Source organism: Catellatospora sp. KI3 (genome assembly GCF_029948125.1).
In the GTDB taxonomy this organism is placed as follows: Bacteria; Actinomycetota; Actinomycetes; order Mycobacteriales; family Micromonosporaceae; genus Catellatospora.
The window spans coordinates 1-56,526 of sequence record NZ_JASAMB010000007.1 but is presented as its reverse complement, the minus strand read 5'-3'; the positions used below and the strand labels follow the sequence as shown (position 1 = coordinate 56,526).

Annotated in this window: 49 protein-coding genes (1 of these 49 only partly in view); 22 read left to right on the top strand and 27 right to left on the bottom strand. The window is 72.4% G+C overall.

Going from position 1 to position 56,526, the window contains the following annotated elements; translation table 11 throughout:
* Together QEZ54_RS13695 and QEZ54_RS13690 are read left to right on the top strand one after the other, a co-directional pair.
* A protein-coding gene (locus QEZ54_RS13695) for a GNAT family N-acetyltransferase (protein WP_281304955.1) crosses the window boundary here: on the top strand, positions 1-275 show its 3' portion. Its footprint begins 643 nt before the window's first position; 275 of the gene's 918 nt are visible here — the last part of the coding sequence; its start codon lies beyond the left edge, outside the window; the stop codon is at positions 273-275.
* A 98-nt stretch (positions 276-373) separates the two neighbouring features.
* Positions 374-2,611 (top strand): PQQ-dependent sugar dehydrogenase, encoded by a 2,238-nt coding sequence (locus QEZ54_RS13690; RefSeq protein WP_281304954.1) that lies wholly within the window; start codon positions 374-376, stop codon positions 2,609-2,611.
* Here the strand turns inward: QEZ54_RS13690 and QEZ54_RS13685 are convergent.
* The 7 genes from QEZ54_RS13685 to QEZ54_RS13655 form a co-directional block, all read right to left on the bottom strand.
* Positions 2,608-4,371, bottom strand: a complete 1,764-nt coding sequence (locus tag QEZ54_RS13685; RefSeq protein ID WP_281304953.1) for an ABC transporter ATP-binding protein — start codon at positions 4,369-4,371, stop codon at positions 2,608-2,610. The genes QEZ54_RS13690 and QEZ54_RS13685 overlap by 4 nt on opposite strands.
* 134 nt (positions 4,372-4,505) lie before the next feature.
* Positions 4,506-4,982, bottom strand: coding sequence for a peroxiredoxin (locus QEZ54_RS13680; RefSeq protein WP_281304952.1), 477 nt, complete (start codon positions 4,980-4,982; stop codon positions 4,506-4,508).
* A 103-nt stretch (positions 4,983-5,085) separates the two neighbouring features.
* Positions 5,086-6,027 carry an AEC family transporter gene (locus tag QEZ54_RS13675; protein WP_281304951.1) on the bottom strand — a complete coding sequence of 314 codons (942 nt, stop codon included), beginning with the start codon at positions 6,025-6,027 and terminating at the stop codon, positions 5,086-5,088.
* 120 nt (positions 6,028-6,147) lie between these two features.
* Positions 6,148-7,698 (bottom strand): AMP-binding protein, encoded by a 1,551-nt coding sequence (locus QEZ54_RS13670; protein ID WP_281304950.1) that lies wholly within the window; start codon positions 7,696-7,698, stop codon positions 6,148-6,150.
* A 99-nt stretch (positions 7,699-7,797) separates the two neighbouring features.
* Complete coding sequence (locus QEZ54_RS13665) at positions 7,798-9,363, bottom strand: hypothetical protein (protein WP_281304949.1); 1,566 nt, start codon at positions 9,361-9,363, stop codon at positions 7,798-7,800.
* Between the two features lie 106 nt (positions 9,364-9,469).
* Entirely contained in the window at positions 9,470-10,378 is a 909-nt protein-coding gene (locus tag QEZ54_RS13660) for a PAC2 family protein (RefSeq protein WP_281304948.1), read from the bottom strand.
* A gap of 124 nt (positions 10,379-10,502) precedes the next feature.
* Entirely contained in the window at positions 10,503-11,525 is a 1,023-nt protein-coding gene (locus tag QEZ54_RS13655; RefSeq protein ID WP_281304947.1) for a hypothetical protein, read from the bottom strand.
* A 100-nt stretch (positions 11,526-11,625) separates the two neighbouring features.
* Here QEZ54_RS13655 and QEZ54_RS13650 point away from each other — a divergent pair, with 100 nt between their 5' ends.
* The 3 genes from QEZ54_RS13650 to QEZ54_RS13640 all read left to right on the top strand — a co-directional run bounded on the left by QEZ54_RS13650 (position 11,626) and on the right by QEZ54_RS13640 (position 14,428).
* On the top strand, positions 11,626-12,219 hold the full coding sequence (locus QEZ54_RS13650) for a TetR/AcrR family transcriptional regulator (protein ID WP_281304946.1): 594 nt from the start codon (positions 11,626-11,628) through the stop codon (positions 12,217-12,219).
* Between the two features lie 281 nt (positions 12,220-12,500).
* Positions 12,501-13,772, top strand: coding sequence for an MFS transporter (locus QEZ54_RS13645; RefSeq protein WP_281304945.1), 1,272 nt, complete (start codon positions 12,501-12,503; stop codon positions 13,770-13,772).
* Positions 13,773-13,825: 53 nt separating this feature from the next.
* Positions 13,826-14,428 (top strand): TetR/AcrR family transcriptional regulator, encoded by a 603-nt coding sequence (locus QEZ54_RS13640; protein ID WP_281304944.1) that lies wholly within the window; start codon positions 13,826-13,828, stop codon positions 14,426-14,428.
* Positions 14,429-14,689: 261 nt separating this feature from the next.
* Here QEZ54_RS13640 and QEZ54_RS13635 read toward each other — a convergent pair whose 3' ends face one another.
* Positions 14,690-15,748 (bottom strand): hypothetical protein, encoded by a 1,059-nt coding sequence (locus QEZ54_RS13635; protein WP_281304943.1) that lies wholly within the window; start codon positions 15,746-15,748, stop codon positions 14,690-14,692.
* 74 nt (positions 15,749-15,822) lie between these two features.
* Between QEZ54_RS13635 and QEZ54_RS13630 the strand changes: the two genes are divergently transcribed.
* The 5 genes from QEZ54_RS13630 to QEZ54_RS13610 all read left to right on the top strand — a co-directional run bounded on the left by QEZ54_RS13630 (position 15,823) and on the right by QEZ54_RS13610 (position 21,681).
* Positions 15,823-16,926: a P1 family peptidase gene (locus QEZ54_RS13630; protein ID WP_281304942.1), complete on the top strand. Its 1,104-nt coding sequence runs from the start codon at positions 15,823-15,825 to the stop codon at positions 16,924-16,926.
* A gap of 368 nt (positions 16,927-17,294) precedes the next feature.
* On the top strand, positions 17,295-18,923 hold the full coding sequence (locus tag QEZ54_RS13625) for a glycoside hydrolase family 13 protein (protein WP_281304941.1): 1,629 nt from the start codon (positions 17,295-17,297) through the stop codon (positions 18,921-18,923).
* A gap of 94 nt (positions 18,924-19,017) precedes the next feature.
* On the top strand, positions 19,018-20,043 hold the full coding sequence (locus QEZ54_RS13620) for an aspartate-semialdehyde dehydrogenase (RefSeq protein WP_281304940.1): 1,026 nt from the start codon (positions 19,018-19,020) through the stop codon (positions 20,041-20,043).
* A gap of 76 nt (positions 20,044-20,119) precedes the next feature.
* The gene (locus tag QEZ54_RS13615) at positions 20,120-21,241 is read left to right on the top strand and encodes a hypothetical protein (protein WP_281304939.1); all 1,122 of its coding nucleotides are present in this window, start codon (positions 20,120-20,122) and stop codon (positions 21,239-21,241) included.
* A complete protein-coding gene (locus tag QEZ54_RS13610; RefSeq protein WP_281304938.1) occupies positions 21,238-21,681 on the top strand; it encodes a hypothetical protein in 444 nt (147 codons plus the stop codon). Before QEZ54_RS13615 ends, QEZ54_RS13610 begins: the two co-directional genes overlap by 4 nt.
* A 149-nt stretch (positions 21,682-21,830) precedes the next feature.
* Here QEZ54_RS13610 and QEZ54_RS13605 read toward each other — a convergent pair whose 3' ends face one another.
* From QEZ54_RS13605 to QEZ54_RS13585, 5 genes are read right to left on the bottom strand one after another with little or no spacing between them, the layout of a single operon-like run.
* Positions 21,831-22,853: an ABC transporter ATP-binding protein gene (locus tag QEZ54_RS13605; protein ID WP_281304937.1), complete on the bottom strand. Its 1,023-nt coding sequence runs from the start codon at positions 22,851-22,853 to the stop codon at positions 21,831-21,833.
* The gene (locus QEZ54_RS13600) at positions 22,850-23,836 is read right to left on the bottom strand and encodes an ABC transporter ATP-binding protein (protein WP_281304936.1); all 987 of its coding nucleotides are present in this window, start codon (positions 23,834-23,836) and stop codon (positions 22,850-22,852) included. The genes QEZ54_RS13605 and QEZ54_RS13600 overlap by 4 nt, the downstream gene beginning before the upstream one ends.
* Positions 23,836-24,699 carry an ABC transporter permease gene (locus QEZ54_RS13595; protein WP_281304935.1) on the bottom strand — a complete coding sequence of 288 codons (864 nt, stop codon included), beginning with the start codon at positions 24,697-24,699 and terminating at the stop codon, positions 23,836-23,838. Before QEZ54_RS13595 ends, QEZ54_RS13600 begins: the two co-directional genes overlap by 1 nt.
* Positions 24,696-25,709: an ABC transporter permease gene (locus QEZ54_RS13590; protein ID WP_281304934.1), complete on the bottom strand. Its 1,014-nt coding sequence runs from the start codon at positions 25,707-25,709 to the stop codon at positions 24,696-24,698. Before QEZ54_RS13590 ends, QEZ54_RS13595 begins: the two co-directional genes overlap by 4 nt.
* Positions 25,706-27,568: an ABC transporter substrate-binding protein gene (locus tag QEZ54_RS13585; protein WP_281304933.1), complete on the bottom strand. Its 1,863-nt coding sequence runs from the start codon at positions 27,566-27,568 to the stop codon at positions 25,706-25,708. The genes QEZ54_RS13590 and QEZ54_RS13585 overlap by 4 nt, the downstream gene beginning before the upstream one ends.
* Before the next feature lie 83 nt (positions 27,569-27,651).
* Here QEZ54_RS13585 and QEZ54_RS13580 point away from each other — a divergent pair, with 83 nt between their 5' ends.
* A complete protein-coding gene (locus tag QEZ54_RS13580; protein WP_281304932.1) occupies positions 27,652-29,715 on the top strand; it encodes a prolyl oligopeptidase family serine peptidase in 2,064 nt (687 codons plus the stop codon).
* Positions 29,716-30,100: 385 nt separating this feature from the next.
* Positions 30,101-31,426, top strand: coding sequence for a VCBS repeat domain-containing M23 family metallopeptidase (locus QEZ54_RS13575; protein WP_281304931.1), 1,326 nt, complete (start codon positions 30,101-30,103; stop codon positions 31,424-31,426).
* 49 nt (positions 31,427-31,475) lie between these two features.
* On the opposite strand, the gene QEZ54_RS13570 is transcribed toward QEZ54_RS13575, so the two are convergent.
* The gene (locus tag QEZ54_RS13570; RefSeq protein ID WP_281304930.1) at positions 31,476-32,513 is read right to left on the bottom strand and encodes a LacI family DNA-binding transcriptional regulator; all 1,038 of its coding nucleotides are present in this window, start codon (positions 32,511-32,513) and stop codon (positions 31,476-31,478) included.
* A gap of 247 nt (positions 32,514-32,760) precedes the next feature.
* Here QEZ54_RS13570 and QEZ54_RS13565 point away from each other — a divergent pair, with 247 nt between their 5' ends.
* Complete coding sequence (locus tag QEZ54_RS13565) at positions 32,761-34,260, top strand: beta-N-acetylhexosaminidase (protein ID WP_281304929.1); 1,500 nt, start codon at positions 32,761-32,763, stop codon at positions 34,258-34,260.
* Between the two features lie 65 nt (positions 34,261-34,325).
* Positions 34,326-35,372, top strand: coding sequence for a zinc-dependent alcohol dehydrogenase family protein (locus QEZ54_RS13560; RefSeq protein ID WP_281304928.1), 1,047 nt, complete (start codon positions 34,326-34,328; stop codon positions 35,370-35,372).
* 46 nt (positions 35,373-35,418) lie between these two features.
* On the opposite strand, the gene QEZ54_RS13555 is transcribed toward QEZ54_RS13560, so the two are convergent.
* Complete coding sequence (locus QEZ54_RS13555) at positions 35,419-35,748, bottom strand: hypothetical protein (RefSeq protein WP_281304927.1); 330 nt, start codon at positions 35,746-35,748, stop codon at positions 35,419-35,421.
* A gap of 128 nt (positions 35,749-35,876) precedes the next feature.
* Positions 35,877-36,209 carry a hypothetical protein gene (locus tag QEZ54_RS13550; protein ID WP_281304926.1) on the bottom strand — a complete coding sequence of 111 codons (333 nt, stop codon included), beginning with the start codon at positions 36,207-36,209 and terminating at the stop codon, positions 35,877-35,879.
* 237 nt (positions 36,210-36,446) lie between these two features.
* Between QEZ54_RS13550 and QEZ54_RS13545 the strand changes: the two genes are divergently transcribed.
* Positions 36,447-37,568 (top strand): cytochrome P450, encoded by a 1,122-nt coding sequence (locus QEZ54_RS13545; protein ID WP_281305171.1) that lies wholly within the window; start codon positions 36,447-36,449, stop codon positions 37,566-37,568.
* A 275-nt stretch (positions 37,569-37,843) separates the two neighbouring features.
* Here QEZ54_RS13545 and bioD read toward each other — a convergent pair whose 3' ends face one another.
* Together bioD and QEZ54_RS13535 are read right to left on the bottom strand one after the other, a co-directional pair.
* On the bottom strand, positions 37,844-38,581 hold the full coding sequence (bioD, locus tag QEZ54_RS13540; protein ID WP_281304925.1) for a dethiobiotin synthase: 738 nt from the start codon (positions 38,579-38,581) through the stop codon (positions 37,844-37,846).
* Complete coding sequence (locus tag QEZ54_RS13535; RefSeq protein ID WP_281304924.1) at positions 38,578-39,714, bottom strand: 8-amino-7-oxononanoate synthase; 1,137 nt, start codon at positions 39,712-39,714, stop codon at positions 38,578-38,580. The genes bioD and QEZ54_RS13535 overlap by 4 nt, the downstream gene beginning before the upstream one ends.
* A 70-nt stretch (positions 39,715-39,784) precedes the next feature.
* Between QEZ54_RS13535 and bioB the strand changes: the two genes are divergently transcribed.
* Both bioB and QEZ54_RS13525 read left to right on the top strand, forming a co-directional pair.
* Positions 39,785-40,792 (top strand): biotin synthase BioB, encoded by a 1,008-nt coding sequence (bioB, locus tag QEZ54_RS13530; protein ID WP_281304923.1) that lies wholly within the window; start codon positions 39,785-39,787, stop codon positions 40,790-40,792.
* A gap of 17 nt (positions 40,793-40,809) precedes the next feature.
* Complete coding sequence (locus tag QEZ54_RS13525) at positions 40,810-41,016, top strand: hypothetical protein (protein WP_281304922.1); 207 nt, start codon at positions 40,810-40,812, stop codon at positions 41,014-41,016.
* 70 nt (positions 41,017-41,086) lie between these two features.
* Here QEZ54_RS13525 and QEZ54_RS13520 read toward each other — a convergent pair whose 3' ends face one another.
* Positions 41,087-42,016: a polysaccharide deacetylase family protein gene (locus QEZ54_RS13520; protein WP_281304921.1), complete on the bottom strand. Its 930-nt coding sequence runs from the start codon at positions 42,014-42,016 to the stop codon at positions 41,087-41,089.
* A gap of 335 nt (positions 42,017-42,351) precedes the next feature.
* Between QEZ54_RS13520 and QEZ54_RS13515 the strand changes: the two genes are divergently transcribed.
* From QEZ54_RS13515 to QEZ54_RS13505, 3 genes are read left to right on the top strand one after another with little or no spacing between them, the layout of a single operon-like run.
* Positions 42,352-42,702, top strand: coding sequence for a hypothetical protein (locus QEZ54_RS13515; protein WP_281304920.1), 351 nt, complete (start codon positions 42,352-42,354; stop codon positions 42,700-42,702).
* 43 nt (positions 42,703-42,745) lie between these two features.
* On the top strand, positions 42,746-43,678 hold the full coding sequence (locus QEZ54_RS13510; RefSeq protein ID WP_281304919.1) for a hypothetical protein: 933 nt from the start codon (positions 42,746-42,748) through the stop codon (positions 43,676-43,678).
* Positions 43,679-43,691: 13 nt separating this feature from the next.
* Positions 43,692-44,219, top strand: coding sequence for a hypothetical protein (locus QEZ54_RS13505; protein ID WP_281304918.1), 528 nt, complete (start codon positions 43,692-43,694; stop codon positions 44,217-44,219).
* A gap of 98 nt (positions 44,220-44,317) precedes the next feature.
* Here the strand turns inward: QEZ54_RS13505 and QEZ54_RS13500 are convergent, their stop codons facing one another.
* The 8 genes from QEZ54_RS13500 to QEZ54_RS13465 all read right to left on the bottom strand — a co-directional run bounded on the left by QEZ54_RS13500 (position 44,318) and on the right by QEZ54_RS13465 (position 54,001).
* Positions 44,318-45,931 carry a nitric oxide synthase oxygenase gene (locus QEZ54_RS13500; protein WP_281304917.1) on the bottom strand — a complete coding sequence of 538 codons (1,614 nt, stop codon included), beginning with the start codon at positions 45,929-45,931 and terminating at the stop codon, positions 44,318-44,320.
* 73 nt (positions 45,932-46,004) lie between these two features.
* The gene (locus QEZ54_RS13495) at positions 46,005-47,051 is read right to left on the bottom strand and encodes a GNAT family N-acetyltransferase (protein ID WP_281304916.1); all 1,047 of its coding nucleotides are present in this window, start codon (positions 47,049-47,051) and stop codon (positions 46,005-46,007) included.
* A gap of 152 nt (positions 47,052-47,203) precedes the next feature.
* The gene (locus QEZ54_RS13490) at positions 47,204-48,010 is read right to left on the bottom strand and encodes an amino acid-binding protein (protein WP_281304915.1); all 807 of its coding nucleotides are present in this window, start codon (positions 48,008-48,010) and stop codon (positions 47,204-47,206) included.
* 286 nt (positions 48,011-48,296) lie between these two features.
* Positions 48,297-49,319, bottom strand: coding sequence for a LacI family DNA-binding transcriptional regulator (locus QEZ54_RS13485; RefSeq protein WP_281304914.1), 1,023 nt, complete (start codon positions 49,317-49,319; stop codon positions 48,297-48,299).
* 65 nt (positions 49,320-49,384) lie between these two features.
* On the bottom strand, positions 49,385-50,803 hold the full coding sequence (locus QEZ54_RS13480; protein WP_281304913.1) for a GH1 family beta-glucosidase: 1,419 nt from the start codon (positions 50,801-50,803) through the stop codon (positions 49,385-49,387).
* Positions 50,800-51,642 (bottom strand): carbohydrate ABC transporter permease, encoded by an 843-nt coding sequence (locus tag QEZ54_RS13475; protein ID WP_281304912.1) that lies wholly within the window; start codon positions 51,640-51,642, stop codon positions 50,800-50,802. The genes QEZ54_RS13480 and QEZ54_RS13475 overlap by 4 nt, the downstream gene beginning before the upstream one ends.
* A 9-nt stretch (positions 51,643-51,651) precedes the next feature.
* Positions 51,652-52,611 carry a sugar ABC transporter permease gene (locus QEZ54_RS13470; protein WP_281304911.1) on the bottom strand — a complete coding sequence of 320 codons (960 nt, stop codon included), beginning with the start codon at positions 52,609-52,611 and terminating at the stop codon, positions 51,652-51,654.
* Between the two features lie 97 nt (positions 52,612-52,708).
* The gene (locus QEZ54_RS13465) at positions 52,709-54,001 is read right to left on the bottom strand and encodes an extracellular solute-binding protein (RefSeq protein WP_281304910.1); all 1,293 of its coding nucleotides are present in this window, start codon (positions 53,999-54,001) and stop codon (positions 52,709-52,711) included.
* Positions 54,002-54,292: 291 nt separating this feature from the next.
* On the opposite strand from QEZ54_RS13465, the gene QEZ54_RS13460 reads away from it, so the two are divergent.
* Both QEZ54_RS13460 and QEZ54_RS13455 read left to right on the top strand, forming a co-directional pair.
* On the top strand, positions 54,293-55,381 hold the full coding sequence (locus QEZ54_RS13460; protein WP_281304909.1) for a potassium channel family protein: 1,089 nt from the start codon (positions 54,293-54,295) through the stop codon (positions 55,379-55,381).
* 359 nt (positions 55,382-55,740) lie between these two features.
* Positions 55,741-56,481 (top strand): pyrimidine reductase family protein, encoded by a 741-nt coding sequence (locus tag QEZ54_RS13455; protein ID WP_281304908.1) that lies wholly within the window; start codon positions 55,741-55,743, stop codon positions 56,479-56,481.
* Positions 56,482-56,526 lie beyond the last annotated feature (45 nt).

Genomic DNA, 56,526 nt, shown 5'->3' with positions numbered 1-56,526 from the left:
CCTTCGTCGACGACGTCCCGGCGGCGGTGGTGCTCGTCGACGCCGATCCGGCCTCCGGCCGCTACCACAGCGCCTACACCGGGGTGCTGCGCCAGTTCCGGGGCCGCGGCCTGGCCAAACTCGCCAAGGCGGACTCGCTGCACCGCGCCGCGGCGGCCGGGTTCACCGCCGCGTACACCTCCAACGACGGCGTCAACGCGCCGATGCTGGCCGTGAACGCCTGGCTGGGCTACCGGCCCGCCGCGGTCGAGCGGTCCTGCCGCAAGACGCTGTGAAGCACCGCGCGGACACGCGCGCCAGGTGCCGTGACCAGGCGTTCTGTGATCTTAGGCTGTAGGCGCCGCCCCCTCGGTAACACCTGAGGAGCGCCCCCATGCGGGTCCACCGCCGTCTCACCACGGTCGTCATCGGTCTGCTCACGTCCGGGCTGGCCCTGGCCCCGCCCGCGGCCGCGCAGCCGCGAGCGCAGACCGCGCTGGCGCCGCAGACCGGGTTCGTCGACCAGGTCGCGGTGAGCGGGCTGTCGCAGCCGATGAACCTCGAGTTCGCCAAGGACGGCCGCCTGTTCGTGGCCGAGAAGCGCGGCGTGATCAAAGTGTACGACAGCGTCACCGACACCTCCCCCACCGTCTTCGCCGACCTGACCGCCAACGTGCACCACCAGTGGGACCGCGGCCTGCTAGGGATGGCCCTGGCCCCGGACTTCCCCGCCGACCCCTGGGTGTACGTGCTCTACACCTACGACGCCCCGCCCGGCAAGAAGGCGCCGTTCTGGCACGACGTGTGCGCCCAGCCCACCGACGGCACCTGCCTGGCGACCTCGCGGGTGTCGCGGCTCAAGGCCGCCGGGAACAGGATGACCGGCGCGGAGGAGGTGCTGGTGAGCGGCTGGTGCCAGCAGTTCCCCAGCCACTCCGTCGGCGACCTCAAGTTCGGCCGCGACGGCATGCTCTACGCCACCGCTGGCGACGGCGCCAACTTCTCCAAGGTCGACTACGGGCAGCTCGGCACCCCGGCCAACCCCTGCGGCGACCCGGCCCGCGAGGGCGGTGCGCTGCGCGCCCAGGACCCGCGCACCAGCGCCGATCCGGCCGCGTACAACGGTGCGCTGCTGCGGCTGGACCCGCGCACCGGCAAGGGCGCCCCGGACAACCCGAACGCCGGTGCCGCCGACGAGGCCGCCCGGCGCGTCGTCGCGTACGGCCTGCGCAACCCGTTCCGGTTCAACGTCCGGCCCGGCACCGACGAGGTCTGGATCAGCGACGTGGGCTGGAACGGCTACGAGGAGGTCGACCGGCTGAAATCGCCGAAGGACGCCCTGGTCAACTTCGGCTGGCCCTGCTACGAGGGGCCGGACCGGATGCGCAGCTACGACAACGCCGACCTGCCGCTGTGCGAGTCGCTGTACACGGCCGGGGGCGCGGTCACGCCGTACTTCTCGTACGGCCACACCCAGGCGGTCGCCGCGGGCGACGGGTGCGGCACCGCCGCGGGCAGCGCGGTCGGCCCGTCGCTGTTCTACCCGCGCGAGGACGGTGCCTGGCCCGACCAGTACGCCGGCTCGCTGCTGTTCACCGACTACGTGCGCAACTGCGTGTGGGCGATGCTCGCCGACGACGACGGCGTGCCCGACCCGGAGCACGTGTCGGTGCTGGCCCGCGACACCATCACGCTGACCGACCTGGCGCTGGGCCCCGACGGCGACGTCTACTACACCTCCCGCGCCGGCAGCGTGCACCGCCTGCGCCACGCGGGCGGCAACGGGGCCCCGACGGCGTACTTCACCGCCACCCCGGCCTCCGGGCCGGTGCCGCTGACGGTCGAGTTCGACGCCGCCGCCTCCACCGACCCCGACGTCCGCGACCTGGCTGAGCTCACCTACCAGTGGGACTTCACCAGCGACGGGAGCTGGGACGACACCGGACGCTCGGTCGAGCACACCTATCCGCAGCCGGGCCGGTTCGCCGCCAAGCTGCGGGTCACCGACGCGCTCGGGGCTTTCGGCGAGTACAGCACGACGATCCGCGCCGGGGGGTCGGCGCCCGTACCGGTGATCGAATGGCCGACGACCAGCCGCCTCTGGCGCGTCGGCGAGAAGACCACCTTCCAGGGCCACGCCGACGACCCGGAGCAGGGCCGGCTGCCCGCCGCCAAGCTCGCCTGGCAGCTGCGGCTGCAGCACTGCGCCGACGGCGGCGGCTGCCACACCCACGTGGTCAGCGACTTCACCGGGGTGGCCAAGGGGTCGTTCACCGGGCCCGAGCACGAGTTCCCGTCGTACCTGGAGCTGGCGCTCACCGCCACCGACGCCGACGGGCTGAGCGGCACCGTGCTGCACCGGCTGGACCCGAAGACGGTCAAGCTGACGTTCAAGACCGAGCCGTCGGGGCTGGAGCTGACGGTCGGGTCGTACACGGCCGAGACGCCGTTCACCCGCGAGCTGATCCAGGGCGCGAGCACCACGGTGACCGCGGGCAGCCCGCAGGACGACGACGGCGACACGTACGTGTGGAAGTCCTGGTCGGACAAGGGCCGGGCCACCCACGTGGTGAAGGCGCCCCCGAACGGGCGCACCTTCACCGCCGTCTTCGCCGAGGAGGAGGGCCGCTAGGCGAGCTGGCCCGCCTGGAGGTGGGCGTACGCCCCGCGCCGGTCCAGCAGCTCGTCGTGCGAGCCCACCTCCTGGATCCGCCCGCCGTGCATCACCACGATCCGGTCGGCGTTGCGGATGGTCGACAGCCGGTGCGCGACCGTGAACACGGTCCGCCCGGCGACCAGCCGCGCCAGCGCCTGCTGGATCAGCGCCTCCGAGCGGGTGTCCAGCGCCGAGGTGGCCTCGTCGAGGATCAGCACGCGCGGGTCGCGGATCAGCGCCCGCGCGATCGCCAGCCGCTGCCGCTGCCCGCCCGACAGCCGCGCGCCCCGCTCCCCCACCACGGTGTCGAGGCCGTGCGAGAGCTGGTCGACGAAGTCCAGCGCGTTGGCGTCGGCCAGCGCCTGGCGGACCCGCTCCAGCGGCACGTCGCCCATGCCGTACGTGACGTTCTCGTGGATGCTGCCCTCGAACAGGATCGGCTCCTGCGGCACCACCGACACGAACCGCCGGTACGTGCGCAGGTCCAGGTCCTGCATGTCGCGCCCGTCGAGCATGATCCGCCCGTGGGTAGGGCGCAGGAAGCCGATGACCAGGTTGAGCACCGTGGACTTGCCCGCGCCGGAGGCACCGACCAGCGCGATCCGCTCGCCGGGGGCCACCCGCAGGCTGAAGTCGGCCACGGCGTCGTCGCCGTCGTCGTACCGGAAGGTCACGTCCTGGAACTCGACCTCGCCGCGCACCTGCTCGACCTCGGCCTTGCCCGCGTTGGTCTCCAGATCGGGGGCCTGCAGCACCTCGCCGACCGAGCGCACCGACTCCAGCCCCTTGATGATGATCGGCCCGAGGGTGAGCAGCGTGGTCACCGACGCGGTCAGCGAGGTGAAGAAGGCGCTGAGCATGACCACGTCACCGGCGGTGATCGGCACCCAGCCGTAGTACGCCGCCAGCGCCGAACCGGCCAGGCAGCCCACGCCCAGCACCTGCAGCGAGGTCCAGGCCAGGGCGCCGAAGCGGCCGTTGAGCAGGTCCAGCCGCAGCCCGGCGCGCAGCACCCGGTCCAGCGAGGTGTCGACGCGGCGCACCGCGACCCGCTCCAGGCCGTGCGCGCGGGTGATCGGGATCAGCGAGGTCATCTCGGCCACCCGCGAGGACAGCCGCTCGACCTCGTGCCGGAACGACTCGTTGTCGGTGCGCATCCGCTCGCGCAGCTTCATCACCAGCAGCGCCGCGCACGGCACCAGCACCGCGAAGACCGGCAGGAACGCGGGTGCTCGCACCGCGATCACGATCAGGCCGCCGAGCAGCATCATCGTCGCGCCCGTGCCCACGTCGCCGGCCTGCTGCACCATCGTCTCGATGGCCTCGACGTCGCGGATCACCTTGGACTGCAGCACCGCGGCGCTGGCCCGGGAGTGGTAGCCGATGGACAGCTCCTGCATGCGACGCACCAGCGCCGAGCGCAGCCGGGTGCCCATCCGCCGCACCGAGCCGCTGTGGCAGCGTACGAACAGCACGTGGAACGGGTAGTTGAGGCTCAGCATGGCCAGCAGCAGCGCCGCGTTCAGCCACAGCTTCACCACCGGGCCGTGCTGCACCACCACGTCGATGACGTTGGCGGTGACCAGGGGCAGCAGCCAGGTAGGGCTGTGCTTGACCATGAACGCGAACACGCCGAGCAGGAGCTTCCAGCGGTCCTCGCGCAGCAGGTACGCCACGGTCCGGACCGGATGCTCGCCGCGGTAGCGGTGGTCGAGGGGGTGCTGCGCCAGCGCCATGTCGCGCTCCTTGCCGTGTGCTCGTGCCGGGCCGAGCACACGCGGGGGCACAGCCCTTCGCCATCGAAGTACGCGACGAGCCTATAGATCCGCCCGGCGGCGCCGTAACCGCCGGGCGGGTGAGCGGGGGTCGGTCAGGCGGGGTTGAGCTGCCTGACCACTTCGAGCGCGCCGTTGACGTGTTTGCCGATGCTGCCCATCGCGGTGAAAACGTGGCGGATGACACCGTCGCGGTCGATCACGTACGTCGACCGGCCGGGCAGCAGCCCGAACAGCGACGGCGGGATGCCGTACGACTTGCGCACGTCACCGCCCGCGTCCGACAGCAGCACGAACGGCAGCCGGTGCTTCTGGGCGAAGCCCTCGTGCGAGTCGACCGAGTCGGAGCTGACTCCGATGACCTGCGCGCCGGCCTCGGTGAACACCTCGTAGCTGTCCCGGAACGAGCACGCCTCGGCGGTGCAGCCCGGCGTGTTGTCCTTGGGGTAGAAGTACAGCACCACGGCCTGCTTGCCGCGGTAGTCGCTGAGCGTCACCTTCTCGCCGGTGTTCGACATGAGGGTGAAGTCCGGCGCGACGTCGCCGACCTGCGGTCCACTGTTCTTGGCCATAATCGATCATCCTCCCAGCCCGGAGCCTACCAACCCGGTTGTTGAACACTCACCTTCGCGCGTGCCCGGGTCGAGCAGCCCTTGGTTAAGAAGGGGCCCTTCCTCAGCTCTGGGCGAGGGTGAGGATGGCCGTCAGCGTCGCCATCGACAGCAGGCTCGACGCGAGGATCGCGTCCCGGCTGAACGCCACCCCCGCCCGATACTCCGTCGCGTACACGAAGGTGTTCTGGGCGGTAGGCAACCCCGCCACGACGGTGACCGCGACCAGCTCGGCCGGGCCGAGGTGGAACAGGAACCGCCCCGCCAGGTACGCCGCCAGCGGCTGCGCCAGCACCTTCAGCGCCACCGCGACACCCACCCCGACGCCGCGCCCAGGGCCTTCAGCGTCCGGCTGTGCGGCGGGCGGTTCGGCCGGGTCGCGGTGCAGGGACATGCCGAGGGCGAACAGGGCGGCGGGCACGGCCGCGCCGCCGAGCAGCTCCAGCGAGTGCAGCGCCCACTCCGGCGGGCGCCAGCCGCTCGCGCTGGCCAGCACCCCGAACAGCGAACCCAGGATCACGGGGGTACGCAGCGGCAGCAGCGCGATCCGCCGCCACCGCCCCTGGCCGCCGTTGGCGTCGGCGTCGAGCAGGCCCACGATCAGCGGGGTGACCAGCATGGTCTGGAACACCAGCACGGCGGTGATCAGGGAGATGTCGCGCAGCACGTAGACCGCGACGGGGATGCCGAGGTTGCCGGAGTTCACGTACGCCGCCGACATGGCCGCGATGACGCGGTCTCCGTTGCGGCCGGGCAGGAACCTGCGCGCCACGATGTACGCCAGCAGCCCGACCGCCAGCGTGCTGAGCGCGAACGCGGCCAGCGGCCGCAGCGGCAGCCCGCCCAGCGGCGTCCGGGCCAGCGTGGTGAACAGCACGGCCGGGATGGCCACCAGGAAGGTGAACGCCGCCAGCGCCTGCTGCGTGGTGCGGCTGAGCACCCCGAAGCGGATCGTCCCCCACCCCAGTGCGGTGATCATCCAGATCGGAGCGAAGGCGGCCAGCACCAGCTCACGCTAGTCCCTGACCTGGTATTGCCGGGCAATCGGGGTGACCGGCTGCCCGGAAACGCCCGATTGCCCGGCAACTCGCGCGCGGAGGAGGGACGCGCACGATCGGGTAAGGCTCTACAGCAGCGCGCGGAGGTCCTTGCGCAGGATCTTCCCGGAGGCGCTCTTGGGGATCGCCGGCACGAACGTCACCGCCCGGACCCGCTTGTACGGCGCGACCCGCTCCGCCACGAAGTCCTGCACGTCCTGCGCCGACAGCTCGGTGCCCGGGGCGAGCGCCACGAACGCGTGCGGGATCTCCTCGCCGTCGGCGTCGTGCCCCGCCACCACGGCCGCGTCGGCGATGCCCGGGTGCCCGAGCAGCATCGCCTCCAGTTCGGCGGGCGGCACCTGGTACCCCTTGTACTTGATCAGCTCCTTGACCCGGTCGACGATGAACCAGTCGCCCTCGGCGTCGACCAGGCCCACGTCACCGGTGTGCAGCCAGCCGTCGGCGTCGACGGTGGCGTCGGTGTCCGACTGCCGCCCCAGGTAGCCGCGCATCACCTGCGGACCCTTGATCCAGATCTCGCCCGGCCGGCCGACCTCGAGGTCGTCGCCGGTGGCCACGTCCACCACCCGGGCCAGCGTGTTCGGGATCAGCGGGCCGACCGTGCCGGGCTTGACCCGCGGGTCGCCGTGCACCTGCGCGTGCGACACCGGCGACAGCTCGGTCATGCCGTAGCCCTGCTTCACCACGCAGCCCAGCCGGGTCGCGCAGGCCTGCGCCAGGTCGCCGTCGAGCGGGGCGGCCCCGGAGAACACGACCTCCAGCGCCGACAGGTCGTAGTCGGCGACCACCGGGTGCTTGGCCAGGGCCAGCACGATCGGCGGGGCGACGAACGCCCGGGTCACCCGCTGGTCCTGCAGCGCGCCCAGGAACTCGGCCAGGTCGAAGCGGGGCAGCACCACCAGCGTCGCCCCGGCCGACAGCGCCATGTTCATGAGCACCGTCAGGCCGTAGATGTGGAAGAACGGCAGCACCGCCATGACCCGGTCGGCCGGGTCGTACTTGACCACCTGCTGCGACTGGACCACGTTCGACACCAGGTTGGCGTGGGTGAGCATGACGCCCTTGGCCACCCCGGTGGTGCCGCTGGAGTACGGCAGCACCGCCAGCGTCGTCGCCGGGTCCACGGTCACCGCCGGTGCCGGGTCGGCCGTCGCCATCAGCTCGGTGACCGACCGGTACCCCTCGGCCGCGTCGCACACCAGGATCTCCTGCAACTGCCCGGCCACCGCCGCCGCCCGGTCCAGGAACGCCGAGATGGTGACCAGGATCGTGGCACCGGAGTCGGTGATCTGGTTCTGCAGGTCCTTGACCGTCGACAGCGCGTTGACGGTGGTCACGGTGGCCCCGGCGGCGATCGCCGCGTGGAAGACCACCGGGTAGAGCAGGGTGTTCGGGCTGAACAGGGCGACCACGTGCCCAGGGCGCACCCCGGCGCCGGCCAGTCCGGCCGCGAGCCGCTCGACGCCGTGCGCGAGCTGCGCGTACGTCATCGTCTGCCCGGTGCGGCCGTCCACCAGCGCGGGATGGTCCCCGCGCGCGGCGGCGCCGCCCAGGACCAGCTCGGTGACGGAGACCGCGGGGATCTCGACGTCGGCCATCGGACTGCGGAACGGCATCGTCGCCTCACTCTCGCACGCGTACAGAGTCAGGTCAGCATGCAAGCTGACGCCCCGCTGGGCAATACCCGCCAACGGGTTCGCTTCGCTCCAAACTGCTCAGGGCTGCTCGGCCCGCCCGCGCCGCAGCCGCACCGCCGCCACCGCCACGCCGGCGACGACCAGCGCCGCCACGATGTGCACCACGACCGACAGCGCCCGGGAGAACCCGCTGTCCAGGCTCTCCACCGCGACCCCGTCGTGCCACCACGCGGTGAGCCCGACCCCGACCAGCACCGCCAGCACGATCAGCGCCAACCGCCCGCCCGGCAGCAGCCCCCGGCGTACGCACACCGCCAGCGCCCAGCCCGCCACCGCCAGCACGGCCAGGTTCCCCGCGAGCAGCACCGGCCCGGCCGTGTCGCCGAGGCCCTCGGGGCCGGGCGTGGAGGCGTACAGCGTGTCGACGAACAGCGCCGCGCCGCCGAGCACGGGCGCGCCGAACAGGAGCACGCGGCGGCCGGGGCCGCCCGGTCCGGACGCGCGGGCCGCGACCGCCGCGGCCAGCAGCGCCAGCAGCGCGATCGCCCCCGCCGTGAGCAGCGCCAGCGCCACCCGGCCGCCGGTCGTGGGCTCCCACACCTCGATCAGCGCCGGCGGCGGCGTGATCCGGTCGTAGGCCCACGAGCCGAGCCGGGTCCAGCTGCCGTCGACGTCGCGGCGCAGGATGCCGTCCCGCCCGTTGGCGACGATCACCACGTGACCGCGCGCCCCCGGGAACACCCGCAGGCCCTTCGAGGCGAGGCTGCCCGCGGGGGTGCCGGCCACCCCGAGGCCGAGGATGCCTCTGTCGCCGTACGACTCCTCCAGGGCGGCGAGCTGGCTCCCGCGGATCTGCCAGGCGGTGGTCCAGGTGCGACCGCCGTCCGGGCTGTACTGCACGTGCAGTTCGCCGGGCACCACCCGGTAGCACTCCTGCGCCGCGCAGTCCTCGATCTGGGCCGCCTGCGGCTGCCACGCGTCGTACGGCAGCTTCTCGAAGGTGAGGCCGCGGTCGGTGCTGCGCACCAGGTCCCGGTGCTCTTCGCTATAGCCGTCGATAGTCTCGACCAGGACGGCGCCGGAGCTGTCCGCACCGACCCAGTTCGTCTCCGGCCACTCGGGTGCGCTGGTGGCGACCGTCGCGAGCAGGGCGACGGGCACGAGCACCAGCGCGCGTACGGCGCGCAGCGCCCGCCTGCCCAGCCGGGTGCCGTCGGCGCTGCGCCGCCAGGCCCACCAGGACAGCGCCAGCGCGGGCAGGACCAGAAGATCGGTGGCGTCGGCGCGGACGACCGACGGTCCGCGCAGCGCCGACCAGGCATGCGAGGCCAGCCAGGCCCCCTGCGGGCTGGCCTTGACCAGTGCGAATCCGATCGCGGTCAGCGCCAGGGCGGCCGGGCCGAGGAAGCGGCTGGGCAGTCGCGGCGCCAGCGCGGCCAGGCAGGCCAGCAGCGGCGGGAACATCAGCATCCCGGCGACGTCGCTGAGCTTGCCGGTGACCGGGCCCGGATACCAGGCTTTGAGCAGGTGGTCGTTGAGCAGCAGCAGGGCCAGGCCGGTCAGGCTGGCCGGATGGGCCAGCCAGGCCAGCGCCCGGCCCAGTGCGTCGCGGTGTGCTCCGTCGATGTGCGCCCCGTTCGCCATGCGCCCGAGCGTCGCATCCAGACATCACGATCACGCATCGACGAGACTGCCGTTAAGAAGGGGCCCTTCTACTACGCAAAGCGATAAGAAGGGGCCCTTCCTTTCCTCAGTCCTTGTCGTTGTTGTTGTGGTGTTCGGCGAGGAAGCGCTCGAGCTCGGCGCCGAGTTCGTCGGCGGTCGGCAGCGGGGTCGGCTCGGTGAGCAGGTTGCCGGCGCGGCCGCGGGTGAAGGCGTCGTACTGCTCCTCCAGGGCGCGGACCACGGCGGCGGCCTGCTGGTTCTCGATCAGCTGGCGCTCGATCTCGGCGCGCACCCGCTCGCCCGCGTCGCGCAGGTCCTCGGTCGGCAGCAGCAGGCCGGTGGCGCGCGACACCGAGGTCAGCAGCAGCTCGGCGGCGGGCGGGTACTCGCTGTCGGCCAGGTAGTGCGGCACATGCGCGGCGAAGCCCATGGCGTCGTGCCCGGCCTGGCCGAGGCGGAACTCCAGCAGGTTCGTCATGCTGGCGGGCACCTGCACGTTGGCGATCCACGGCTCGTGGCCCACGACCAGCTCGGGGCGGGTGCCGTGGGCGGTGACGCCGGTCGGCCGGGTGTGCGGCACCGACATCGGGATGGCGTGGATGCCGATGGTCAGCCGCACCTGCAGCGCCTCGATCAGGATCTTCGAGGCCGCCGCGAAGCGCTCCCACTGCAGGTCCGGCTCCGGGCCGGTGAGCAGCAGGAACGGGGTGTCGTCGTGGTCGCGCAGGGCGTGCAGCTCCAGCGCTGGCTCGTCATAGGACTCCCAGTGGTCGGCCGCGAAGTGCATCAGCGGCCGCCGCGAGCGGTAGTCGAGCAGCTGGTCCAGGTCGAACGTCGCGACGACCTGCGAGTCGAGGGTGTCGAGCAGGTGCTCGCGGGCCAGGCGCCCGGCGGACCCGGCGTCGACGAACCCGGACAGCGCGTGCAGCAGGACCGGACGGCCCAGCTCGGGCAGGTCGTCGGCAAGCTGGTACAGCTCCTGTGGGTCGAGCACGTCGTTCGCCTCCTGCAGATGGACTTCCACCGAGGCCAACACCGGCTCCGCCGCGCGCATTCCTGCGCGCTGTCGCCGGATTGCCGGATGCGCGGCGGGCGCATCCGGCCGTCCGGTGGCGGCCTCAGCCTGCCACGGTAGCGCCGAGTCGCCGGGCCGCTTCGTGCGGCTCCACGTCCGCGACGGGTGCCGGGGCGTCCTCCCTGCGGCCCAGCCAGCCGAGGCCGACCAGGCCCAGCCCGACCACCGCCCAGGAGACCAGCACCCACAGCGCCGCCGTGCCGCCCGCGCCGCCGAACCAGGCGACCGAGCGCAGCAGGGTCGCCCCGGCGCCGATGGGCAGCCACTGCCCGACCTCGCCCCAGGGCTGGGGCAGCAGCTCCGGGGCGGCGGCGACGGCGCCCAGCGCGTTGCCGACCAGGAGCACGACCACCGCGCCCAGGGCGATGCCGCGCGGTCCGGCGACGCTGGCCAGACCGTTGACGGTGGCGCTGATCGCGAGGGTGATCAGGGCGAGCACGCCCGCCACGGGCAGCCAGTCGCCGCCGACCACGCCGAGCCACTGCTGGAGCACGGTCGCGCCGACCGCCCCGGAGAGGGCCGCGAACGCGAGCAGCCCGAGCACGCGGGCGCCGAAGCGCGGCACGGCGAAGAACAGCGCGACGGCGGCCAGGATCGAGGTGATGACCAGCGGGAAGAAGCCGGAGGCGAAGCCGCCGCCGCGCGGGTCGGCGGCGGGCAGCGGGGCCAGGTCGGTGACGGTGACCGGCGGCCCGCCCGCGCCGAGCCGCTGGGCGGCCGCGGCGAACAGGCTAGCCACGGCCGGGGACGCGGCCGAGGCGGTGTGCAGGCGCACGCCGTCGGCGCCGAGGATGAAGGCCGCGTACGCGTCGCGCTCGCGCACCGCCCGGTCGGCCGCCGCGGCGTCGCCGACCTGGGTGATCTCGAACGCGCCCGGGTCCGCGGCCGTCATCCTGGCGGTGAACGCGGCCACCGCGGGGGCCGGACCGGCCACGACGACGGGCAGGTCGCGAGGTCCGAGGTTGGCGGCGGGCGCGGCGAACAGCGGCAGCAGCAGGGACTGCAGGGCCATCACCGCCGCGGCGATGATCACGGCCACGGCCGCCGGGGACGGGGTGCGGCGCATCAGCGACTCCTTAAAACGAACGTTCATTCTCTTTGCTGTGAACAGTGCGCCAGCTCTCCGCCACCTGTCAAGAACGATCGTTCGTTTTATGATCTGGAACATGCCCCGCGTCTCGGAAGCCCACCTCGCCGCCCGCCGCCAGCAGATCATCGACGCCGCGCGGGTGTGCTTCACCAGGAACGGGTTCCACGCCACCTCGATGCAGGACGTGATCAGCGAGGCGGGGCTGTCCGTGGGCGCCTTCTACCGGTACTTCCGCAGCAAGGAGGAGCTGATCCAGGCGATCGCCGAGGACGTCATCGGCATGATCAGCAGCATCCTCGACCAGGTGCGCCGGGACGACCCCGTGCCGCCGCTCGACGTCGCGATGAGCCGCCTGCTGCGTTCGGTCGAGCCGCAGCTCGGCGCCGACGGCGTCTTCCCGCTGGCGCTGCAGGTGTGGGCCGAGTCGATGCGCAATCCGCAGCTGGCCGAGTTCGTGCGGCGGGTCTACGGCACCATCCGGCACCACTTCGACGACCTGGCCCGGCGCCAGATCGACGCCGGGCACCTGCCCGCCGGGGCGGACCCGCACGCGGTCGGCACCGTGCTGTTCAGCCTGGTGCCCGGCTACGCGCTGCAGCGGCTGCTGCTGGGCGAACCCGACGTCGACACCTACCTCGACGGCCTGCACGCCCTGCTCCCGGCGGCGTAACCGGTTGCCTCCGTGCTGGCAGGGGCCGCGCCGGGCGCCCTTAATTGACTGATGACTCAGTCAGCGGATAGCCTGGGCGGGAAGCCTGGGAGGGATGTCTGATGGCCACGCGGGCCACGGGAGCGAGCGAGCGGGTCCGGACTGCCGTGGCTGACGGCGTCCAGGAGCAGGTCGCGGCCAAGCGCTGCTGGAGCCGTCAGGCGGCGCGCCGGTTCGGTTGAGTGCGCATCCGCGCTCAACCGCCGAGCACGTTCCTTCTTCCTTCGCTTGGAGCCATTCCCATGTCCGGCCTCGCGGTCGTCACCGCTGCCCGCCGTTACCGCGCCCTCATCGCCAGCCCGGGTGTCGCCCGGGTGGCGGTCCCGTCCCTGATCGGCCGCCTGCCCTACGGCATGGCCACGCTGGTGTTCGTGCTCGCCGTGCAGCACGGCACCGGCTCGTACGCCGTCGCCGGCATCGCCACCGGCATGCACTCTGCCGTCACCGCGTTCACCGCCCCGTGGCTGGGGCGCCTGTGCGACCGGGGCCACGCCGCCGCCGTCCTGCGGGTCACCGGCGTGCTCTACGCCGCGCTGCTCACCGGGATGGTGGTGGTGCTGTGGCGGCAGGACCCGGTGTGGCTGGTCGTCGCGCTGGCGGCGGCGGCCGGGGCGGCCAACCCGCCGGTCGGGGCGGTCACCCGGGTGGTGCTGCCGGGGCTGGCCCCCGCCCACGCCAAGACGGCGTACGCCTTCGACGCGATCACGGTCGAGCTGACGTACGTGCTCGGGCCGATGCTGATCGCGGTGATCACGGCGCTGGCCGACCCGTACCTGGCGGTGGTGCTGACCGCGCTGCTCGCCACAGTCGGCTCGCTGGGGCTGGCGGCCGCGCCCGGCCTAACCGCCCGCTACCACGAGATCCGCACCGGCGCCGTGTCAGCCGCCCCGCTGCGGCGCGACCGGGCCCGGCTGCTGCTGCTCAGCATGGTGATCGTGCTGCTCGTCGGCGCCCTGGAGGCCGCCGCGTACGGCGTGATGGAAGTCGCCATCCCCGCCTACGCCGCCGACCTGGGCACACCCCAGTTCGCCGGGGCCGTGGTCGCCGCGTGGAGCGCCGGATCCATCACCGGCGGCATCTGGTTCTCCGGCCTGAACCCGAAGCTGGGCCAGGCCAAGCTGTTCGCCCTCCTGCTCGGCCTGAACACGGTCGGCTTCGCCGCGATGCTGCTGGCCGGCGGCCTGCCGAGCCTCGCGCTGATCCTGTTCCTCGGTGGAATGGTCATATCCCCGACAACAGCGGTCGAGTGCGCGCTCGTGACCGACATCGCCCCCGCCGGGCGCAGCACCGAGGCGTTCACGCTGGTAGGGACGGGTATCTATGTCGGATTCGCCGCCGGTTCGTCGCTGTCCGGCCTTCTCATCTCCCATGGCACCGCGCTGAGCAGCGTCATCCTCGTGGCGACCGGGATGGTGGGATTGGGGGCACTGCTCGCGTGGACCGGGCGGCGGCGCATCGCCGCCGATGCCGCGCGGGGTGCCGCGACCGCATCGGATACTCCGGTAGGGGCCTGATCAGCGACTCAGCCGATGCTCGTCCTGGTCGATTGTGCGTTAGGGTTTGGCGCGTGGCCCGACGAACTGCCGAAGTGCGCCTCGATGCGCTGCTGCGCACCGCCGTAGACGTGATCGTCGAACGCGGCTTCGCCAACACGCGCACGGCCGACGTCGCCAAGGCCGCCGGAGTCAGCCAGGCGCTGGTGTTCTACCACTTCACCAGCAAGGACGCCCTGCTGGCGCAGGCCTTCGCGTACGCGGCCGAGCAGGACGTGGCCCGCCTCCACGCCGTGATCGAATCCAACGCCACATCCACCGAGAAGCTGAAGAAGCTGGTGAAACTGCTCGCCCCGGCGGGGCGGTCCAAGTCCTGGCTGATGTGGATCGACGGCTGGTCCGAGGCGCTGCGCGCGCCCGAGCTGGAGAAGGTCTCCCGGAAGATGGATCTCCGGTGGAAGGAGGGGCTGACCGAGGTCATCGCGGCCGGGGTCGCCGACGGCTCCTTCACCTGCGACGATCCGGCCGGAGCCGCCTGGCGCATCAACGCCATCATCGACGGCCTCGCCGTCCAGCTCACCGTCCACGAGAAGGCGATATCCCGCAAGCAGGCCTTCGAATGGATGCGCATGGTCACGGCCCGCGAAGTCGGCGTAGACCCCGCCGACCTCGCTTAGCCTGCTGGCGCCCGCCTCCGCGGGCGCGGCACTGTGTTGCCGGCGCCCGCCTCCGCGGGCGCGGCACGCTCGACGGTACTGCCGGCGCCCGCCTCCGCGGGCGCGGCACGCTCGACGGTACTGCCGGCGCCCGCCTCCGCGGGCGCAGCACGCTCGCCTTTCAGGCGGCGTCTTCCCTCGTCGCTGCCGAGCCTTCGGCTCGGTCACGCTCCTCAGTCCAGACGCCGCCGGCGAGCGTGCAGCACCATCTCGTGGCCGAGGTCAGCGGGTGAGGCCGGTGAGGGTGGCGACCGTGAGGGGGCCGAGGGTGGGTAGGTGGTAGCCGCCCTCGTGGACGGCGACGACCGGCAGGCCCAGCTCGGCGAGGATGGCGCCGGTGTCGTGGTAGCCCTGCTCGGTGACCTGGAGGGGGCTCTCGGGGTCGGCGGCGGCGGCGTCCACGCCGAGGGAGAGCACGATGGCGTCGGCGCGGCCGGCGACGAACTCGGCCATGCGGCGTACCCCCTCGAGCCAGGTCTGGTCGCCGCTGCCCGGCGCGATCGGGAGGTTGAGGTTGGCCCCCTGCCCGGCGCCGGTGCCGGTCTCGTCGGCGAACCCGGCGTAGTGCGGGAACCAGCCCGCGCCCGGGTCGACGTGCACCGAGGTGTAGAGCACGTCGGCGCGGTCGTAGAAGATGGACTGGGTGCCGTTGCCGTGGTGGGCGTCCACGTCGACCACGGCGACCCGGCCGAGCCCGGCCCGCCGCAGCGCCAGCGCCGCCACCGCGGCGTTGTTCAGGTAGCAGGAGCCGCCGAAGCCGGTCCGGGTGGCGTGGTGGCCGGGCGGGCGGCACAGCGCGTACGCGGCCCGCTCCCCCGCGGCGACCAGGTCGGCCGCGGTCGCGGCGGCGTGCGCGGCGGCCTGGGCGGCGGGCCACGTCCCCGGCCCGACCAGCGTCATCGTGTCGTAGCAGAACTGCCCGGCGCGGGCGTGGGCGGCCGTCGGGCGGCGCAGCGGCAGCCCCTCCAGCATCGCCTGGGTCGGGAACACGTACGGCACCACGCGGTTCTGGTGTTCGAGGTAGCCGCCGTCCACCCACTCGCGGTAGCTGCCCTCCAGGTACGCCACCAGCGCCGGGTCGTGCGCCAGCGGCAGCAGCCCGTCGGCCAGCGGGCGGGCCGGCACCAGCCGCGCGCCCGCGCCCACCAGCGCCGCGCGTAGCACGGTGGCCCGCTCGGGCAGTTCGGTGCCGGGCGTGCGCACGCCGATCCAGATCTCGGCCTCCGGCACGTGCCGCAGCACCTCGTCGCTCCACACCACCGGCAGGTCCAGCTTCGCCATCCCGGCATGATGCCAGCCCGGATCGTTGCACCGAGGGGATCGTTACTGAGTCGAGACTCAGCTAGGCTCCGGCCATGCCACGCGTCACCGACCTCGGTATCACCATCGGCTCCCTGCCCAGCGGCCCCAGCCGGTCCATCGTCGACGTGCCCGGCGTCGGCGTCGGCCACACCACCGTATGGCGCGACGAGCAGCCCCCGCCACTCGGACGCGGCATCGCGCGCACCGGCGTCACCGTGATCGACCCCGGCGGCAACGCCTTCCACGCGCCGATCCCGGCGGGCGGCTCGGTGCTCAACGGCGCGGGCGAGTGCACCGGCTTCATCTCCGCGCAGGAGTGGGGCCTGGTCGAGACCCCGATCTTCCTCACCTCCACCATGCAGCTCGGCCGGGTGTACGACGCCGCCTGCGAACTGCTGACGGCCGAGGAGCCCGCCATCGGCGACGACGACGTGATCATCCCAGTGGTCGCCGAGTGCGACGACAGCTTCCTCAGCGAGTCCCGCCGGATGCAGGTGACCCGCGACGACGTCGCCGCCGCGCTGGCCGCCGCCCGCGCCGGCGCCGCCGCGGCCCAGGCCGACCGGGCCGCCGGGCGGGCACCCCGGCCGCCCGCCGAGGGCGCGGTCGGCTCCGGCACCGGCATGAGCTGCCTGGGCTTCAAGGGCGGCATCGGCACCGCCTCCCGGGTGGTGCCCAGCGGGCACACCGTCGGCGTACTGGCGATGACCAACTTCGGCGAGCGCGGGCGGCTGACCGTGGCGGGCGTACCGGTCGGGCAGTCGCTGCCCGAGGCGGCCGCACCGACCGCGCCCCCGGCCGGCTCCTGCATCGTCGTGATCATCACCGACGCGCCGATCGACCCCGCCGGATGCCGACGGCTGGCGACCCGGGCCGGGCTCGGCCTGGCCCGCACCGGCTCCACCGCCCACCACTCCAGCGGCGAGATCTTCCTGGCCCTGGCCACCGGCCTGCGCGCACCTCGCGGCACCACCTCCGACCGGGTGGCGCTGCAGGGCCGCGCCCTGGACCCGTTCTTCGCCGCCGTGGTCGAGGCCACCGAGGAGAGCGTCCTGAACAGCCTGCTCAACGCCCCCACGGTCACCGGCCGCAACGGCAACACCTCCGAAGGCCTCCCCGTGGACCGGCTAACGGAACTCCTGCACCACCACCACTGACCCCAACCCCGCACCGCACCGCACCGCACCGCACCGCACCACGCCGCACCGCGCCGCGCCTTGAATAGACGTTGGCCTATTACGTCGAGTTTGACCTTCCGCCAGTCGACGTAATAGGCCAACGTCTACATTGGAGTGCATGATGATCGGTGTGCGGTGTCACTTTGTGTGGCGCTGGTACAGGTTTCGACCGCCAGCAGCGATCACCCGAAGCGACGCGCGCTCCGGCAGCGATCACCCGAAGTGGCGCACGCGCCGGTAAGCGCTTTCCATCGCCGTTGACCCAGCCCAGACCCGCCTAGTAAGGTTCCCCGCGATACAGAAAGCGTTTTCCACTCTGTTTCCGTCGGCTGATCTCCGGAGACCCCATGACCAGGAACTCCCGGCCCTGGTGGCGCGACGCCGTCATCTACCAGGTCTACCCGCGCAGCTTCGCCGACGCCGACGGCGACGGCATCGGTGACGTCAACGGCCTGCGTGACCGCCTCCCCTACCTGCGCGGCCTCGGCATCGACGCGATCTGGCTCAGCCCCTGGTACGTCTCCCCCATGGCCGACGCGGGCTACGACGTCGCCGACTACCGCGACATCGACCCCGTCTTCGGCACGCTGGCCCAGGCGGAGGCGTTCCTCGCCGAGGCGCACGCGCTGGACCTGCGGGTCATCGTCGACATCGTGCCCAACCACTGCTCCGACCGGCATCCCGCCTTCGCGGCGGCGCTGGCGGCCGCGCCCGGTGCGCCGCAGCGGGACCTGTTCTGGTTCCGCCCCGGCCGGGGCGCGCACGGCGAGCTGCCGCCCAACGACTGGCGCTCGCACTTCGGCGGTCCGGCGTGGACCCGCGTGCCCGACGGCGAGTGGTACCTGCACATGTTCGCCCCCGAGCAGCCCGACTGGAACTGGGACCACCCGGCCGTCCGCGCCGACTTCGAGACCACCCTGCGGTTCTGGCTCGACCGGGGCGTGGACGGATTCCGCATCGACGTCGCCGACCACCTGGTGAAGGACCCGGCCCTGCCGGACGTGACGGCGCTCGCCCCGGGCTCCATCTCGCCCTGGCGCGACCAGGAGGGCGTGCACGAGATCTTCCGGAGCTGGCGCGCCATCGCCGACTCGTACCCCCAGCAGGCGGTCTTCGTCGGTGAGCTGTGGGAACCGAACGCCGACCGGTTCACCCGCTACCTGCGCCCAAACGAACTGCACACCGGGTTCAACTTCGCGTTCCTGTCCTGCCCCTGGGACGCCCTGTCGTTCCGGGCGGTGATCGACGAGACGCTGAGCACGCACGCGCCGATCGGCGCGCCGGCGACCTGGGTCCTGTCCAACCACGATGTGGTACGGCACGTGACGCGCTACGGCCGCGCCGACACCTCGCACTCCTTCGCCCCCGACGCGATGACGCACACCGCCGACCTGGCCCTGGGCACCCGCCGGGCGCGCGCGGCGGCGCTGCTCAGCCTGGCCCTGCCCGGCAGCGCGTACGTGTACCAGGGTGAGGAGCTGGGCCTGCCCGAGGTGCAGAACCTGCCCGACGAGGTGCTGCGGGACCCGCGCTGGATCCGGTCGGGCCGCACCGACCGGGGCCGCGACGGCTGCCGGGTCCCGCTGCCCTGGTCGGGCACGGCCAAGCCGTACGGCTTCAGCCCCGGCTGGGCCACCGCCGACCCGTGGCTGCCGCAGCCGGACGCGTGGGCGGCGCTGAGCGCCGACGCCCAGTCGGGCAGCCGCCCCTCCATGCTGGAGCTGTACCGGCGCGCCCTGCACCTGCGCCGCACCGAGCCCGACCTGGGCGACGGCACGCTGACCTGGCTCGACACCGCCGGCTCGGCCGCCGACGGCGTGCTCTACTTCCAGCGCGGCGACGGCTTCGCCTGCCTGGTGAACCTGTCCGGGCACCCGGTGCCGCTGCCCCCGCACGGCTACCTGCTGCTGTCCAGCGACCCGCTGCAGGACCTCAAGGTCGCCCCCGACAGCGCCGTCTGGCTGCGCCTGTCATGAGCGGCACCCTTGAGCTGCCCGGGCCCGGCGCGGGGTCAGCCCGAAATCCGGGATGGGAAGCGCCCCTGATCAGGTCGGTCGTTACCCTGGGCGCATGAGAATCGGCATTGTCGGAGCAACGGGCCAGGTCGGCGGCGTCATGCGCCGCGTGCTGGCGGAGCGCAACTTCCCGGTGGACGAGCTGCGGCTGTTCGCCTCGGCCCGCTCGGCCGGGAAGACGCTGCCGTGGGCCGACACCGAGATCACGGTCGAGGACGCCGCCACCGCCGACTACCGCGGCCTGGACATCGTGCTCTTCTCCGCGGGCAAGACCACCTCGCTGGCGCTGGCGCCGCGGGTGGCCGAGGCGGGCGCCGTCGTGGTCGACAACTCCTCCGGCTGGCGGCTGGACCCGGACGTGCCGCTGGTGGTGTCCGAGGTGAACCCGCAGGCGATCAAGAACCGGCCCAAGGGCATCATCGCCAACCCGAACTGCACCACCATGGCGGCGATGCCGGTGCTGCGGCCCCTGCACGAGGAGGCCGGGCTGACCGGGCTCGTCGCCACCACGTACCAGGCGGTGTCCGGCACCGGCCTGACCGGCGTGGACGAGCTGCACGAGCAGGCCAGCGCCGTGATCGGCGAGGCCCGCGGCCTCACCCACGACGGCACCGCCGTCGACTACCCCGCCCCGAAGGTGTACGCCCACCCGATCGCGTTCAACGTGCTGCCGCTGGCCGGCGCGCTGGTCGCCGACGGCTCCGGCGAGACCGACGAGGAGCAGAAGCTGCGCAACGAGAGCCGCAAGATCCTCGGCATCCCGGACCTGCCGGTGTCGGGCACCTGCGTGCGCGTGCCGGTGTTCACCGGCCACTCGCTGCAGGTCAACGCCCGCTTCGCGCAGCCGGTCAGCCCCGAGCGCGCCCGCGAGCTGCTCGCCGTCGCGCCCGGCGTGCAGCTGGTCGACGTGCCCACCCCGCTGCAGGCCGCGGGCCAGGACCCGACGTACGTCGGGCGCATCCGGCGCGACGAGACCGTCGCGAACGGACTGGCGCTGTTCTGCTCCAGCGACAACCTGCGCAAGGGCGCCGCGCTGAACGCGGTCCAGATCGCCGAGCTGCTGCTGGCCGAGCTGGGCTGACGCCGCCTGTGCGGATCATGTGAAGGGCCGGTGCACGCACCGGCCCTTTCGCATATCCGCATGATCCCATGTCCCTGTGCGACCCCCCACTCGTAGAGCACGAACCCTGGCCCTGAGCGCCGCGCTGCTGGCCGTCGTCCTGTCCGGCTGCGGCCTGCTGCCGGTACCGGCGCCGGTGCCCGACCACCCACTGCGCCCCCTGCCCGGCGCCCCGCTGAGCGCCCCCGTCGACACGATGCTCGCTCAGCCGGCATGGCTGCCGGACGGCTGGATCTACTACCTCAGCGACCCCGACGACATGGAGCGCGTCGGCCACCTGCACCGCACCCGGTACTGGCGCTCGCGCCCCGGCGCCGAGCCGCAGCAACTGACGCTGCCCGATCTGGCCGGCTGCCGCCTCACCCGGTACGACCAGTTCGACCGCCTGCCCGACGGGCGGTTGGGCGCGCAGCGGCAGTGCCTCACCGAGGACGTGCACGACGACTGGTACGACCAGGTCGCGATCGATCCCGAGACCATGCGGGTGGACAAGCTCGCCCGAACCGGCCGGTGGCCGCTGAACTCGATCACCTGGGCACCGAGCCTCGACCACGGGTACGCCGCCTACTACGACGAGTTCTGCCCCGGGCTGCTGCGCGTCATCCCGGCCGGGACCGCCCGCTTCCCCGACCCGGTCGACTTCGACGGCGTGGCCTGGCCGATCAGCGAGACGTACTTCGACGAGAGCGAAGCGGCCTGCAAGCGCAACGGCAGCACCCGGCAGCCGCAGTTGCTCGCCGACGGGGTGACGCTGCTGCTGCTCGCCTCGCCGGGCGCGGCGGGCCGGCAGGGCAGCGCGCGCGAGAACCAGCGCTGGTTCCTCTACCGCTGGCAGCCCGGCGCCGGCGCGCCGGTGCGTGTGGCCGGACCGTTCGGCCGCGGCCTCGACCCCGTGGTCTCGTACGCCGCGACGCCCGACGGCCGCTACGCCGTGGTCTGCGACAGCAACGGCGTGGCGGACAGGTTCCTGCGGGTGGATCTGCACAGCGGCGAGACCGTCCTGCTCGCCGAAGGGCACGGCAACCAGATGTCCGTCTCGCCTGACGGGCGCCAGGTGGTCGTGGCGGCGTACCCGTACCTCGGCTCCGCCCGGGAACCCGTGCTCGCCTCCATCTACCGGATGGAGCTGCGGCTGATCGACCTGGGGCTGGCGTCATGAGGGGCCGGCTGAGCCTGCGCGTGCTGGCCGGGTGGACCGCACTGCTGATCTTCACCGGCGGGTGCGCGTGCTGCTGCGGGTCGATCGGGCCGATCGGCTTCGCCCCGGACGTGAAGGCGGGCGACGTGGCTGACATCTGGAACGGCGAGCGCGGGGCGCGGCTGTTCCTGCACTCCGACGGTACGTTCGAGGCCGACCACCTCGACGGCTGCGAGGACAACGAGTCCAGCCGAACCCACGACCACCACATGCCCGTGCCCGACAGCGGGACGGGGCGGTGGACGCTGGGGCCGCCGGAGTGGATGACCCCGTACCAGGACCTGGAGCTGGACTTCGACAGCGGCGCGGAGGGGGACTTCCAGATCGACGAAGACGAGATCGTGATCGTGCTGGGCGACCCCGACATCGCGGACGTCTGCTTCTTCCAACGCGCCGACTGACCCTCGCCCCGAGCCCGCCTCGCCGCCCCACCCGGGCTTGAAATCGACGCTGGCCTATCCAGAGGACGACTCGCGGAAAACCGTCTCCTGGATAGGCCAGCGTCAATGCTAAGTGCGGGGCGGAGCGGAGCGGGGCGGAGCGGAGCGGGTCAGCGGGAGCTGGTCGCGGCGGCGGCGATGCCGTCGCCGACGTGGCTGAGCAGGCAGGCCGCCTGGTGGCCGCCGTGCAGCGGCAGTACCGGCAGCGGCTCGCCCGCGCACCGGCCGGCGATCCCGGCCCGCTGCGCCGTCCCGTCGGCCACCGCCGGGCAGCGCGGGTGGAACCGGCACCCGGCCGGGATCCGCGACGGGTCCGGCGACTCCCCGGCCAGCACCACCGGCTCCCGCCCGGCCTCCGGCAGCACCGAGATCAGCGCCGACGTGTACGGGTGCTTCGGCACCGCCAGCACCTGCTCGGTCCGCCCCACCTCGACGATCCGCCCGAGGTACATCACCGCGAGCCGGTCGGCGATGTTCCAGGCCAGCCCGAGGTCATGCGTCACCACCAGCACCGACAGCCCGAGCTCGGCGCGCAGTGACAGCAGCAGCGCGAGGATCTCGCCGCGTACCGAGGCGTCCAGGGACGCGACCGGCTCGTCGGCGATGATCAGCTCCGGTTCGAGCACCAGCGCCCCGGCGATGACGACGCGCTGGCGCTGCCCGCCGGACAGCTCGTGCGGGTACCGCCCGAAGAACCGCTCCGCCGGCCGCAGCCCGGCCTGCGACAGCGCCTTGGCGACCACCGCCTTCTCGTCGCCGGGCACCCGGTGGACGCGCAGCCCTTCGGCGACGGCCTCGTACACGGTGCGGCGCGGGTTGAGGGCGCCGGTCGGGTCCTGCAGCACCAGCTGCACCCTCCGGCGCAGGGCCTTCAGCCCGGCGGAGCGGTAGTCCAGCGGCCTGCCGTGGTGCAGCACCTGCCCCGCGTACGGCCGCTGCAGCCCCAGCAGCGCGCGGGCCAGCGTGGTCTTGCCGCTGCCGGACTCCCCGGCCAGCGCCACGATCTCGCCCCGGTCGACGGACAGCTCGACCCCGTCGACGGCCCGGATCGGCGGCACGCCCTTGACGGGCGCCCCGAACCCGACCTTCAGCCCGCGTGCCTCCAGCACCGGGTGCACGGACACCTCGCTCATGCCGCTCCTCCCACATGGACGCAGGCGGCGCTGCGGGCGTCGTCGACGCGGCGCAGCGCGATGTCGGACCCGGTGCATTCGCCGGTGGCGACCGGGCAGCGCGGCGCGAAGGCGCAGCCGACGCCCAGGTCGCGCGGGTCGGGCGGGTCGCCGGGCAGCCCGCGCGGGGCGCGGCGCGAGGCGGGGTCGCCGATGACCGGGAACGCCGCCGCCAGCGCCCGCGCGTACGGGTGCGCGGCGGCGGCGAACAGCTCGTGGCCGGGGCCCTGCTCTACCACGCGGCCGGCGTACATGACGGCGACGCGGTGGCAGGTGGCGGCGAGCGCGGACAGGTCGTGGCTGATCAGGATCAGGCCGAGCCCGCGCTCGCGGACCAGGTCCTTGAGCAGCGTGAGCACCTGCGCCTGCACCATGACGTCCAGGGCCGTGGTCGGCTCGTCGGCGATGATCAGCTGCGGTGAGCAGGCCAGCGCCATCGCGATCATGACGCGCTGCTTCTGCCCGCCCGACAGCTCGTGCGGGTACGAGTCGGCCCGCCACGCGGGCACCCCCACCTGCTCCAGCAGGTCGGCGACGCGGGCCTCGGCGGTCCGGGCCGAGGTCTTGGGCGTGTGCAGCAGGATCGGCTCGGCGATCTGGCGGCCGACGGTGCGTACCGGGTTGAGCGCGTGCATCGCCCCCTGGAACACGATCGAGGCGTCGCGCCAGCGCACCGCGCGCAGCTGGCCCCAGTTCATGGCGATCACGTCGGCGCCGTTGAGCGCGATCCGCCCCGTCACCTGCGCGGTGCCGGGCAGCAGCCGCAGCACGGCACCGGCCAGGGTCGACTTGCCGCAGCCGGACTCGCCGGCCAGGCCCAGGGTCTCGCCGGCGGCCAGGGTCAGGTCGACGCCGCGTACGGCGGGGACGGGCACGCCGCGGTCGCGGTAGGACACGTGCAGGTCCGCTATCTCCAGCAGCGGCGTCTCCAGCAGCGGCGCCATCACATCTCCAGCCGTGGGTCGAGGATCCGCTCCAGTGCCCGCCCGCACATGTTGAAGGCGCGCACCGTCAGCACCACCGCGATGCCCGGCGCCAGCACCCACCACCAGGCGTTCAGGTCGATCGCGCCGAGGTCGTGCGCCTGCTCCAGGATCCGGCCCCAGGAGACGCGCAGCGGATCGCCCAGGCCGAGGAAGGACAGCGTGGTCTCGGCGATGATCGCGATGGAGACGGTGAGCGTGGTGTTGGCCAGCACCAGCGGCATCACGTTGGGCAGCACGTGCCGGGTCATCTGGTGCCAGTGGCCGCCGCCCAGCGCCCGCGCCCGTTCCAGGTACGGCCGGGCCTCGATGGCCATGGTCTGCGCCCGCACCAGCCGGGCGGTGCCCGACCACGAGGTCACGCCGATGACCACGATCACCGAGACCAGCTTGGGCAGGCCGGGCGGGAACACCGTGGCCAGCACGATCGCCAGCGGCAGGTACGGGATCACCAGGAACCACTCGATGAGCCGGTTGAGCGTGCCGCCGATCAGCCCGCTGAAGTGGCCCGAGGCGACGCCGATCAGCGTGCCGAGCACCATCGAGATGACCGTGGCGGCCAGGCCCACCAGCAGCGTGGTCTGGCTGCCGTGGACGATCATGGTGAGCACGGAGCGGCCCGCGTGGTCGGTGCCGAGCGGGAACGCCCACGAGGGCGCCTCCAGCGCCTTGCCGGTCGCCTTGGTGACGTCGAGGCCGGCCGGGTCGGCGAGCAGGTCGGCGAAGACCGCCATGAACGCGAACAGGATCAGCACGACCAGGCCGGACAGGCCCTCGCGGTCGCGCAGGAACCGCCGCCAGGCCGAGGCGGGCGCGGCCCTCATGCGGTACGCACCCGGGGGTCGAGCACCGGCATCAGCAGGTCGGCGACGAGGTTCATGAGGATCACTCCGGCCGAGAAGAACAGGAACAGGCCCTGCAGCAGCGGGATGTCCGGCCCGCGCAGCGCGTCGTAGGTCAGCAGGCCCAGCCCCGGCCAGGAGAACACCGTCTCCACGGTGATCGCCCCGGCCACCACGAAGCCCATGCTCATGAAGAACAGGGTCATCGACGGCAGCAGCGCGTTGGGCAGCGCGTGCCGCCGCATCACCAGGTCGTCCCGCAGGCCCTTGGCGCGGGCGGTGGTCAGGTAGTCGGCCCGCCGCTCGTCCAGCATGGACGACCGCATGATCAGCGAGTACTCGGCGACGTAGACGATGGTGAGGACGGTGACCGGCAGCACCATGTGCCAGAGCGTGTCCACGACCACGGGCAGGGTGGAGCGCGGGTCGTTCATGCCCCGGGCCGGGAAGACGCCGTACTTGTTGAGCAGCACCAGCAGCACCAGGCCGAGCAGCCACTCCGGCACCGAGTAGAAGGTGACCGCGAGGCTGGACGAGATCTTGTCGAACCGGCTGCCCTGGCGCCAGCCGCCGCGCGCGCCCAGCCATACGCCCAGCCCCGCGGCCAGCACCAGCGCGGTGCCGGACAGCAGGACGGTCGGCAGGATGCGCTCGCCGATCACGTCGAGCACCTTGGCGTGCTGGCTGAACGAGACGCCGAGGTCGCCCTGGGCCAGCGCGCGCAGGTACTTGCCGAACGCCGTGTACCAGGGGTCGCCCAGGCCGAGCCGCTCGCGCAGTTCCCGCAGCGCCTCCGGGTCGGCGTTGCGCCCGCGCGGGGCGAACGCCTTGGCCGGGTCGCCGGGGAGCACCCGGAACAGGAAGAAGTTGACGACGGTGACGAACAGCAGCATCACCGCGGCCGCGAGCACCTTGCGCAGCACGTACCCGGGCGGCAGTGCCCGGCGGGGCCGGTGCGTCGCCGCACCGGCCCCGTCGCTGTCGCCGCTCATTCCCGGTCGTCCGCGCTCTTGCGCCGGCGGACCAGCACGATCACCAGCACGAGCACCGCGAGCACGACCACCGCGCCCGCGACGATCAGCACGACGATCGTGGTACCCGTACCGGCGTCCTTGACGCCGGGCGCCTCGGTCACCGGTTCGATGCTGCGGTAGCTGTGCGTGCCGTACTGAAACGCGAGGATGCCGCCCTGGCTCGGCTGCGGCACGAACCCGGTGAACCGGTCCGACCGGTACGCCTCGGTCTGGTTGTAGTAGTAGGTCAGCGAGTAGGCGACGTCGTCGTAGAGCAGCTTCTGCGCGTCCTTGACCACCTGGGCGCGCGCCTTGGCGTCGATCATCGTCTGCTGCTCGGCGTACAGCTCGTCGAACTTCGGGTTGCAGTAGAAGCTGTCCGACCAGCCCGCCGCGATCTCGCCGTCCTCCTCGTACGAGCGCTGGTCGCAGGTCATCACCGAGAGCTGGAAGTCGGGGTCGGGCTCGACGACCCAGCCCCACTCGAACAGGTCGAAGTCGCCCTTGCCCAGCACGGTGGTGAGGTTGTCCTCGCTCATGATGGAGACGGTCACCTTGATGCCGATGTCCTTGAGCCAGGAGCGCACGTACTCGGTGGTCTGCTTGGAGTACTCCGAGGAGTCGCGGCCGAACAGGCGGAGTTCCAGCTTGCGGCCGTCCTTGGCGCGGACGCCGTCGGAGCCCTCGACGTAGCCCGCCGCGTCGAGGATCGCGTTCGCCTTGGCCAGGTCGAAGACGCGGGCGTCGGTGCCGGGGTTCCAGTGCAGGTCGGCGTAGATCGGCGGGATGACGCCGCTGGCCGGTACGCCGTGGCCGTTGAGCACCTTGTCGACCAGGGTCTTGCGGTCGATGGCGGTGTCGATGGCCAGCCGGACCTGCTTGTCCCTGAGCGCCGGGTGGCCGTCGCCGATGGCCTTGCCGTCGACCGTGGCGGCGCCGAGGTTGTAGCCGATCTCGTTGAAGCCGTAGTACTGGGCGTCGTTGACGGTGATGCCGGGCTTGTCCCGCAGCGTCTCGGCGATCGCGGCGGGCAGCTCCTGCGCCATGTCGATCTCGCCCTGGCGCAGCGCCTGGGCCAGCGCGGAGTCGTCGGCGAAGACCCCGAACACCAGCTCATCGATCTTGGGCGCACCGTCGAAGTACGACTTGTTCGCGGTGAACCGGTAGAACTGCCCCTTCTTCGCCTCGGCCAGCTGGAACGGCCCGGAGCCGACCACGCCCTTGTCGTTGGCGAAGGTGGCCGCGTCGGCGGCGCTGATCTTCGACCAGACGTGCTCGGGCAGGATCGGCACGGCCAGGCGCAGCATGATCGGGCTGGGCTTCGCCGTGGTCATGACCACGGTCGCGGCGTCGGGCGCGGAGATGTCGGTGATGTTGTCGACGTAGCTGCTGTACTGCCCGTTGGCGGTCTCGTCGGTCTTGGCCCGCTGGAACGTGTAGACCACGTCCTTGGCGGTCAGGTCGACGCCGTCGGACCACTTGACGCCGGTGCGCAGGTGGAAGGTCCAGGTCTTGCCGTCGGCCGAGGTGTCCCAGCTCTGCGCGAGCGAGGGCGCGGGCGAGAAGTCCGCGGCGGAGGAGACGGTCAGGTAGTCGTACATCAGCTGGTACATGTCGAACGCGCTGGCTACCACCCCTACGTACGGGTTCAGCGAGTCGATGTCCTGCTTGACGCCGATGACGAAGCTGGTCTTGCTCCGCGCCGGGGTGCCGCCGGGCGTGGCCGAGGGTGATCCGTCCGCGGCGGCCGGGGCGGCCATCGCCGCGAGCGCGCTGAGCGCCACGGCGGCGACCGCGGCGATCCGGGCGCGCAGGCCGCGAGCTGACTGATTGGTCAACCAGGATTTAGGAGCAGGAGGAGTGCTGCTCATCAGGTTCTCTCCCTTGGTGCCCGAGGGCTTGGCGGGTAAGGTCCCCGGTCATGCCGCACGATCCCGAAGATCACGAAGCTGCCGTCCCGCCGGTCGCCCCGACCGAGCCGCGCGAGCATGAGCTGCACGGACGCCGGTGGACCGACGAGTACGGGTGGATGCGCGACCACGACGACCCGCGGTTTCTCGCCTACCTGCGCGCCGAGCGCGAGTACCACGATGCCGCCGCCGGCCGGTATGAACGCACCCGGACCGAGGTGTTCCACGAGGTGGAGCAACGCCTCATTCCGACTGATGACTCAGTCAGTTGGAGACGTGGTTCACGTTTCTACTACACCCGGACCGTCGCCGGTAGTGAGTACGAGCAGTTGTTACAAGCCGGGCATGACGGCGACCGCGACCGCGTACTGCTGGACGGCGCCCTTCTCGCCGGTGCCGACGGATTCGCCGAGATCGGGCTGCGGGAGATCAGCCCCGACAACACGCTCCTGGCCTACTCCGTGGATACCACCGGTGACGAGGTGTATCGGCTGCGGTTCCGCCAGTTGGCGACGTTGACGGACCTTTCGGAGGAGCTGCCCCGCACCTACTACACCGGGGCGTGGAGCGCCGACTCGCGCACGTTCTTCTACACCGTGCACGACGAGCTGTTCCGCCCGCACCAGGTCTGGCGGCACACCGTCGGCACGCCCGCCGCCGACGACGCGCTGGTGCTGCAGGAGGACGACGCCCGCTACGAGCTCACCGTCCGGGCCAGCCGGGACCTGTACTGGATCATGATCGAGTCGCGCAGCCGCGACACCAGCGAATGGCACCTGGTCCCCGCGCACGACCCGCACGCGCGCCCCGCCGTCGTCGCGCCGCGCCGGAGCGGCGTCGACTACCGCGTCGACCACGCCGACGGGCACCTGGTCATCACCACCGACGCCGACGCCCCCGAGTTCCGGGTGGTCACCGCTCCCGTCGAGACCCCGGGCGCCGAGCACTGGACCGAACTGCTGGCCGCCCGGCCGGGCGAGCGCCTGGTCGCCTGCCACGCCCTGCGTACCCACTGGCTGTGCGAACTGCGCCGCGACGGCTTCGCCCTGCTGCGGGCCGTCGACCGGAGCACCGGCGCCGAGGTCGAGATCGGATCCGGGCTGGCGGCGGGCAGCGTCACCATCGCCACCCCCGTCGAGTACGACGACACGAGCGTCACCGTCCGCGTCGAATCCCTGGTCCACCCGCCCGAATGGCACCGCGCCGACCTGCGTACCGGCCGCCGCGAACTGCGCAAACGCCACGAGGTGCCCGGCTACGACCCGGCCGCGTACCGCACCGAGCGCCGCCACGCCACCGCCCCCGACGGCACCCCGGTGCCGGTCACGCTGGCCTGGCGCGCCGACACCCCGCTCGACGGCACCGCCCCCGCCCTGCTCTACGGGTACGGCGCCTACGAGGCCTGCCTCGACCCCGAGTTCGATCCGGTGCTGCCCAGCGTGCTCGACCGGGGCGTCGTCTACGCGCTCACCCACCCGCGCGGCGGCGGCGAGAACGGCCGCGCCTGGTGGCAGGGCGGCCGCCTGGGCGCCAAGGCCAACACCTTCACCGACCACCTCGCCGTCGCGGACTGGCTCGCCGCCGGGATCGCCGACGGCACCCGGCTGGGCACGCGCGGGCTGTCGGCGGGCGGGCTGCTGCAGGGTGCGGTGTACTCGATGCGGCCGGAGCGCTGGGCGGCGGTCGTCGCCGAGGTCGCGTTCGTGGACGTGGTCACGACGATGCTGGACCCGGACATCCCGCTGACCGTCAACGAGTGGGACGAGTGGGGGGATCCGCGGCGGGCCGAGGAGTTCGCGTGGCTGCGGGCTTACTCGCCGTACGAGAATCCGCCGGTCGGGACGCGGCCGCCGCTGCTGGCCACGGCGGCGCTGCACGATCCGCGGGTGATGGTGCACGAGCCGGCCAAGTGGGTCGCCCGCCTGCGCGCCACCGCGTCGGCCGGCGACGGGCCGGTCTACCTGCGTACCGAACTCGGCGCGGGCGCCCACACCGGCCCCGCCGGCCGCTACGCCCACGCCCACTACGAAGCCGAGATCACCGCCTTCCTCCTCACCTACCTCCGCGCCGCCTGACCGCCCCCGCCCCCGGGGCGGCGGCAGGGCTCCATGATCACCGCAGTTTCAGGGAAACTGCGCGAATCATGGCGGCCATTCGTGCACTTTCCCCGAAACTGCACGCCGCACCCGCCCGCCTTATGTCGACGCTGGCCTATCCAGTGGACGATTTCCCAAGATCCGTCCTCTAGATAGGCCAGTGTCGAAGTCAAGCCCCACGCGAGGGGCCAGGCCGGAGCCCGGAGCCCGGGGCAGGGTCGGGCAGGCAAGGCTGGGCCGGGGCCGGGCCGTGGCAGCGCGGAGGGCCGAGGGCGGGCCGCGCCCTCCGTCGAATGTATACGCGCTATATGTCGATGGATCTATTCTGCGCCGGCCAATGTCGTTCTCTTGATGGGAAACGCACATGTCCGGAAAGATCTCGCGCGCCCTGGCGGGCGCGTGCCTCATGCTGTCGGCCGCGGTGGTGGGGGTCGGGGCGGCCCCGGCCCACGCGGCGGGTCCGATGCCCTTCTTCCAGCTGCCGTTCCCCTGCGGGGAGACCTGGCGGCTGGCGACGTACGCCGGTCACGACGACTACGACATCGACATGACGTTCACCGGTGGCGGCAGCAGCGGCCGCGCCATCCTGGCCTCCGCCGGGGGCACTGTCGCGTTCGCGGGCTGGGGCAGCGGCGGGGGCAACTACGTGATCGTCGATCACGGCGGCGGCTGGCGCAGCACGTACATGCACATGATCGAGACGCCGATGGTCCGCTCGGGCCAGTCCGTGGCCCAGGGCCAGCAGCTCGGCCGGGTCGGCAGCACCGGCAACTCGACCGGCCCGCACCTGCACTACGAGGTGAGCCGCGACGGCGGCAAGACCGAGGCCTACTTCAACGGCGCGGCCTCGGGCATCACCTCCGACGGCAGCGCCTCCACCGGCCCGATCTACGTCAACGGACCGGTTTCGGCGGCCCGCAACGCGACCAGCGCCAACTGCGGCGGCGGGGGCAACCGGCACGACCACGTGAGCGACTTCAGCGGTGACGGCGCCGCCGACGTGCTCGGCGTCAACTCCGCCGGGAACCTGCTCTACTACGCCAACAACGGCCTGGCCCTGTCCTCGCCCGTGCAGATCGGCAACGGCTGGGGCACCTTCAAGTTCGTGATGGCCGCGGACTACAGCGGTGACGGCGCCGCCGACGTGCTCGGCGTCGACGCCGACGGCAAGCTCTGGTACTACCCGAACAACGGCCTGGCCCTGTCCGCCCGCGTCCAGATCGGCAACGGCTGGGGCACGTTCAAGCACGTCATGGCCGCTGACTTCAGCGGTGACGGCGCGGCCGACGTGCTCGGCGTCGACGCCGGCGGCCTGCTCTGGTACTACCCGCACAACGGTGCCGGGCTGTCCGCGCCGGTGCAGATCGGCAACGGCTGGGGCACCTTCCTGCAGGTGACCGCGGCCGACTACAGCGGCGACGGCCACGCCGACGTGCTCGGCGTCGACGCGAGCGGCAGGCTCTGGTACTACCCGAACAACGGCCTTGCCCTGTCCGCCCCCGTCCAGATCGGCAACGGCTGGGCCTCGTTCAAGCAGGTCAACGCGGTCGACTTCAGCGGTGACGGCGCGGCCGACGTGCTCGGCGTCGACGCCGGCGGCCTGCTCTGGTACTACCCGCACAACGGTGCCGGGCTGTCCGCGCCGGTGCAGATCGGCAACGGCTGGGGCACCTTCAAGTTCGTCATGTGAGGCCGGCGGCCCGCCGTCGATCCCCTTCCCCGGGTCGGCGGCGGGCCGCTCAGACCAGCGGGCGGACCGAGTCTCGCATGGTGATGTGGGTGCCGAGCATGACGTGCTGCCGGGCCGGGCCGGTGCGCTGCAGCGCCAGTCTCACGGCCGTGCGCCCCAGCTCGTCGTGCGGCAGGTGCACGCTGGTCAGCGGCGTGGACAGGTCCGGCGCGAACGGGGTGTCGTCATACCCGATGATCGAGACGTCGTCGGGGACCCGCTTGCCCGCGGCGCGCAGGGCCCGTATCGCGCCGGCCGCCACGTGGTCGTTGACGGCGAAGATCGCGGTGAAGTCGGTCCCGGCGGCGAGCAGCTCGCCGACGCGCGCGAAGCCGTACTCCGGGCCGAGGCTGCCGTGGTGGCTGACCAGGGCCGGGTCGACGGTCGCGCCGAACGCGGCCATCGCCCTGCGGTAGCCGGTGTCGCGGCCGTCGAAGGTGGTGTTGCCGACCGCGCCGCCCAGGAAGGCGATGCGGCGGTGGCCGACCGACAGCAGGTGGCTGGTGGCGGCGTAGGCGCCGCCGACGTTGTCGTACTCGACGGTGACGGCCGGGAAGTCCGGCGACGGCGCGGGGCGGCCGCACAGGACCAGGCGGCTGTTCGCGTCCTCCAGCGCCTTGGCGTAGCGGTGCATCCGCTCGCGGTAGTCGTCGGTCATGGTGACGCCGCCGACCAGGATCACCGCGTCGGCGTGCTGCTCGCGCATCAGCTTGACGATCTCCAGCTCCCGGTCGGGGTCGCCGCCGGTGGTGCAGACCAGGCAGAGCCGGTCGGCCTCGGCGGCCTGCGCCTCGACGCCCGCGGCGATGTGCGCGTAGAACGGCGTGGTCACGTTGAACATGACGATGGCGACGACCTTCGAGGTGGCGCCGGACAGCGCGCGGGCGTGCGCGTTGACGACGTAGTCGAGGTCGCGGACCGCGCGCTGCACCCGGGTGCGCGTGGCCCCGGCGACCGGGTAGTCGCCGGAGAGCACGCGCGAGACCGTGGCCACCGACACCCCGGCGAGCGCCGCGACGTCGCGGATGGTGGGTCGCTTGGTCGTCATGGAGAACCCCCGTTGGTACGAGGACGAGCAGCGGAAACGCCTCGAGAAAGCGTTTACACTACTCGTCGCGCCGATCCGGTGTCCACGGCCGGGCCCGCCCGCGCCGGGGCCGCCGCGGCCCGATCGCGCCCGGCGATCCGACCGACCTTGGCTACTGTTAAGAAGACGTACCACGGTGCGCCCACGCCTACGGAAATCGTTTTCTGAGCACTGACCTGCCGCCGCGCGGGTCCGAGGAGGAGCCGTCGTGCTGATCCCCCAGCCCACGTCGTACGCGTCCCGCCCCGGCGAGTGGACGCTGACCGCCGACACCGTCGTCGACGCGCCCGCCGAGATCGCCGCGCTGCTGCGCGAACTGCTCACCCCCGCGACCCGCCTGCCGCTGCCCGACGGCCCCGGCGGCCTGCGGTTCAGCCTCGGCGGCGCCGCCCACCTGGGCGACGAGGGCTACACCCTGATCGTGGACGAGACGGGGGTGCACGCCACCGCCGTGACGCTCGCCGGACTGCGCTGGGCGGTGCAGGCGCTGCGGCAGCTGCTGCCGGTCGCGGCGTACGCGGCGCGGCCCGTGCCCGGCACCGCCCGGTCCCTGCCGTACGTCGAGATCACCGACAGCCCGCGCTACCCGTGGCGCGGCATCATGATCGACGTCGGCCGCTGGTACAAGCCGGTGTCGTGGCTGTACACCGTGGTCGACCTGATCGCGATGCACCGGATGAACACACTGCACCTGCACCTGACCGAGGACCAGGGCTGGCGCTTCGAGGTGCGCCGCCACCCCAGGCTCACCTCAGTGGGCGGCTGGCGCGCCGAGTCGCCGGTCGGGCACGAGCGCGAGGGGCGCAGCGACGGCGAGCCGCACGGCGGCTACTACACCCAGGACGAGCTGCGCGGGCTGGTCGCGTATGCGGCCCGGCGCGGCGTCACCGTCGTACCCGAGATCGACCTGCCCGGCCACACCGTCGCGGCCGTGGCCGCCTACCCGGAGCTGGGCAACTTCCCCGAGGTACGGCACGCGACGGCCACCCGGTGGGGCATCCACGACCGGGTGCTCAACTGCGACGACGCCACCGTCGCGGTGCTGCGCGAGGTGCTCGACGAGCTGGTCGACGTGTTCCCGAGCGAGCTGATCCACCTCGGCGGCGACGAGGTGCCGCCGCGCGAGTGGCTGGCCGGCGAGAGCGGCCGCGCCCGGATGGCCGAACTCGGCCTCACCGACCCCGAGGACCTGCTCGGCTGGTGGATCAACCAGCTCGCCGACCACCTGCGCGGGCACGGCCGCCGGGTCGTGGTCTGGGACGAGCTGGTCGGCCGGGGCGTGCCCGCCGACGCGGTGATCATGGCCTGGCGCGCCCAGGACCGCGTGGTCGCGGCGCTGCGCGACGGCCACGACGTCATCGCCACCCCGCAGAGCCACGTCTACCTGGACTACAACGAGTCGATGGCCGAGGGCGAGCCGCTGTCGATCGGCTCGGGCCCCACCCCGCTGTCCACCGTGTACGGCTACGACCCCGAGCCGGCCGACGCCCCGGACAACGGCCACCGGGTGATCGGCGTGCAGGGCAACCTGTGGACCGAGTACCTGCCCACCCCCGCCCGCGCCGAGTACAACTTGCTCCCCCGCCTGTGCGCGGTGGCCGAGGCGGGCTGGGGCACCCGCGGCGACGAGGCGGAGTTCCGGCGGCGACTGGCCGCGCAGCTGCCGCGCTTCGACGCCATGGGCGTGACCTACCGCCCGCTCGACTGATCGACATATCCTGCTGTGCACCGCGTGCAGAAGGCCGCGCGGTGCACAGCGGGGAGGATGACTGTATGCGCGCGGTGGTCTACGACGGGTTCGGGGCGATCCCGCAGGTCCGCGAGGTGCCCGACCCGGTGGCGCCGCCCGCCGGGGCGGTGGTCCGGGTCGAGGCGACCGGGCTGTGCCGCAGCGACTGGCACGGCTGGATGGGCCACGACCCCGACATCGCGACGTTCCCGCACGTGCCCGGCCACGAGCTGGCCGGGGTGGTGCACGCGGTCGGCGACGGGGTGCGGCGCTGGCGGCCCGGCGACCGGGTCACCGTGCCGTTCGTGTGCGGCTGCGGGTCCTGCCCGTCCTGCCGGGCCGGGGACCACCAGGTGTGCGAGCGGCAGACCCAGCCCGGGTTCACCCACTGGGGCTCTTTCGCGCAGTACACCGTGATCCACCACGCCGACGTGAACCTGGTGTCGCTGCCGCCGGAGCTGTCGTACGCGGCCGCGGCCGCGCTGGGCTGCCGGTTCGCCACCGCGTACCGGGCGGTCACGGCGCAGGGCCGGGTCGCGCCGGGCGAATGGGTCGCCGTGTACGGCTGCGGCGGCGTCGGCCTGTCCGCCGTCATGATCGCCACCGCGTACGGCGCCCGGGTCATCGCGGTCGACGTCTCACCGGGCGCGCTCGCCCTGGCCCGGTCGCACGGCGCGGTCGCCACGGTCAACAGTGCCGAGTCCGACCCGGTCGAGGCGGTCCGCGAACTCACCGGCGGGGGCGCGCACCTGACGCTGGACGCGCTGGGCAGTTCGGTGACCGCCACCGCCGCCATCCTCAGCCTGCGCCGCCGGGGCCGCCACGTGCAGGTCGGGCTGCTGCCCTCGGCGGTCGGCGACCCGGCCCTGCCGATGAGCCGCGTCATCGGGTACGAGCTGGAGATCCTCGGCAGCCACGGCCTGTCCGCCGACGACTACCCGGAGCTGCTGCGGCTGGTGCTCGACCGGATCCGCCCGGACTCACTGGTCACCGTGAGCATCCCGCTGTCGGGCGTCCCGGCGGCCCTGGCCGCGATGGGCGAGCGCCCGCCGACCGGCATCACCGTCATCGAGCCGCAGCGCCCGGAGTGAGCCGGACGCCGCCCCCTCGCGGAGACGGCGTCCGGGCAGGGATGCTTCAGCTGGGGACCCGGCGGCAGACGGCGTTGTAGACGGGCGCCTCGACCACCCCGCCGGTGGTGACCGTCGCCTTGAACGAGTAGCGCTGGCCGGGCGTGCACGCGGTGAAGACGCTCACCTTGTTGTCCCAGCTCGGGATGTACACCCCGTTCATGCTCCACTTGATGCTGTCGGCCTTGGGGCCGGACAGCTCGCAGGCGATGGTGCTGTAGCCCGGCTCGCAGCCGACGACGTGGGTCGCGGCCATCGCCGGTGCGGCGCCGAGCAGCGTCGCACCGAGGGCTGCCAGGGCCACGCCCGCCCCGAGGACGGCAGAAGACGTGCGCATCGATCCTCCACAGTGGAGTCCGTTCCGCCGGGATCTCCGGCCCGCCAAGTATCGAGCAGCCCCCGGCCGCCATTCCATGCTCACATGTAAATGTTTGAACAGCTGGCGGTTCGGGGGGCGTCAGCGTGTCAGCGCCATGGGCCCCGCCAGCACAGGAGGCTGTACGAGGGCGTCTCGACCACGCCGCCGACCGTCACCGTGGCCGTGAACGTGTACCACTGGCCGCTGGCGCACCCGCCGGTGACGCTCATCTGGTTGTCCCAGGCCTGAATGTAGCTGCCGTTCCTGGACCACTTCACGCTGTCGACCGGACCGCCGCTCAGCCCGCAGATGATGGTGCTGTAGCCGGACTCACAGCTCACGGTGCTGCCCGCCGCCTGGGCCGCGGTGGGTACGGCCAGCGCCGCGCCGATGGCGGCCAGGGTCAGCCCGGCCCTGACGACAGCGGAAGAGATGCGCATCGGTCCTCCAGGTGAGACTCGCGCCCGGAGCTCTCCGAGCGCGGATTCGATCGAATATCATGAGTCTCTCATGTCATAGTGCGATGTGCATGTCTCAATATCCCGCCGATCAGGTGTGGGCGGTCGCACCCGGCGCGACCTCCCCAAGGTCCCCGCGGCGGCGCCTTGTACCGTGGTCGAGTGCTGTTCCGGACCTGGGACCAGGCTCCGCGCGGGGCCGGTGACGCCACCGTCGAGGTGCGCGACCACGTCGGCGTACGCCACGTGGTGGTGACCCGGCCCGAGGTGATCAAGCGGGTGCTGGCCGACCCCGACACGTTCCGCCCCGACAACGCGCTCGACGCGATCACGCCGATGCCGGTGAGCGCGATGCGCGTGCTCACCTCGTACGGCTTCCGCCTGCCGCCGACGCTGGCCAACAACGGCGGCGCGTCCCACCCGGCCATCCGCGAGATCACCGCCCGCGCACTGCACCCCACCCGGGTCGCCGAGCAGCAGCCGTGGCTCACCGGCCTGGTCCGCCGCCGGGTCACGGCGCTGTCGGCCCGGCTGCGCGCGGGCGAACCCGTCGACCTCTACGCCGAGCTCGCCGCCGACCTGCCCCTGCTGGTGCTGGCCCGCCTGGTCGACCTGCCCGCCGCCGACGCGGCCGTGGTCAAGGAGTTCTCCCGGGCCGCGCTCGAACTGTTCTGGGCACCCCTCGACGCCCCGCGCCAGCTGGTCCTCGCCGACACGGTCGGGCGGTTCCACGCCATGCTGCGCGACTTCGCCGCCACCGCCGGCGGCATGGTCGGCGAGCTGCGCGACTACACCGCCGCCCACGGGCTGCACCGCGACACCCCGGTCGGGGCGCTGTTCTTCCTGCTGGTCGCCGGGCAGGAGACCACCTCGCAGTTCCTGACCCTGCTGCTGCACCGGCTCACCGGCGAGCCCGCCGTGCTGGCCGGGCTGGCCCGGGGCACGATCGCGGTCGACGACGTGGTCGAGGAGGGCCTGCGGCTGGAGCCGCCGATCCCGACCTGGCGCCGCGTCACCGCGTACGACACCGAACTCGACGGCGTGGCCGTGCCGCGCGGGCGCAGCATCGTGCTCTGGCTGGCCCGCGCCGGGCACCACGTGGCCGAGCACCCGCACGACTTCGTACCCGGCCAGCGCGGCTCCCGCCGCCACCTGGCCTTCGGCGCGGGCGCCCACCGCTGCGTCGGCGCCCAGCTCTCCCGGATGGAGGCCGCCGTCGTCGTCGCGGAGACCGCTCCCCTGCTCCGCCGAGCCGAGGTGGTCCGCGCCCCCTGGTGCCCCGACAACCTCAGCTTCCGCATGCCGGACACCTTCACCATCCGCCACCCCGCCCTGGGGTAAGGAAGGGCCCCTTCTTATCGCTTTCCGTAGGTGAAGGGCCCCTTCTTAACTCCGTCCGCATCGCGCAGGAGCCCGCCCCGCTCAGGGCGGTCGGCGGGAGGCGCAGTTTCGGGGAAAGTGCTGGAATCTTGACCGCGATTCGCGCAGTTTCCCCGAAACTGCACGATCACCCGGCGCATGGCATCCGGGCCGGCTGAGCGCCTCAGAGCGGTCGCGTTAAGAGGGGGCCCTTCTGCTACGGAAAGCGATAAGAAGGGACCCTTCCTTTCCGCAGGTCAGTCGTCGGCGGGTTCGGTGAGGAGGCGGGGGTCGTCGGCGGTGCCGTGGAGGGCCGGGTGGAGCCACTCGGGGGCGCTGCGGCGGAAGACGCCGGGGTCGATGTCGCCGGCGCCGTCGGGGAGCAGGCCGTACAGGTCGTCGGGCAGGTCGGCGAGGTTGGTGTAGTGCACCAGCTCGGGCCGGTCGGGCCAGGCGCCCAGCACCGGGTACGCCCGGATGCTGCGGCGGCCCATCGCCTCCAGCGTCAGCGCGGTGTGGTTGAGCGTGCCCAGCCCGGCGCGGGCCACCACGATCGCGGGTGCCGACAGCGCCACGGCCAGGTCGGCCAGGGTCCACTGGGAGCCGCCGGGGTGGGTGCCCATCGGCACCAGCAGCCCGCCCGCGCCCTCGACCAGGGTCAGGTCGTGCTCGGCGGCGACGCCCTTGATCCGGTCGATGACCTCGAACATGTCCGGGGGTTCGAGCTGCGCGACCCGCGCGGCGGCCGTCGGCGCGAGCGGGTCGGGGAACTCGTGCAGCGTCGTCACCGTCGCCGGGGCGGCGAGGCGGTTGACGATCTCCATGTCGGAGACCTCGCCGTACGACGGGTCGACGCCGGTCTGCGCCGGTTTGACCACGCCGACGCGCAGCCCGTCCGCGCCGGCGGCGGCGGCCACGGCCGCCGTGACGATGGTCTTGCCGACCCCGGTGTCGGTGCCGGTGACCAGCACGATTCCCCGTAGCGCCGTGCTCACGGCCGTACCTCCACGATGATCTCCAATGCCCGCGCGAACTGCTCGGCCGGAACGCCCGCGTTGACCGTCAACCGCAGCCGCGACCGCGGGTCCGGGGTGGACGGCGGGCGGAAGCAGCCGACCGCCACGCCCTTGTCCCGGCAGGCGCCGGCCCAGGCCCAGGCCTGCTCGGCCGAGTCGGCGGTGACGGACACGACGCCGCCCGCCGGGTCGGTGACCTCCAGCCCGGCACCGCGCAGCGTGTCGCGGATCTGACGCGCGCGCTCGTGCAGCGTAGCCCGCAGGTCGTCGCGGGTGGCGGATACCGCCAGCGCGGCGGACACACCGGCGGTCACGGCCGGGGGCAGGGCGGTGTCGAAGATGAAGGTACGGCCCGTGTCGATCAGGTGCCGGATCAGCGCCTCCGGCCCGGCGACCACGCCGCCCGCACCGCCCAGCGCCTTGGACAGGGTGGCGGTGACCACGACGTCCGGCTCACCCGCGATCCCGGCGGCGACCACGCCCCCGGCGCCGGCCGGTCCGATCACGCCGAGGCCGTGCGCGTCGTCCACCAGCAGCAGCGCATTGTGGGCACGGGCCACCGCGTGCAGTTCGGCCAGCCGGGCGAGGTCGCCGTCGACGGAGAAGACCGACTCGGTGAGCACCACCGCGGGGCGGCCCGGATGGGCGGCGAGGACCGCCGCGGCGGCCGCGGGGTCCCCGTGGGCGAAGACGGCCGTCTCGACGCCGGCCAGGCGGCAGCCGTCGAGGAGCGAGGCGTGGCAGTGGGCGTCGCAGACCAGCAGCGTACGGGGCTGGGACAGGGCGCGGACCACGCCGAGGTTGGCCAGGTAGCCGCTGGAGTAGACCAGCGCCCGGTCGGTGCCGAGCCGGTGCGCGAGCGCGTCCTCCAGCGCGGCGTGCGCGTCGGTGGTGCCGCGGACCAGGCGGGAACCGGTCGCGCCCAGGCCGTACCCGGTCAGGGCGCGGGTCGCCGCCGCGATCACCTCGGGGTGCCGGGACAGGCCCAGGTAGTCGTTGCCCGCGAGGTCGGTCATCGTGTCGCCAACCTCACGTGGACGCAGTTCGCGCCGCAGTCCGGCGCGTTCGCGCAGCTCCGCCTTCCGGCGCAGGGTGCTCAGCCAGTCGCCCATCAACCCAACTCATCCACAGATCACTCGGCCTTCGGCAGATCCGCCCTGGCCGCGTTGGTAGGGTACGCCCATGTCCACCAGCTCTTCATCCGTGCTCGACCGTGCTCGCACCCGTGTCCTCGAACAGGGGCTCGGACTGGAGGAGGCGGACATCCTCGCCGTCCTCCAACTGCCCGACGCGGACATCCCGGCCGCGCTCCAGCTCGCCCACGAGGTGCGCATGCGCTGGTGCGGCCCCGAGGTCGAGGTCGAGGGGATCGTGTCGCTGAAGACCGGCGGCTGCCCCGAGGACTGCCACTTCTGCTCCCAGTCCGGCCTGTTCTCCTCACCGGTGCGCTCGGTGTGGCTGGACATCCCGTCGCTGGTGGAGGCGGCCAGGCAGACGGCGGCCACCGGGGCCAGCGAGTTCTGCATCGTCGCGGCCGTACGCGGTCCGGACGCGAAGCTGATGCAGCAGATGCGCGACGGCGTCGCCGCGATCAAGGCGGCCGTGGACATCAACGTCGCCGCGAGCCTGGGCATGCTGTCCCAGGAGCAGGTCGACGAGCTGGTCGACATGGGCGTGCACCGGTACAACCACAACCTGGAGACCTGCCGGTCGTACTTCCCGAACGTGGTCACCACGCACTCCTGGGAGGAGCGCTGGGGCACGCTGAAGATGGTGCGCGACTCCGGGATGGAGGTGTGCTGCGGCGGCATCATCGGCCTGGGCGAGACGCTGGCGCAGCGCGCCGAGTTCGCCGCGCAGCTGGCCGAGCTGGAGCCGGACGAGGTGCCGCTGAACTTCCTGAACCCGCGGCCGGGCACCCCGCTGGGCGACCAGCCGGTGATGGACCCCAAGGACGCGCTGCGGGCGATCGCGGCGTTCCGGCTCGCGCTGCCGCGCACCATCCTGCGGTACGCGGGCGGCCGCGAGATCACCCTCGGTGACCTGGGCACCCGCGACGGCCTGCTCGGCGGCATCAACGCGGTGATCGTGGGCAACTACCTGACCACGCTGGGCCGCCCGGCCAACGCCGACCTGGAGCTGCTGACCGAGCTGAAGATGCCGGTCAAGGCCCTGTCGGCGACACTGTAGCCGGAAGCGGAGTGGCCATGACGGAGACGACGGTGACGTACTGCGACCGCTGCGGCGAGGAAGCGGCGGCGGTCGACCATACGGCCTGCCGGGCGGCGCGCGAACTGGAGCCGCCGCGCTACTGCGCGCAGTGCCGCCGCCGGATGAAGGTGCAGGTGGTCCCGACGGGCTGGACCGCCGCCTGCTCCGTCCACGGCTCCCCCACCGACACGCCCCTCCCCTGAGGCACGAACGCAAGGAAGGGCCCCTTCTTATCGCAATGCGATGCAGAAGGGGCCCTTCTTCACGTCTCGCTCAGGGGAGGGGCGTGTCGGTGGGGAGGCCGATCAGGTCGAAGCGGGCTTTCAGCCACGGGAGCAGGGTGCGGTAGGCCGTGATGGTGTCCGGCTTGCCGTTGTCGTGCGACAGGATGATCGAGCCGGGGCGGACGCCGCCCTCGACGGACGAGACGATGTGGCGCACCATCGCCGAGCCCTTGCCGTACGACGAGGAGTCCCAGTCCCGCGGGTCCACGTGCCAGTAGATCGACTGCATGCCCAGCTCCTTGGCGACCTGCACCATCTCGGTGGTGAAGTTGCCGCCCGGGGCGCGGAAGTAGGCGATCTTGGCGTCCGGCACCGTCTTGAGGATGGCGGAGTTGGTGGCCCTCAGGTCCTTGAGCATGTAGTCGCGGCCGCGCTTGCCCAGGTCGGTCAGGTGCTGCCAGGAGTGGTTGCAGAGGGTGTGGCCCTCCTCGTGGATGCGGCGGACCAGGTCCGGCCGGTCCCGGGCCCGGAAGCCGACCAGGCAGAAGGTCGCCTTGACGCCGCACTGCCGGAGCATGTCGAGGATCTTCGGGGTGTTGATCGGGTCGGGTCCGTCGTCGAAGGTCAGCGCGACCGCGTCGGTCCCGGTCCTGAGGATGGACCCGCCGGGGCCGGTGCCGGTGGCCCGGGGCCGGTTCAGGGTCGCCGTGCCGGTGCAGGAGATCGGCCCGCTCGCCGGGGTGGTCTTCGTCGGCTTCGGGCTCGGCGGTCGCGGCGGCGACGGGGTCGGCTTCGGGCTCGGCGACGCGCTGGGCGACGGCGAGGGCGAGGGTGACGGCGAAGGGGAGTCGGAGGGCGAGGGGGCCACGGAGACTGAGGGCGACGTGGCGCTCGGCGAGGCGGCCGGGTCCTTGGTCGACGTGCACCCGGCCAGGCCGAGCAGCAGGACGACCGCGGACACCGCGATGCGACGACGCATGGCGGGACTCCAATGAGCGGGGGTGCAGGATCTTGCCGGGGTGCGGAACGGGTGCGGCGGGGTGGCACGGGGGTGCGGTGCCCCGACGATAGACCATCCGGTCGCGCAGCGCAGCGGCCTGATTTCCGGGTGCGGTCCGCCGCTGGTCGGGCGCGAGTCACCGGCGGCAGGAATCACGTCCGATCCGGCGCCGCGCCACCGCCGTCCAGGGGCTAGGCTGACCGGCCAGATCGGACGGTGGCGGTAGCCCGCCACCGGCGGGGCCGTGCGGACGCGTCCGATCCACTAACGTGGGTCGCATCGACGGGCGCACTCGGCGCGGGGAGGAGATGCGCATGCCCGACCATGGGCGTGATCTCGGGGCGGACCTGTTCCGGCTCTACACGATGGCGAAGACGAACCTGCCCGACGTCGCGGCCGAGTACGGTGCCGCCGCCGGTTTCGTGGGCGGCGCCGACGCGGCGGCCGCGTTCACCCGGCCCGCGCAGTTCGGCGGCGCGCAGGGTCCGGCCTACCAGCCGTGGCTGGAGCTGCGCGACACGCTGCGCAGCTTCCTCGCCGACACCGACGAGAACCTCGACGAGACGGCGCGGGCGCTGCTGCTGGCGACCGACGCGTACGCGGGGACCGACTACGCGGCCAAGGTGGAGTTCGAGCGGCTCAAGCGAGAGAGCCGGGTGCCGTGACGGCCACCGGCCCGGGGCACCACGACGCGCGAGGGGGGCGACGGTGAGTTTCGAGCAGCTCATGCAGCACGCGGCCGACATCGGCAACAAGGCGTTCAAGGAGGGGCTCGAGGAGCTGATGGCGCTGAAGTCGCCCAGCTACCTCGCCCAGGAGCAGCCGAAGCTGCTCAACCGCTGCTACGCCGAGGTGCCGGGGCTGTTCCAGCCGTTCAGCCAGATCCCTGATCCCGCGTCGTACGACCCGGCCATCGAGACGCTCAAGCGCGCCCTGGCCAAGCTCAGCACCGGGCAGGACACCCGCGACCCGATCTCCACCAACGGCGGCAGCTACTACGCCAACCCGGTGCTGGACAAGATCAGCGGGTCGGAGGCGTACATCGAGTCGTGGACCGGCAAGGCCGCGATGGAGTTCAAGACCAATTTCATCGACCCGTTCCCGTCCGTGGCCCGCAACCAGTTCATCCTCATCTCCGCGCTGAAGGCCGCGCTGGAGGCCGAGCAGGCCATGTGGGCGGCGGCCCGCAAGGACATCGACCAGATCGCGGAGAACACGCTCAAGGCGCTGGACTGCATGGACGACTGCACGTCCAAGGAGTGGGCGGTCACCTTCACGGCGGCCGCCGCGATCACCGGCATCCTGCTCACCATCCCGACCCTCGGCGGCTCGGCGGCCCTGGCCATCTCGATCTCCACGGTCGGCGCGGCCGCCTGGGTGGCCGCCGCGCTGCCGCCCAGCCCGCCGGAGCTGACCATCAGCGGCGACGAGACCAACGCCGTGCTCGACTCGATGCACACCGCGGTGAACAAGGCCAGCGAGGTGATCAGCGAGACCGAGCAGCGCATCGCCAAGGCGCTGAACAACGTCCTGGACGCCGTCCACGGCAACCGCGACTACTTCGTCGCGCCGCGGCCGGCCCTGGTCGGCGCCGTCCGGCAGACCATCATGAACCCCGAGTACATGGGCTACTCCGACTGAAGGCGGTGCGCAGGTGGGCGAGTTGGGCGACCGGCTCGACGGGCTGCGGGTGAACGTCCGCGCCCCGAACGGCGAGATCACGGCCGAGCTGACCGGCCGGCATGAGCTGCGGCTGGCGTTCGAGCCGGGCTACTACGGCCGTACCTCCGAATCCGAGCTGCAGCAGCAGCTCACGGCGGTCTGCCGGCTGCTGTGGGTGGCCCGCACCCGGGAGGTGGAGGCTGCCGTGAGCGACTCGGGCGGCTGGACCGTGAACCCGGCCAGCGCCCAGGCCCCCGCCGCCCGGGCGTACTTCCAGGGGCTGGACGCGATCGAGGCGCACGGGGCCAGCACCGACGGCAGCGTCGAGGTCGACGCGAAGCAGGGCATGCGGACCTGGGAGGTCCGGGTCAGCCCCGGCACGCTGCGCCGGTGCAGCGAGGCGGAGTTCGTCGCCCGAGCCGCCGAGGCGGCCGACAGCGTGGTGCGCGACCAGCTCGACAAGGTCCGCCGCCTGCGCATCGAGGTGCACCGTCCGGAGCTGCTCGACAACGGCGCGTGACCCGTCCCCGGCGGCCATCGTCGGCGCGGGCTCACACCCCATAGGTTGTATCCACACCCCATGAGGTGTGAGCCCGCGCGCGTCATACCCGGTCGCGGTCAGCCGAGCAGGCGCCGCAGACCCCGTCTGCGGACCGGCTCGGCATCGGCGACCGCTACCACCGGGCTCGCCGCGGACCCGTCCGGCCGCACGGCAGCGGCCGCCGCCGTCAATTCAGCCGCCGTCGATCCGGCCGCTGTCGATCCCGCCGCCGCCAGCGGCACGCGGGCCCGCCCGACCGGCGGCGGAGCCGGTTCGGCCGGCGCGGGGGCGGCGGCGCGAACCGTGACCGGCGCCGTCGGCGGAGCGGCGGCCCCCGTCCCGGCTGACGGGCCGGTCAGTGCCGCGGCCGGCTGGCCCGTCGGCGCCGCGGCCGGCTGGCCGGTCAGTGCCGCAGCCGACTGGCCGATCGGCGCCGCAGCCGACTGGCCGGTGACCGGGCAGGTCGTCGGTCGGGGTGCCGCGGCGGACTCGGTGCGCTGGGCCGGCACCTGCGGCACCGGCTGCGGCTGCCACGGGCAGCGGGCGGCGCGGTCGAGGTAGAAGTTCGGCCGCTGGTCCGCCTCCGGGTAGTACTGGTGGAAGATCGGGCTCAGCCCGCCCGACAGCGGCGGCACCAGCCAGCTCCAGTCGCCCGGGGTCTCCCGCCCGGCCTTGCGCTCCCGCTCCACATGGGTCAGGAACAGCTTCGACTCGCTGTGGTGGTCGGTCATCCGCACCCCGGACCGCTCGAACGACCACAGCACCGCCCGGTTGAGCTCCAGCAGCGCCCGGTCCCGCCACAGCGTCGTCTCGCTGCTGGTGTCCAGGCCCAGCCGCGCCGCGATGACCGGGATCTGGTCGTACCGGTCGGCGTCGGCGAGGTTGCGCGCGCCGATCTCGGTGCCCATGTACCACCCCGAGAACGGCGCCAGCGGATAGTCGACCCCGCCGATGGACAGCCGCATGTTCGAGATCGCCGGTACGGCGTGCCAGCGCAGTCCTAGCTCGGCGAACCAGCTGTACTCCGGGTGCGCCAGCGGCACCTCCAGCACCGCCGACTCGGGCAGCTCGAACAGGCGCGGCTGCCCGTCGCCGGTCTGCAGCACGATCGGCAGCAGGTCGAAGGCGCTGCCCTTGCCGGTCCAGCCCAGCTTGGCCACCTCGGCGGTGAACTGCTCGTACTGCGGGTCGCCGACCAGGGAACCGTCCTTGCGGTGCCCGGCGTACCGGATGAGCTGGTCGTTCCATACCCGCGTGATCGGGCGGCCGGGGACCGACTGGCCGAAGATCGAGATGGTGGCGCGCAGCCTGCCCCGGGTGTGCCCGTCGCCGGTGGCCAGGTGCAGGTGGCTGACGAGGTCCGCGAAGATCTGGTCCTCGCCCCGGTGGGTACGCCGGTCCAGCACGCTCAGGCTGCGCCAGTACACCCGGCCGATGCAGCGGCTGGCGTTGCGCCAGGCCATCCGGGCCCCGTGCACCAGCTCGGTATGGGTGTGCGTGTACGTGCCCAGCGCGTCGATCTGCTCGCGCGCCGCCGCCAGCCGGGGCTCGACCGGCCCCAGTTTCGGCAGCTCGGCGTAGCAGGCGCGGAGGAAGTCCTCGGCTTCGGCGAAGTCGACGGGCCGGTCCGGGTCCCACTCGGTCGGCGGAGCGTCACGGTATCCGACCGGCGGCGTGTGAGGGGCGCTCATGAGTGAATGCTCGACCGGCCACGAGCAGGACGGTCGCACAATGTGTGCGACCGCCTACGCGGATGACCGTCGGCTATCGCAGCACAGCGAACTCACTCACCGGGATGGTGGCGCTCAGCAGGGTGCCGTCGCGGTCGAGGCGGGACGGGTCCGGCAGCCGCCGCATGGTGCGCAGCATGGCGTCGTTGTCGGCGTGGGTGTGCAGGGTGACCGAGCGGAACCCGGACGGCCCGGCCAGCCCGACCAGGCGCCGCAGCAGCGCAGTGCCGATGCCGCGGCGCTGCCAGCCGTCCTCGACCAGCAGCGCGATCTCGGCCGTCTCACCCTCGCCGATCAGGCTCGCCACGGCCACCACGTGCGGGCGGCCGGCGGCACCGGCGGTCTCGGCGACCATGGTGCAGCCGCGCGCCGGGGTGAGCAGCCGCGCCAGCCGGCTGCGGCCCGGCCCCCGGGTGCCGCAGAGATAGCGCAGGTAGAGGCTGCGCTCGCCGCAGCGGCCGTGCATGTCGTCGACGGCGGCCAGGTCGTGCGCGCCGGCCGGGCGCAGGGCGACCTCGGTGCCGTCGGGCAGCAGCATCGTCGCGGCGGCCAGGCGCCGGGTCAGCGCGGCCCGGCACACCTCGACCAGCGCCTGCGCGCGGGCGAACTCGGCCGGGGTGAACGCCGGGGCGAGCCGGGTGGCGACCAGCGAGCCGCCGTCGCTGCACGGGTCGGGCAGCCGCATGGTGCTGTCGGAGTGCCCGCTGGCGGTGGCCCCGCCCTGCTCGCGGCGGACGAGGCTGCCGCCGAGCAGCGAGGTCAGCGCGGCGGGCAGCGACTCGGGGTCGGCGGCCAGGCGGGCGGCCAGGGTCAGCGCCTGGGTGGGCGGGTCGATCAGGCCGTACGCGTCGGTGCGGCTGACCCACGCGTCCCGGCCCCGGCCGCGCTCGATGGCGGCCAGCAGCTCGGCCTCGGTCATCGCGTCGGGGGTGTCGACGACCAGGTCGTCGACGGCACCGGACTCGGTCGTGAGCACCTGGACGGCGAGGATGTTGACCGAGCGCAGCGCCAGGCTCGCCGTCAGCACCGCCAGAAAACCGGGACGATCGTCGACGGTCGCCCGTACCCGCCACAGCGCCATGACCCGCTCCTCTCGCACCGGCGGGGCACCCGGTCTGGGCGGCCTCCGGCGTCAGGAACCCAGCGTGCGCGCGCCGTGTTTCCAGGCGGTTACACGCCTTTATCAAGATCTAACTATGCCCGAGGTCACAGGTTACGGCGCGCGAAAGCAGGTCAGACCGCCGAAGCGGGCTCCTCCAGCGGCCGGTCGCCCGCGGCGCGGGGCGTGGGCGCCTTGGCGCTGTCGAGGCGGTCGCCGACGATCACGGCGGCGGCGCGCACCAGCTGCGCGACCCGGTCGACCTCGGTGGCGTGGAACGCGGCCACGGGCAGGTCGTCGTCGGCCGAACGGGCCACCACCAGCACCAGGCCGGCCCGACCGAACGGCGCCAGCGCGTAGCGGGTGCCGTCGGAGCCGGTCATCGCCCGCGCCCGCAGCGGCGTCACCTCGGGCAGCCGCAGCTGCTGCGGGGCGCGCCAGCTCGCGTACAGCACCGGCGGGACGGCGGCCTTGGCCTGGCGCAGCGCACCGAGCACGAGCGCGTCGTCGACGCCCTGGCGCACCTCGACCCCGACCGAGGAGCCGCTGCGCACGGCCCAGTCGTCGGGCACCCGGATCGCCATGGCCCAGTCGGCGGCCAGCAGCGCCGGGACGGTGTCGACCAGGGTGGCCAGGCCCTCGTTCGGGTTCGCGGCGACCTGGGTGAGCAGTTCGGCGTCGAAGGCGCCCGCGACCGGCGCGCCGATGGCCCGCCAGATGCCGTCCACCCGCACCCCGGGCATCGCGCTCAGCCCGGCGCGCAGCCGCTCGACCCCGGCGCCGCCCGGCCAGACCACGGTGAAGTCGTCGATCGCCCGGCCGCCGAGGCGCTCCAGCACCACGACCTGGACGATGTCCGCACCGGCGACGCCGAGCGTGCGGGCGACCTGCCCGAGCGAGCCCGGACGGTCGGGCAGAGCGACGCGAACCCTCAGCAACATGGCGGCTCCCCTCCGGACGAGCGGCGCGCAAGCGCCGGAACTCTGCCAGAGCTTGCCCTATAACCGTTTCGTACGTATTGCGGCGCCGTATCCGCCCGGAAGAATCCCGCTCAGTGAGAAGCCCAGGTCAGCGCCGCCTCTACAGAGCAGCGCCGCCATTGCCGCCACCCGACCCCGGACATCGTAACAGCGACGACCGTGGATGTCTTAACCCGCCCGTCACCGGGCGGACCACCATCCTCCACGCCGCTTCAAACCCGCGTCAACCGCGGGTCCACCGGATGGATTAGGCCGAGTTGCGGTGCACGAGGTGGGTGTCGAGGAGGATGTGGTTGGGCTCCTCCTCGCCGCGGATGCGCGACAGCAGCAGCCGGGCCATGTGCCGGCCCATGTCCTCGACCGGCTGGTAGACCGTGGTCAGCGGCGGCTCGGTCTGGCGGGCCACCGGCGAGTCCTCGAAGCCGACGACGGCCACGTCCTCCGGCACCCGGCGACCGGCGTCGCGCAGCGCGCGGATGGCGCCGGCGGCCATCAGGTCGGAGGCGACGAAGACCGCGTCCAGGTCGGGGCGGCGGGCCAGCAGCCGGCGCATCGCCTCGACGCCGCTGTACTCGCTGAAGTCGCCGAACTCGATCAGCGGCTCGGCCGCGGCGCTCTGCACCCCGGCGCGGTAGCCGACCAGGCGGTCCACGCCCACGCCGAGGTCCTGCGGCCCGGCGATGGTGGCGACCCGGCGGCGACCGGCGTTGAGCAGGTACTCCACCGCGATCCGGGCGCCGTTGACGTTGTCCATGTCGACGTAGGAGATCTGCTGGTCGATGCTGACCGGGCGGCCGCCGAGCACGGCGGGCAGGCCGCGCTGGCGCAGCAGCTGCGGCAGCGGGTCGGTCTCGTGCAGCGAGAGCAGCAGTACGCCGTCGACGTGCTGGCTGGTCAGGTGGTGCTCGATGCGCTGGCGCTCGGCGGGCGACTGGGCCATGGCCAGCCAGAGCTGCAGCGAGGTGTCGGCCAGGGCCGAGGAGACGCCGCGCACGATGCCGGCGAAGAACGGCTCGGCGAAGACCCGCTCCTGCGACTCGGACACGACCAGGGCGACCGAGTCGGTGCGCTGGGTGACCAGGGCGCGGGCGGCCCGGTTCGGCACGTAGCCGAGTTCCTTGATCGCCTCCTGGACCGCGCTGCGGGCCTCGGGGCTGACCTGCGGCGAGCCGTTGACGACGCGCGAGACCGTGCCGCGGCCCACTCCGGCCAGCGCGGCGACCTCGTCCAGCGTCGGTCTGCCGGCAGACCTGGTGCGCTGCGTCGTCATGGCTGCTCCTTATTCATGTCTAGCCGGTCCGGGGGCCGCTGTTCACGGCCCCCGGGCCGCTGTCTTCAGGCGGCGAGGCCGCCGCGCCGGATCACGTCCGCGTACCAGTGTGCACTGGTCTTGGGCGTGCGAACCTGGGTGTCATAGTCGACATGGACGATGCCGAACCGCCGCGAGTAGCCCCAGGCCCACTCGTAGTTGTCAAGCAGCGACCACGCGAAGTATCCACGCAGTGGCACCCCAGCCGCCATCGCCTGGTGGCACGCCTTCAGATGTGCGTCCAGGTAGGCTACGCGATCCGGGTCGGGAACGCTCCCATCGGGCGCCACCCGGTCGTCGTACGCGGCACCGTTCTCGGTGATGTACATCGGGACCGGGCCGTAGTCGCGGTGCGTGCTGGTCAGCAGGTCGACCAGGCCGTCCGGGTCCACCTCCCAGCCCATCTCCGTCACCGGCAGGTCACGAGTCAGGAATCGGACATGACCGCTGCCCGGCCACGCCGACGCCGCGCGCCAGTGCGACTGCGGCAGGCCGTCGTCGGCCGGAGCCGCCACGATCTGCCGGGTGTAGTAGTTCACGCCGAGCATGCTCACCGGCTGGTTGATCACCGCGAGGTCGCCGGAGTGCACGAAGCCCCAGTCGGTCACCTCGGTCGTGTCGGCCACCAGGTCGGCCGGGTACTCGCCGCGGAAGATCGGGTCCAGGAAGACCCGGTTGCCGACGCCGTCGATGCGGCGCACCGCGTCGCGGTCCTCCGGGGAGTCCGTGTACGGCGCCAGCGAGTGCAGGTTCAGCGTGATGCCGATCTGCCGGTCGGGCACGGCGGCGCGGATCGCCTGGACGGCCAGGCCGTGACCCAGGTTGAGGTGGTGCGCCGCCGCCAGCGCGGCCGCCCCGTCGGTGCGGCCCGGGGCGTGCACGCCCGAGCCGTACCCCAGGAAGGCGCTGCACCACGGCTCGTTGTGCGTGGTCCAGAACTTGACCCGGTCGCCGAGGGCGTCGTGCACCAGCCCGGCGTACTCGGCGAAGCGGTAGGCGGTGTCGCGGGCGGGCCAGCCGCCGGCGTCCTCGAGCTCCTGCGGCAGGTCCCAGTGGTACAGGGTCAGCCACGGCTCGATGCCCTTGCTGAGCAGGTCGTCCACCAGGCCCCGGTAGAAGTCCAGGCCCTTCTGGTTCGCCGGGCCGCGGCCCCCGGGCTGCACCCGGGGCCACGCCACGGAGAAGCGGTACGACCGCAGCCCCAGCTCGGACATGAGACGGACGTCGTCGGCCCTGCGGTGGTAGTGGTCGCAGGCTACGTCGCCGTTGTCCCCGTTGAGCACCTTGCCCGGCGTACGGGCGAAGGTGTCCCACACCGACGCGGTGCGCCCGTCCTCGAAGGCGGCGCCCTCGATCTGGTAGGAGGCGGTGGCCGCCCCCCAGAGGAAGTCCGGGGGGAAGGCCACGGCCGGGGCGGCGAGCTGGGGGTGTTGCTGAGTGGTCACGCTTTTACTGCACCTTCCATGATGCCGCCGATGATCTGGCGACCGAAAACGACGAAGACGAGCAGCAGCGGCACAGTCGCCACCGCGGTCGCCGCGAACACCTGCGCGTAGTCGGTGTAGTACGCCGACGACAGCAGCGCCAGCGACACCTGCACGGTGGGCGTGTCCGAGTCGAGGATGGCGTACGGCCACAGGAACGAGTTCCAGGTGTCCATGAACGTCAGCAGGCCCAGCACACCGGCGGCGGGGCGCAGCGCCGGCGCCACGACGCTCCAGAAGATGCGGAACGTGCCGCACCCGTCGACGCGGGCGGCCTCGATCAGCTCGTCGGAGATGGCCGAGCTCGCGTACTGGCGCATCATGAACACGCCGAACGCGGTCACCATGAACGGCACGATGACGGCCTGCAGGGTCGCACCCCAGCCCCAGTCCTGCATCATGCCGTACAGCGGGATGATGGCCAGCTGCGTGGGCACCATCATGGTTCCGACGATAGCCAGCAGCAGGATGTTGCGGCCCTTGAACCGCAGCTTGGCGAAGGCGAACCCGGCCAGCGCGGAGAAGAACACCACGCTGAGCGTCACCGCGCAGGAGACGATCACCGAGTTGATCAGGCCGTACAGGAACGCGGCGTGCTCGTTGTCCAGCACCCGGCCGAAGTTGTCGCCGAAGTCGCCGCCGGGGCTGAACGGCGGCGGGACCGCGTTGATGACCTCCAGCTTGCGGGTGGCCACGATGAACATGAAGTAGAACGGGAACAGGGAGAGCAGGGACGCCAGGATCAGGGCGCCGTACGTCAGCGGACTGGCCTGCCACAGCCTTTTCGAACCAGTGGACATGTCAGCTCCTCACTTGACCGAGCGGCGGATCAGCAGGTAGTTCACGCCGGACACGAGAATGATCATGATGAACAGGGCCCAGGCGATCGCGGAGCCGTAGCCGAACTGAAGGTCGTTGAAGCCCTTCTCGTACATGTACATCGCGATGGTCTGGAATTCGCGCTGCGCGCCGCCCAGGATCCGGCCGTCGCCGAAGATCACCGGCTCGGTGAACAGCTGCAGGCCGCCGATGGTGGACACGGTGACCACGAAGATCAGCGTGGGACGCAGCTGCGGCATGGTGATCGACCAGAACTGGCGCCACTTGCCGGCGCCGTCCAGCGACGCGGACTCGTAGATGTCCTTCGGGATCGCCTGCATCGCGGCCAGCAGGATCAGCGTGTTGTACCCGGTCCAGCGCCAGTCGACCATGGTGGCGATCGCGGTCCAGGAGCTCCAGGTCTGGCCCTTCCAGTCGATCGCGTCGACGCCGAAGAACCCGAGCACCCAGTTGACCAGGCCGAAGTCGCGGCGGAACAGCACCGCGAACACGATCGCGACCGCCGCCACCGACGTGACGTTCGGCGCGACGATCATCAGGCGGAAGAACATGCGCCCGCGCATGTTCTGGTTGAGCAGGTTGGCCAGGAACAGCGCGCCGAGCAGCTGCGGAACGGTGGCCAGCAGGAAGATGCCGAAGGTGTTCTTGACGGCGTTCCAGAAGTATTCGTCGCCCATCAGGGCGGTGAAGTTGTCCAGGCCGGTGAACGTGTGGTCACCGATCAGGTTCCAGTCGTACAGCGCCATCCGGGCGGTCTGCAGCACCGGGTAGATGCCGAAGACGGCGAAGAGGATGAAGAACGGCGCGACGTAGATGTACGGCGAGTACTTGATGTCCCAGCGCGAAAGCCTGAAGCGGCGGCTGCTGGGGGCTCGGTGGGTATCCGGCTTGACCAGCTGAGGCGGCGCGGGAGGTGCCGAGAGGCTCATGGTGATTCCCTTGCTCGTGACTGCACAGGAGGCGGTGAACAGACCCGGTGGCGCTCGGGATGAGCGCCACCGGGGCCGCTGTGCGGTTCAACTCAGATCAGAACGCGCCCTGGACCTTCGCGTCCTTGATCGCCTGGTCCCAGGCCGCCTGGGCGGACAGGCGTCCGGCCTCGTAGGCCTGCAGCGCGGGCTCGAACGCCCGCTCCTTCACCGAGGAGTGCTTCGGGCCGATGGTGACCGGCTTGAGGGTCTTGGCACCCTCACCGAAGATCTTGCCGACCGGCGCGTTGTTGAAGTACGCGTTCTGGTACGCCTGGAAGTCGGCGTTGTCCAGCGCCTTCAGGTTCGACGGCAGCGGGCCCTTGGCCTTGAACGCGGCAACCTGGCTGTCGGCGTTGGTCAGGAACGCGGCCAGCTCGGCGGCCTCCTTCGGGTGCTTGCTCTGGGTCGGCACGGACAGCCAGGAGCCGCCCCAGTTGCCACCGCCGCCGGGAACCGCGGCGACGTCCCACTTGCCCTTGTTCGCGGCGCCCGAGTTCTGCTCGATGATGCCGAGCATCCACGACGGGCACAGGGTCGCGGCGAAGGTGCCCTGCTGGAAACCGGCCTGCCACTCGGCGGACCAGGTGTTGGTCTTGGCGGTCACCTTGGCGTCGGCCAGCTTGACGGCCAGGTCCCACGACTGCTTCACGGCCGGGCTGGTGTCAGCCACGACGTTGAAGTCCTTGTCGTAGAACAGGTCGCCACCGACCTGCGACAGGCTCGCGCTGAACGCGGTCGTCACGGTGTCGAGCAGGCCCTTGCCGGTCTTGGTCCGGTACTGCTGGCCGACCTCGATGAACTTGTCCCACGTCGGCCACAGGGCCGAGACCGCGTCGCGGTCGGCCGGGAAGCCGGCGGCCTCGAGCAGGTCCTTGCGGTAGCACATGGCCAGGCCGCCCACGTCGGTCGGCAGACCGAGGAGCTTGCCGTCGGAGGTCTTGCCGATCTCGTACTTCCACGGCAGGTAGTCGGCCGACTTGTCGCCGACGTACTGCGAGAGGTCCACCCAGTTGGCCGCGTTGGCCTTGAACTCGGTGATGATGCCCTCTTCGAGGGCGACCACGTCGCCGGCGCCCTTGTTGGTGGCCAGGTAGCGGACGAGCTTCGGCCGGTAGTCACCCAGCTGAGCGGTCTTGCGCAGCTCGATCTTGATGCCGGGGTGCGACTGCTCGTACTGCTTCACCAGGTCGTCGTAGCCGAACTCACCGAAGTGGTCGACCACGAGCTTGATCTCACCGGGAGTGCTCGGCTCGTCGTTCTTCTTGGTGCACGCCGTGAGACCGCCAATGGCGGTGATCGCGGCGATTGCAGCCACCGCGAAAGTGCGGCGGCGCGGGGTGACGCCCATCCTGACCCCTCTCAGGTCGTCGAATGTGCAGGTGGGGGCTGTTGCTTAAGGTTCAACACCGCCCTGATCTGTGGCCTGGACCACAGAGTCCGGGAGCGCTCCCATGAGATTGCCGTCAGGTTACGCAGGTGTCAAGAGGACTGATGGGAGCGTTCCCATTCTGTTACCTATGTCACTGCATGATCATCCGCGCGCACGCTGCGCGTTTTCGCAACCGCCGTGTTGCGGGGCCACTTTTATTCGTACGAAGGGTCATCTGATGCTCGCCCGTTCGTCCGATACGCTCCCTGCATGGCCGGATCGCGCAAGGTCACCCCCGACGAGCTGCAGGGCGGGGCTATCAAGCTGCCCGAGCGCCGGTACGACCCGGTCCGGCAGATCCGCCGCCGCGTCCTGCTCGGCCTCGGCATCCTCGCCACCGTCATGGTGCTGGTCATGGCCGACCGAGCCGGCTACAAGGACAACTCCGACGGGCAGATGAGCTGGCTCGACGCGCTCTACTACGCCACCGTCACCCTGTCGACCACCGGCTACGGCGACATCGTGCCGGTCAGCCCGAGCGCCCGGCTGGTCAACGCCGTCTTCATCACCCCGCTGCGCATCGCGTTCGTCGCCATCCTGGTCGGCACCGCCTTCGAAGTGCTGACCAGGCGCTACCGCGACCAGCGCCGCCGCGACCGCTGGAGGAGAGACTTGCACGACCACACCGTCGTCATCGGATACGGCACCAAGGGCGTCAACGCCATCAAGCAGCTGCGCGCCACCGGCCTCACCCCGGACCGCATCGTCGTCGTCGACGCCCGCCAGGAGTACGTCGACGAGGCCAACCGCGACGGATACGCCGCCGTGCTCGGCGACGCCACCCGCGACGCGGTGCTCCGGCAGGCCTGCGTACCCACCGCCGCCCGGGTCATCATCGCCGCCAACCGCGACGACACCGCCGTACTGGCCACCCTCAGCGCACGCCAGCTCAACCCCACCTGCCTGGTCGCCGCCTCCGTCCGCGAGGCCGAGAACGAGCCGCTGCTGCTGCGCTCCGGCGCCGACGCGGTGATCACCTCCTCGGCCGCCGCCGGGCGGCTGCTCGGGGTCGCCGCGCAGTCGCCGCTGGTCGGGGAGGTCTTCGCGGACCTGCTCGTACACGGCGACGGGCTGGAACTGTCCGAGCGGCCGGTCCGCGCCGAGGAGGTCGGCAAGGCGCCGCGCGCCTGCCCCGAGCCGGTGGTCGCCGTGCTCCGGCAGGGCCGGGCGCTACCGTATCCACAGGTCAGCACGCTGGCCGAGGGTGACCGGGTGGTCGTCGTGGGCAGCCGCCCGCGCGGCGCGGCGGCTCCGGAGGAGAGCGCCGTCATCACGTCCGTTGAACCGGACCGGCCGTGAGCGACCCGGCTCCGTAGCCGAGGGGGTAGCGATGATCTGCAAGGAATGCCGGGAGCAGCGCCACGACCGCTGCCGCGGCGGCACCTGGTGCGACTGCCAGCACCGCCCCGCCGAACCCACACCCCCGGTCACCGGCCCCCCAGGCGAGTAACCGCACCCACCCCTCGGCCACCCACGACCGCACCCCACCGCGCGACCGCGCCCGCCCCACGGCCGCGCCCTCGGCGCGGCGCCGCCGCGTGGCCGCGCCCAGCCCACGGCCGCGCCCACCGCGCGGCGGCGGCCATGATCACTACACTTTCTCGGAAAGTGCACTCATCCAGCTCAAGATTCGGGCGCTTTCCCCGAAACTGCAGTCGATGAGGGGCGGAGGGGCGCGGGTGCGGTCTGCGGCCGAGGTTTCTGACGGCGAGCTGGCGGCGTGGTACGGGCGGGCGGATCGGCCGTGGCTGCGGGCGAACTTCGTCGCCAGCGCGGACGGGGCGGTGGCGGTCGGCGGGATGTCGACCGGGCTGTCCGGCGCGCAGGACCGGCGGCTGCTGAAGCTGCTGCGGATGCTCTGCGACGGGCTGCTGGTGGGGGCCAACACGCTGCGGGTGGAGCAGTACCGGCCGCTGACCCTGGACGCCGACCGCAGGAGGTGGCGGGAGGAGCGCGGGCTGGCGGCGTACCCCCGGCTGGTGGTGGTCTCCGGCTCGCTCGACCTCGACCCGGACCTGCCCGCGCTGGCCCAGGCCCCGGTCCGGCCGCTGGTGCTGACCAGCCCGGACGCGCCCACGGCCCGGCGGGACCGGCTCGCCGGAGTGGCGGACGTCGTGGCCGCGCCCGACCTGCGCGCCGGATTGGCGCTGCTGCGGACGCGGGGGCTGGACCAGCTGCTGTGCGAGGGCGGGCCGAGCCTGCTCGGGTCGCTGACCGCCGACGACCTGGTGGACGAGCTGTGCCTGACCGTATCTCCGCTGCTCGCGGGCGCCGGCGCCGGCCGCATCACCGCCGGGGCCCCGCATCCCCCGCGCACGCTCGCCCACGTCCACACCCACACCGACCCCGAAGGCTTCCTCTACCTGCGCCACACCCGCCCCGAAGCCCCGACCTCCTGACCGCAGCACGTGATCTCCTCAGCGAGATCGCCCGTTGCGGTCATT

What these genes read in the sequence shown, in the direction of transcription:
- QEZ54_RS13635 (WP_281304943.1), bottom strand. Translation starts at nt 15,748, where the DNA reads ATGGCGAAGCTGGACCTGCCGGTGGTGTGGAGCGACGAGGTGCTGCGG.
- QEZ54_RS13665 (WP_281304949.1), bottom strand. Translation starts at nt 9,363, where the DNA reads ATGGCGAACGGGGCGCACATCGACGGAGCACACCGCGACGCACTGGGC.
- QEZ54_RS13520 (WP_281304921.1), bottom strand. Translation starts at nt 42,016, where the DNA reads ATGCGTCGTCGCATCGCGGTGTCCGCGGTCGTCCTGCTGCTCGGCCTG.
- QEZ54_RS13670 (WP_281304950.1), bottom strand. Translation starts at nt 7,698, where the DNA reads ATGCCGTTCCGCAGTCCGATGGCCGACGTCGAGATCCCCGCGGTCTCC.
- QEZ54_RS13575 (WP_281304931.1), top strand. Translation starts at nt 30,101, where the DNA reads ATGTCCGGAAAGATCTCGCGCGCCCTGGCGGGCGCGTGCCTCATGCTG.
- QEZ54_RS13590 (WP_281304934.1), bottom strand. Translation starts at nt 25,709, where the DNA reads ATGAGCGGCGACAGCGACGGGGCCGGTGCGGCGACGCACCGGCCCCGC.
- QEZ54_RS13610 (WP_281304938.1), top strand. Translation starts at nt 21,238, where the DNA reads ATGAGGGGCCGGCTGAGCCTGCGCGTGCTGGCCGGGTGGACCGCACTG.
- QEZ54_RS13470 (WP_281304911.1), bottom strand. Translation starts at nt 52,611, where the DNA reads ATGAGCCTCTCGGCACCTCCCGCGCCGCCTCAGCTGGTCAAGCCGGAT.
- QEZ54_RS13630 (WP_281304942.1), top strand. Translation starts at nt 15,823, where the DNA reads ATGCCACGCGTCACCGACCTCGGTATCACCATCGGCTCCCTGCCCAGC.
- QEZ54_RS13495 (WP_281304916.1), bottom strand. Translation starts at nt 47,051, where the DNA reads ATGGCGCTGTGGCGGGTACGGGCGACCGTCGACGATCGTCCCGGTTTT.
- QEZ54_RS13460 (WP_281304909.1), top strand. Translation starts at nt 54,293, where the DNA reads ATGGCCGGATCGCGCAAGGTCACCCCCGACGAGCTGCAGGGCGGGGCT.
- bioB (WP_281304923.1), top strand. Translation starts at nt 39,785, where the DNA reads ATGTCCACCAGCTCTTCATCCGTGCTCGACCGTGCTCGCACCCGTGTC.
- QEZ54_RS13580 (WP_281304932.1), top strand. Translation starts at nt 27,652, where the DNA reads ATGCCGCACGATCCCGAAGATCACGAAGCTGCCGTCCCGCCGGTCGCC.
- QEZ54_RS13515 (WP_281304920.1), top strand. Translation starts at nt 42,352, where the DNA reads ATGCCCGACCATGGGCGTGATCTCGGGGCGGACCTGTTCCGGCTCTAC.
- QEZ54_RS13570 (WP_281304930.1), bottom strand. Translation starts at nt 32,513, where the DNA reads ATGACGACCAAGCGACCCACCATCCGCGACGTCGCGGCGCTCGCCGGG.
- QEZ54_RS13690 (WP_281304954.1), top strand. Translation starts at nt 374, where the DNA reads ATGCGGGTCCACCGCCGTCTCACCACGGTCGTCATCGGTCTGCTCACG.
- QEZ54_RS13560 (WP_281304928.1), top strand. Translation starts at nt 34,326, where the DNA reads ATGCGCGCGGTGGTCTACGACGGGTTCGGGGCGATCCCGCAGGTCCGC.
- QEZ54_RS13645 (WP_281304945.1), top strand. Translation starts at nt 12,501, where the DNA reads ATGTCCGGCCTCGCGGTCGTCACCGCTGCCCGCCGTTACCGCGCCCTC.
- QEZ54_RS13535 (WP_281304924.1), bottom strand. Translation starts at nt 39,714, where the DNA reads ATGGGCGACTGGCTGAGCACCCTGCGCCGGAAGGCGGAGCTGCGCGAA.
- QEZ54_RS13550 (WP_281304926.1), bottom strand. Translation starts at nt 36,209, where the DNA reads ATGCGCATCTCTTCCGCTGTCGTCAGGGCCGGGCTGACCCTGGCCGCC.
- QEZ54_RS13500 (WP_281304917.1), bottom strand. Translation starts at nt 45,931, where the DNA reads ATGAGCGCCCCTCACACGCCGCCGGTCGGATACCGTGACGCTCCGCCG.
- QEZ54_RS13475 (WP_281304912.1), bottom strand. Translation starts at nt 51,642, where the DNA reads ATGTCCACTGGTTCGAAAAGGCTGTGGCAGGCCAGTCCGCTGACGTAC.
- QEZ54_RS13685 (WP_281304953.1), bottom strand. Translation starts at nt 4,371, where the DNA reads ATGGCGCTGGCGCAGCACCCCCTCGACCACCGCTACCGCGGCGAGCAT.
- QEZ54_RS13605 (WP_281304937.1), bottom strand. Translation starts at nt 22,853, where the DNA reads ATGAGCGAGGTGTCCGTGCACCCGGTGCTGGAGGCACGCGGGCTGAAG.
- QEZ54_RS13485 (WP_281304914.1), bottom strand. Translation starts at nt 49,319, where the DNA reads ATGACGACGCAGCGCACCAGGTCTGCCGGCAGACCGACGCTGGACGAG.
- QEZ54_RS13555 (WP_281304927.1), bottom strand. Translation starts at nt 35,748, where the DNA reads ATGCGCACGTCTTCTGCCGTCCTCGGGGCGGGCGTGGCCCTGGCAGCC.
- QEZ54_RS13620 (WP_281304940.1), top strand. Translation starts at nt 19,018, where the DNA reads ATGAGAATCGGCATTGTCGGAGCAACGGGCCAGGTCGGCGGCGTCATG.
- QEZ54_RS13680 (WP_281304952.1), bottom strand. Translation starts at nt 4,982, where the DNA reads ATGGCCAAGAACAGTGGACCGCAGGTCGGCGACGTCGCGCCGGACTTC.
- QEZ54_RS13465 (WP_281304910.1), bottom strand. Translation starts at nt 54,001, where the DNA reads ATGGGCGTCACCCCGCGCCGCCGCACTTTCGCGGTGGCTGCAATCGCC.
- QEZ54_RS13600 (WP_281304936.1), bottom strand. Translation starts at nt 23,836, where the DNA reads ATGGCGCCGCTGCTGGAGACGCCGCTGCTGGAGATAGCGGACCTGCAC.
- QEZ54_RS13455 (WP_281304908.1), top strand. Translation starts at nt 55,741, where the DNA reads ATGAGGGGCGGAGGGGCGCGGGTGCGGTCTGCGGCCGAGGTTTCTGAC.
- QEZ54_RS13525 (WP_281304922.1), top strand. Translation starts at nt 40,810, where the DNA reads ATGACGGAGACGACGGTGACGTACTGCGACCGCTGCGGCGAGGAAGCG.
- QEZ54_RS13490 (WP_281304915.1), bottom strand. Translation starts at nt 48,010, where the DNA reads ATGTTGCTGAGGGTTCGCGTCGCTCTGCCCGACCGTCCGGGCTCGCTC.
- QEZ54_RS13625 (WP_281304941.1), top strand. Translation starts at nt 17,295, where the DNA reads ATGACCAGGAACTCCCGGCCCTGGTGGCGCGACGCCGTCATCTACCAG.
- QEZ54_RS13650 (WP_281304946.1), top strand. Translation starts at nt 11,626, where the DNA reads ATGCCCCGCGTCTCGGAAGCCCACCTCGCCGCCCGCCGCCAGCAGATC.
- QEZ54_RS13595 (WP_281304935.1), bottom strand. Translation starts at nt 24,699, where the DNA reads ATGAGGGCCGCGCCCGCCTCGGCCTGGCGGCGGTTCCTGCGCGACCGC.
- QEZ54_RS13655 (WP_281304947.1), bottom strand. Translation starts at nt 11,525, where the DNA reads ATGCGCCGCACCCCGTCCCCGGCGGCCGTGGCCGTGATCATCGCCGCG.